This window comes from Nocardia sp. NRRL S-836 (assembly GCF_001279525.1).
Classification (GTDB): Bacteria; Actinomycetota; Actinomycetes; order Mycobacteriales; family Pseudonocardiaceae; genus Lentzea.
This window is the reverse complement of record NZ_LGDY01000112.1, coordinates 1-56768: the sequence shown is the minus strand read 5'-3', so window position 1 is coordinate 56768 and position 56768 is coordinate 1. Positions and strand designations below refer to the sequence as shown.

At 70.0% G+C, this 56768-nt stretch carries 52 protein-coding genes, 1 tRNA gene and 4 pseudogenes (1 of these 57 running past the window's edge); 32 read left to right on the top strand and 25 right to left on the bottom strand.

Features of this window, described 5'->3' with window-relative positions; all coding sequences use genetic code 11:
* The 6 genes and pseudogenes from ADL03_RS27285 to ADL03_RS27260 all read left to right on the top strand — a co-directional run.
* Positions 1-1510: the 3' portion of an acetate--CoA ligase family protein gene (locus ADL03_RS27285; RefSeq protein WP_231642294.1), read on the top strand. Its footprint begins 563 nt before the window's first position; 1510 of the gene's 2073 nt are visible here — the last part of the coding sequence; its start codon lies off the left edge, out of view; its stop codon occupies positions 1508-1510.
* Between the two features lie 68 nt (positions 1511-1578).
* Positions 1579-6666 (top strand): NACHT domain-containing NTPase, encoded by a 5088-nt coding sequence (locus ADL03_RS27280; protein WP_053736412.1) that lies wholly within the window; start codon positions 1579-1581, stop codon positions 6664-6666.
* A 63-nt stretch (positions 6667-6729) separates the two neighbouring features.
* Positions 6730-7302: a DUF4360 domain-containing protein gene (locus ADL03_RS27275; protein WP_053736411.1), complete on the top strand. Its 573-nt coding sequence runs from the start codon at positions 6730-6732 to the stop codon at positions 7300-7302.
* Positions 7303-7549: 247 nt separating this feature from the next.
* Positions 7550-8566 (top strand): annotated as a pseudogene (rho, locus tag ADL03_RS27270) (transcription termination factor Rho); the annotation flags it as partial.
* Positions 8567-8591: 25 nt separating this feature from the next.
* The gene (locus ADL03_RS27265; protein ID WP_053736409.1) at positions 8592-9725 is read left to right on the top strand and encodes a Glu/Leu/Phe/Val dehydrogenase dimerization domain-containing protein; all 1134 of its coding nucleotides are present in this window, start codon (positions 8592-8594) and stop codon (positions 9723-9725) included.
* Between the two features lie 25 nt (positions 9726-9750).
* The gene (locus ADL03_RS27260; RefSeq protein ID WP_053736456.1) at positions 9751-10173 is read left to right on the top strand and encodes an SRPBCC family protein; all 423 of its coding nucleotides are present in this window, start codon (positions 9751-9753) and stop codon (positions 10171-10173) included.
* Here the strand turns inward: ADL03_RS27260 and ADL03_RS27255 are convergent.
* The 7 genes from ADL03_RS27255 to ADL03_RS27225 form a co-directional block, all read right to left on the bottom strand.
* Positions 10170-10721 (bottom strand): EF-hand domain-containing protein, encoded by a 552-nt coding sequence (locus tag ADL03_RS27255; protein ID WP_197288690.1) that lies wholly within the window; start codon positions 10719-10721, stop codon positions 10170-10172. The two genes, ADL03_RS27260 and ADL03_RS27255, sit on opposite strands and share 4 nt — an antisense overlap.
* Before the next feature lie 23 nt (positions 10722-10744).
* Positions 10745-13150 (bottom strand): excinuclease ABC subunit UvrA, encoded by a 2406-nt coding sequence (locus ADL03_RS27250; RefSeq protein ID WP_053736407.1) that lies wholly within the window; start codon positions 13148-13150, stop codon positions 10745-10747.
* Between the two features lie 53 nt (positions 13151-13203).
* Positions 13204-13920, bottom strand: coding sequence for a GNAT family N-acetyltransferase (locus ADL03_RS27245; protein WP_053736406.1), 717 nt, complete (start codon positions 13918-13920; stop codon positions 13204-13206).
* Between the two features lies 1 nt (position 13921).
* Positions 13922-14476 (bottom strand): EF-hand domain-containing protein, encoded by a 555-nt coding sequence (locus tag ADL03_RS27240; protein WP_053736405.1) that lies wholly within the window; start codon positions 14474-14476, stop codon positions 13922-13924.
* Between the two features lie 118 nt (positions 14477-14594).
* The gene (locus ADL03_RS27235) at positions 14595-14789 is read right to left on the bottom strand and encodes a PspC domain-containing protein (protein ID WP_053736404.1); all 195 of its coding nucleotides are present in this window, start codon (positions 14787-14789) and stop codon (positions 14595-14597) included.
* Positions 14790-14824: 35 nt separating this feature from the next.
* A complete protein-coding gene (locus ADL03_RS27230; protein WP_053736403.1) occupies positions 14825-15436 on the bottom strand; it encodes a TetR/AcrR family transcriptional regulator in 612 nt (203 codons plus the stop codon).
* A gap of 28 nt (positions 15437-15464) precedes the next feature.
* Positions 15465-16850 carry a class I adenylate-forming enzyme family protein gene (locus tag ADL03_RS27225; protein WP_053736402.1) on the bottom strand — a complete coding sequence of 462 codons (1386 nt, stop codon included), beginning with the start codon at positions 16848-16850 and terminating at the stop codon, positions 15465-15467.
* Between the two features lie 37 nt (positions 16851-16887).
* Here ADL03_RS27225 and lnt point away from each other — a divergent pair, with 37 nt between their 5' ends.
* The 5 genes from lnt to ADL03_RS27200 all read left to right on the top strand — a co-directional run bounded on the left by lnt (position 16888) and on the right by ADL03_RS27200 (position 20876).
* Positions 16888-18444 (top strand): apolipoprotein N-acyltransferase, encoded by a 1557-nt coding sequence (gene lnt, locus ADL03_RS27220; RefSeq protein ID WP_231642292.1) that lies wholly within the window; start codon positions 16888-16890, stop codon positions 18442-18444.
* Positions 18428-19195, top strand: coding sequence for a polyprenol monophosphomannose synthase (locus ADL03_RS27215; protein WP_053736401.1), 768 nt, complete (start codon positions 18428-18430; stop codon positions 19193-19195). The genes lnt and ADL03_RS27215 overlap by 17 nt, the downstream gene beginning before the upstream one ends.
* A 115-nt stretch (positions 19196-19310) precedes the next feature.
* Positions 19311-20096, top strand: a complete 786-nt coding sequence (locus ADL03_RS27210) for a MerR family transcriptional regulator (RefSeq protein ID WP_157529325.1) — start codon at positions 19311-19313, stop codon at positions 20094-20096.
* 10 nt (positions 20097-20106) lie between these two features.
* Positions 20107-20400, top strand: coding sequence for a hypothetical protein (locus ADL03_RS27205; protein ID WP_053736400.1), 294 nt, complete (start codon positions 20107-20109; stop codon positions 20398-20400).
* Positions 20400-20876: a TspO/MBR family protein gene (locus ADL03_RS27200; RefSeq protein WP_053736399.1), complete on the top strand. Its 477-nt coding sequence runs from the start codon at positions 20400-20402 to the stop codon at positions 20874-20876. The genes ADL03_RS27205 and ADL03_RS27200 overlap by 1 nt, the downstream gene beginning before the upstream one ends.
* Positions 20877-20924: 48 nt before the next feature.
* Here the strand turns inward: ADL03_RS27200 and ADL03_RS27195 are convergent, their stop codons facing one another.
* The gene (locus ADL03_RS27195; RefSeq protein WP_053736398.1) at positions 20925-21374 is read right to left on the bottom strand and encodes a DUF4383 domain-containing protein; all 450 of its coding nucleotides are present in this window, start codon (positions 21372-21374) and stop codon (positions 20925-20927) included.
* Between the two features lie 90 nt (positions 21375-21464).
* The gene (locus ADL03_RS27190) at positions 21465-23135 is read right to left on the bottom strand and encodes an ABC transporter family substrate-binding protein (RefSeq protein ID WP_053736397.1); all 1671 of its coding nucleotides are present in this window, start codon (positions 23133-23135) and stop codon (positions 21465-21467) included.
* Between the two features lie 182 nt (positions 23136-23317).
* Here ADL03_RS27190 and ADL03_RS47455 point away from each other — a divergent pair.
* The 3 genes from ADL03_RS47455 (at position 23318) to ADL03_RS27180 (ending at position 29674) form a co-directional block, all read left to right on the top strand.
* A tRNA-Tyr gene (locus ADL03_RS47455) sits at positions 23318-23398 on the top strand.
* Positions 23399-23473: 75 nt separating this feature from the next.
* Positions 23474-23965 (top strand): Gmad2 immunoglobulin-like domain-containing protein, encoded by a 492-nt coding sequence (locus ADL03_RS27185; protein ID WP_053736396.1) that lies wholly within the window; start codon positions 23474-23476, stop codon positions 23963-23965.
* A gap of 243 nt (positions 23966-24208) precedes the next feature.
* On the top strand, positions 24209-29674 hold the full coding sequence (locus tag ADL03_RS27180; protein ID WP_053736395.1) for a carboxyl transferase domain-containing protein: 5466 nt from the start codon (positions 24209-24211) through the stop codon (positions 29672-29674).
* Between the two features lie 80 nt (positions 29675-29754).
* On the opposite strand, the pseudogene ADL03_RS50880 reads toward ADL03_RS27180, so the two are convergent.
* Together ADL03_RS50880 and ADL03_RS27175 are read right to left on the bottom strand one after the other, a co-directional pair.
* A pseudogene (locus ADL03_RS50880) lies at positions 29755-29922 on the bottom strand (5'-nucleotidase); the annotation flags it as partial.
* 46 nt (positions 29923-29968) lie between these two features.
* Entirely contained in the window at positions 29969-30262 is a 294-nt protein-coding gene (locus ADL03_RS27175) for a YiaA/YiaB family inner membrane protein (RefSeq protein ID WP_053736394.1), read from the bottom strand.
* A 146-nt stretch (positions 30263-30408) separates the two neighbouring features.
* Here ADL03_RS27175 and ADL03_RS27170 point away from each other — a divergent pair, with 146 nt between their 5' ends.
* Both ADL03_RS27170 and ADL03_RS45830 read left to right on the top strand, forming a co-directional pair.
* Positions 30409-30723, top strand: a complete 315-nt coding sequence (locus tag ADL03_RS27170) for a multidrug efflux SMR transporter (protein WP_053736393.1) — start codon at positions 30409-30411, stop codon at positions 30721-30723.
* Positions 30723-31010, top strand: a pseudogene (locus ADL03_RS45830) (multidrug efflux SMR transporter); the annotation flags it as partial. The gene ADL03_RS27170 and the pseudogene ADL03_RS45830, both read left to right, overlap by 1 nt.
* A gap of 6 nt (positions 31011-31016) precedes the next feature.
* Here the strand turns inward: ADL03_RS45830 and ADL03_RS27160 are convergent.
* From ADL03_RS27160 to ADL03_RS48785, 3 genes are all read right to left on the bottom strand, one after another.
* Positions 31017-32354, bottom strand: a complete 1338-nt coding sequence (locus tag ADL03_RS27160) for a glycosyl hydrolase family 18 protein (RefSeq protein WP_053736391.1) — start codon at positions 32352-32354, stop codon at positions 31017-31019.
* 113 nt (positions 32355-32467) lie between these two features.
* Positions 32468-33205: an SDR family NAD(P)-dependent oxidoreductase gene (locus tag ADL03_RS27155; protein WP_053736390.1), complete on the bottom strand. Its 738-nt coding sequence runs from the start codon at positions 33203-33205 to the stop codon at positions 32468-32470.
* Complete coding sequence (locus ADL03_RS48785) at positions 33202-35478, bottom strand: serine/threonine-protein kinase (protein WP_053736389.1); 2277 nt, start codon at positions 35476-35478, stop codon at positions 33202-33204. Before ADL03_RS48785 ends, ADL03_RS27155 begins: the two co-directional genes overlap by 4 nt.
* Before the next feature lie 141 nt (positions 35479-35619).
* Between ADL03_RS48785 and ADL03_RS27145 the strand changes: the two genes are divergently transcribed.
* Entirely contained in the window at positions 35620-36300 is a 681-nt protein-coding gene (locus ADL03_RS27145; RefSeq protein ID WP_053736388.1) for a Clp protease N-terminal domain-containing protein, read from the top strand.
* Here ADL03_RS27145 and ADL03_RS27140 read toward each other — a convergent pair.
* Entirely contained in the window at positions 36254-37222 is a 969-nt protein-coding gene (locus ADL03_RS27140) for a YafY family protein (protein ID WP_053736387.1), read from the bottom strand. The two genes, ADL03_RS27145 and ADL03_RS27140, sit on opposite strands and share 47 nt — an antisense overlap.
* A 91-nt stretch (positions 37223-37313) precedes the next feature.
* Between ADL03_RS27140 and ADL03_RS27135 the strand changes: the two genes are divergently transcribed.
* Together ADL03_RS27135 and ADL03_RS27130 are read left to right on the top strand one after the other, a co-directional pair.
* A complete protein-coding gene (locus ADL03_RS27135; RefSeq protein ID WP_053736386.1) occupies positions 37314-37733 on the top strand; it encodes a VOC family protein in 420 nt (139 codons plus the stop codon).
* 69 nt (positions 37734-37802) lie between these two features.
* On the top strand, positions 37803-38285 hold the full coding sequence (locus ADL03_RS27130; RefSeq protein ID WP_053736385.1) for a hypothetical protein: 483 nt from the start codon (positions 37803-37805) through the stop codon (positions 38283-38285).
* Between the two features lie 351 nt (positions 38286-38636).
* Here ADL03_RS27130 and ADL03_RS27120 read toward each other — a convergent pair whose 3' ends face one another.
* Positions 38637-40316, bottom strand: a complete 1680-nt coding sequence (locus ADL03_RS27120) for an acyltransferase (RefSeq protein WP_197288689.1) — start codon at positions 40314-40316, stop codon at positions 38637-38639.
* A 205-nt stretch (positions 40317-40521) separates the two neighbouring features.
* Here ADL03_RS27120 and ADL03_RS27115 point away from each other — a divergent pair, with 205 nt between their 5' ends.
* Both ADL03_RS27115 and ADL03_RS27110 read left to right on the top strand, forming a co-directional pair.
* The gene (locus tag ADL03_RS27115; protein ID WP_053736383.1) at positions 40522-40929 is read left to right on the top strand and encodes a protein-tyrosine phosphatase family protein; all 408 of its coding nucleotides are present in this window, start codon (positions 40522-40524) and stop codon (positions 40927-40929) included.
* Positions 40930-41022: 93 nt separating this feature from the next.
* Positions 41023-41397, top strand: a complete 375-nt coding sequence (locus ADL03_RS27110) for a hypothetical protein (protein ID WP_053736382.1) — start codon at positions 41023-41025, stop codon at positions 41395-41397.
* Here ADL03_RS27110 and ADL03_RS27105 read toward each other — a convergent pair.
* Positions 41394-42095 (bottom strand): MOSC domain-containing protein, encoded by a 702-nt coding sequence (locus ADL03_RS27105; RefSeq protein ID WP_053736381.1) that lies wholly within the window; start codon positions 42093-42095, stop codon positions 41394-41396. The genes ADL03_RS27110 and ADL03_RS27105 overlap by 4 nt on opposite strands.
* A 10-nt stretch (positions 42096-42105) precedes the next feature.
* Complete coding sequence (locus ADL03_RS27100; protein ID WP_231642290.1) at positions 42106-42495, bottom strand: MerR family transcriptional regulator; 390 nt, start codon at positions 42493-42495, stop codon at positions 42106-42108.
* A 62-nt stretch (positions 42496-42557) separates the two neighbouring features.
* On the opposite strand from ADL03_RS27100, the gene ADL03_RS27095 reads away from it, so the two are divergent.
* Positions 42558-43592, top strand: a complete 1035-nt coding sequence (locus tag ADL03_RS27095; RefSeq protein ID WP_053736452.1) for an aldo/keto reductase — start codon at positions 42558-42560, stop codon at positions 43590-43592.
* A 1-nt stretch (position 43593) separates the two neighbouring features.
* Here the strand turns inward: ADL03_RS27095 and ADL03_RS27090 are convergent, their stop codons facing one another.
* The 3 genes from ADL03_RS27090 to ADL03_RS27080 are packed head-to-tail and all read right to left on the bottom strand — an operon-like array spanning position 43594 to position 46759.
* Complete coding sequence (locus tag ADL03_RS27090) at positions 43594-44715, bottom strand: hypothetical protein (RefSeq protein WP_197288688.1); 1122 nt, start codon at positions 44713-44715, stop codon at positions 43594-43596.
* Positions 44712-46226 carry an alkaline phosphatase gene (locus ADL03_RS27085; protein WP_053736379.1) on the bottom strand — a complete coding sequence of 505 codons (1515 nt, stop codon included), beginning with the start codon at positions 46224-46226 and terminating at the stop codon, positions 44712-44714. Before ADL03_RS27085 ends, ADL03_RS27090 begins: the two co-directional genes overlap by 4 nt.
* An 11-nt stretch (positions 46227-46237) precedes the next feature.
* Complete coding sequence (locus ADL03_RS27080) at positions 46238-46759, bottom strand: NAD(P)-binding protein (RefSeq protein WP_157529323.1); 522 nt, start codon at positions 46757-46759, stop codon at positions 46238-46240.
* 65 nt (positions 46760-46824) lie between these two features.
* Here ADL03_RS27080 and ADL03_RS27075 point away from each other — a divergent pair, with 65 nt between their 5' ends.
* A complete protein-coding gene (locus ADL03_RS27075) occupies positions 46825-47292 on the top strand; it encodes a GbsR/MarR family transcriptional regulator (RefSeq protein WP_053736377.1) in 468 nt (155 codons plus the stop codon).
* On the opposite strand, the gene ADL03_RS27070 is transcribed toward ADL03_RS27075, so the two are convergent.
* Complete coding sequence (locus tag ADL03_RS27070) at positions 47231-47773, bottom strand: TetR/AcrR family transcriptional regulator (RefSeq protein WP_053736376.1); 543 nt, start codon at positions 47771-47773, stop codon at positions 47231-47233. The two genes, ADL03_RS27075 and ADL03_RS27070, sit on opposite strands and share 62 nt — an antisense overlap.
* A gap of 128 nt (positions 47774-47901) precedes the next feature.
* Here ADL03_RS27070 and ADL03_RS27065 point away from each other — a divergent pair, with 128 nt between their 5' ends.
* The 3 genes from ADL03_RS27065 (at position 47902) to ADL03_RS27055 (ending at position 50308) form a co-directional block, all read left to right on the top strand.
* Positions 47902-48852 (top strand): SDR family NAD(P)-dependent oxidoreductase, encoded by a 951-nt coding sequence (locus ADL03_RS27065; protein WP_053736375.1) that lies wholly within the window; start codon positions 47902-47904, stop codon positions 48850-48852.
* 46 nt (positions 48853-48898) lie between these two features.
* A complete protein-coding gene (locus ADL03_RS47450) occupies positions 48899-49051 on the top strand; it encodes a hypothetical protein (RefSeq protein WP_157529321.1) in 153 nt (50 codons plus the stop codon).
* Between the two features lie 468 nt (positions 49052-49519).
* Positions 49520-50308, top strand: a complete 789-nt coding sequence (locus ADL03_RS27055; RefSeq protein WP_053736373.1) for a hypothetical protein — start codon at positions 49520-49522, stop codon at positions 50306-50308.
* A gap of 26 nt (positions 50309-50334) precedes the next feature.
* On the opposite strand, the gene ADL03_RS47445 is transcribed toward ADL03_RS27055, so the two are convergent.
* Positions 50335-50580, bottom strand: coding sequence for a hypothetical protein (locus ADL03_RS47445; RefSeq protein ID WP_157529319.1), 246 nt, complete (start codon positions 50578-50580; stop codon positions 50335-50337).
* 768 nt (positions 50581-51348) lie between these two features.
* Between ADL03_RS47445 and ADL03_RS48780 the strand changes: the two genes are divergently transcribed.
* The 6 genes from ADL03_RS48780 to ADL03_RS27030 all read left to right on the top strand — a co-directional run bounded on the left by ADL03_RS48780 (position 51349) and on the right by ADL03_RS27030 (position 54487).
* Complete coding sequence (locus ADL03_RS48780; RefSeq protein ID WP_197288687.1) at positions 51349-51567, top strand: hypothetical protein; 219 nt, start codon at positions 51349-51351, stop codon at positions 51565-51567.
* Entirely contained in the window at positions 51522-51875 is a 354-nt protein-coding gene (locus tag ADL03_RS27050) for a hypothetical protein (RefSeq protein WP_053736372.1), read from the top strand. The genes ADL03_RS48780 and ADL03_RS27050 overlap by 46 nt, the downstream gene beginning before the upstream one ends.
* 99 nt (positions 51876-51974) lie before the next feature.
* A complete protein-coding gene (locus ADL03_RS27045; RefSeq protein ID WP_053736371.1) occupies positions 51975-52607 on the top strand; it encodes a hypothetical protein in 633 nt (210 codons plus the stop codon).
* 658 nt (positions 52608-53265) lie between these two features.
* Positions 53266-53526 carry a hypothetical protein gene (locus ADL03_RS27040; protein WP_157529315.1) on the top strand — a complete coding sequence of 87 codons (261 nt, stop codon included), beginning with the start codon at positions 53266-53268 and terminating at the stop codon, positions 53524-53526.
* Positions 53523-53948: a hypothetical protein gene (locus ADL03_RS27035; RefSeq protein ID WP_053736369.1), complete on the top strand. Its 426-nt coding sequence runs from the start codon at positions 53523-53525 to the stop codon at positions 53946-53948. Before ADL03_RS27040 ends, ADL03_RS27035 begins: the two co-directional genes overlap by 4 nt.
* A gap of 20 nt (positions 53949-53968) precedes the next feature.
* Positions 53969-54487 carry a hypothetical protein gene (locus ADL03_RS27030; protein ID WP_053736368.1) on the top strand — a complete coding sequence of 173 codons (519 nt, stop codon included), beginning with the start codon at positions 53969-53971 and terminating at the stop codon, positions 54485-54487.
* 144 nt (positions 54488-54631) lie between these two features.
* On the opposite strand, the pseudogene ADL03_RS45820 reads toward ADL03_RS27030, so the two are convergent.
* Together ADL03_RS45820 and ADL03_RS27020 are read right to left on the bottom strand one after the other, a co-directional pair.
* Positions 54632-55652, bottom strand: a pseudogene (locus tag ADL03_RS45820) (IS5 family transposase).
* A gap of 88 nt (positions 55653-55740) precedes the next feature.
* Positions 55741-56562, bottom strand: a complete 822-nt coding sequence (locus ADL03_RS27020) for an IS481 family transposase (protein ID WP_053736367.1) — start codon at positions 56560-56562, stop codon at positions 55741-55743.
* Positions 56563-56768: the final 206 nt, after the last annotated feature.

The following is a 56768-nucleotide window of genomic DNA, read 5'->3' as shown; positions in this document are numbered from 1 at the left end:
CGAGATGACCACCGTGGTCGGCGTGTACCTGGAGAGCTTCGGGCCGGGCATCCTCACGGCGCTGTCGGAGCTGCGCTCGGCCGGGAAACCCGTGGTGCTGCTGACAGTCGGCGGTTCCACCGCGTCGCGGGAAGCCGCTTTCTCCCACACCGGTGCCTTGACATCCACTTTGGACGTCGTGGACGCCGCGTGTCGACGCACCGGAGCCCTCCGGGTGGCCACACCGGCAGCTCTGGTGGACTTGGCCGCCGTGGTGACGCACGGGGTGCCACGCGGACGCCGGGTCGGGATCCTCGCGGACTCCGGCGGGCAGGGCGCCATCGCGGCGGACCTCGCGGTGGCCGCCGGGTTGACGGTGCCCGCGCTGTCCGCCGTGGCCGGCTTGCCGGAGGGTGCGTCGACCCGCAACCCGGTCGACCTGGCCGGGGCGGGGGAGCAGGACCTGGCGAACTACGCCCGCGCTGTCGAGGTGCTCGTGCGCGGAGGTGATGTCGACTCGGTCGTGTTGTCCGGGTACTTCGGCAGCTACGGTGCGGACACGCCTTCGCTGGAGCCGGTCGAGGTTGCGGTCGCTGACCGGATTTGCTCGCTGGCAAGGGAAACCGGCGTTCCGGTGGTTGCTCACAGCATGTGCGTCGACTCCGCTGCGGTGCGGGCGTTGCGGGCCGGTGGGGTGGCCGTGCAGCACACGATCGAGCGTGTGGTGGGTGCGCTCGGTGACGCTGCTCGGTTCGGCTCGCTGTCGCCGGGGCTTGTCGCGGCGTTCGGCGGTCCGGAATTGTCGGTGCTGTCTGAAAGAATGAAAGCAGGGGACCCCCTCGAAGGGGACCCCTGCGCAAGCACGCCAAGCACGCCGGGGGTGCCGTTCCGCCCCGGTTACCTGGCCGCCCGCGAGCTGCTGGACTTCGTGCGTTTCCCCGAGGCACATCCGGTCACCTCAGCCGAAGAAGCCAGGGCCACCACGCTGAACGGCCCGTTCGCCCTCAAGGCCGACTGGCTGCTCCACAAGAGCGAGCACGGCGGCGTGCAGATCAACCTCACCGACCCCGCCGCCGCCTTTGAGGCGATGGAGGCGCGCCTCGGCCCCGGCACGTACGTCCTCGAAGAGATGGACACGCGCGAGCACACCGTCGAGCTGATCGTCGGCGCCAAGCGCGATCACTCCTTCGGCCCGGTCATCCTCGTCGGTGTCGGCGGCGTCCACGCGGAGCTGTACCAGGACACCGCGGTTGAACTCGCGCCGGTGACCCCGGCCACCGCCGAAGCCATGCTGGACCGCCTGAAGGTCGCGCCGTTGCTGAAGGGCCGGCGTGGCGCGCAGCCGCTCGACCTCACCGCCCTGGCCCAGGTCGTCGCCGCGCTCTCGTGCCTCATCACCACCCGCCACGACCTCGCGGAAATCGAGCTCAACCCGGTCCGCGTCGGCCCCGACGGCGTGCTCGCCGTGGACGCGTTGATCATCCCCGCACCCGAGACGACGAACGACGCGAGCGGGCAGCGCGTCGCATAGGCACGGCCACGCCGGAACGTCCACTTTTTGGCACGAAATGGCCGGGCAGAACGTGGGACCATCCGGCGGTGGCGCACGAGGATCTCCACTTCACCACCGGCGACGTCCACGGCCGCGTACTCCAGGTCGGCGACCTCCACGGCGACGTCTACCTGACCGCCCCGCCGCCGCCCGCCCCGCCCTGCGCGTCGCCGGCCGACTGGGCCTCCACCACCGAGCTGCCCGCGGTGGTGCAGGACCTGCTGTGGGCGCAGGAGGAGTGCGCGGGCCTGCTGCCGTACCAGCTCCCCGGTGCCCGCACACCGTCGCTCGGCACCGTCTACGTGCGTCAGGACCTGGGCAGCGGCGTCGAGGACGCCCAGCCGGAACAACGGCCAGGGCCGATGCTGGACGAGCACGGGCAGCTGGTCGACATGCCCCCGGCGCCGGTGGTGCGGGTCGCGGTGCGGCCGCCGTCCAAGCCGATGCGCGCCGCACTCGACACGGACGACCACCTCGTCATCACCGGCGGGCCCGGCCAGGGCAAGTCGACCCTCACGCTCCGCCTCACCGCCGACATCGTCCGCCAGTGGGCCAGCGCGTCCTCTGACGACGCGCCCCTCGCCGAACCCGTCGTGCCACTGCGCGTCCCCGCCCGCGTGCTGGCCGAGCACCTCGGCCCATCGTTCTCCCAGGCCCTCGCCGACAGCGCGGCCGCCGAGTACGGCCACCTCCTCGCCGGGCCCCTCGATCCAGGCCTGCTCGCCGGCCGCGTCGCCGGCTGCCGGTGGTTGTTGCTCGTCGACGCCCTCGACGAGGTCGCCGACCCGCACACCCGCGCCAAGATCGTCCACACGCTCTCCGCGTGGGCCAAGAAGTCCACCTACCGCGTCCTGCTCACCACCCGGCCGACCGAGGGTGGTGCTCTCGCGGCGCTCCAACGGGTCGCGTCCCGCTACGAGCTGCAGCCGTTCGACGAGGACGCGCTGCGGCTCTTCGCGACCCACTGGTTTGAGGAGGAAGGCGAGGACTGCGCGCGCCGATTTCTCCAGCAGGTCCGCGAGGCCCACCTCTTCGAGCTGGTCGAGGTGCCGCTGCTCGCCACCATTGCCGCCATCGTGTTCGAGCAACACGCGCAGGACCCGTTGCCGGGTAACCAGTTCGAGCTCTACGAGACCTACCTCGCGCACATCAGGAAACCCGGCTCGACGCCCGCCGACTTCGAACGCCACCGCGTTCCGTTGGTCGAACACCTTGGCCGTACCCGCCTGGAGACCGACACGTCCCTGGTCGCGGCGGTCACCACCTGGGCACAGCAGCACCCCGAGGCTGGACCGGCCGACAGCTTGATCGCACACCTCAAGGCCTGCGGGCTGTTCGTGCAGCGGGGCCGGGAACTCGCCTTCCTGCACCACAGCTTCGCCGAGCACGTCGCCGCCACCGCGAAGGCCCGCGAACTTCCCCGGGAGTTCGATTCCCGGCACCCCGCGTTCGCCGACCTTCTCCACCAGGCACAACCGTTGGAAACCGGTCGCTTCGCGCGGGCCGTGCTGCTGCACCACACCCGCCTGCACCCGGCCGAGGCCGACAGGGTGTTGCGGTGGTTGCACGACGGCAAGGCCGAGCAACACCTCCTCGCCGCACGTCTGCTCGCCCAGCACCTGCCCGCGAGCCCCCAGCTGGTCAATGAGTTCCTGGCCGTGGTCAGGGGATGGGCGATGACCACCGAGTACCCGGCCAGGTCGATCGTCCGCCAGGCCAGCCGGGCCACGCACCAGCCTGGTCTGTCCGACTGGCTCGCCGAGCTGGTGCAGGACGACATGGCGCCGTTCGAGTCCCGCGCTGAAGCGGCGACCGCGTTGGTCGTACGGTTGCGAGACGGACATATGACCGAAGCTCTTGCGTTGCTCAGATCGGCAGTCGACGACCAGTCCGCTGCCGTACAGCATCGGTTGTTCGCGGCGGAAGCCTTGGCGCACGGCGAACCGGAACAACGGGAGGTGGCTGAGCGCGGCCTGCGTTCGGTGCTGGTTGATCCCTTTGCCAGTGGCCGTGACTGCCGCACCGCGGCGGTCGTACTGGCTGCTTTTGGTGGGGGAGCGCGTGCTTTCGCGGTCAACGAGCTGGAACGAATCGTGTCCGATGTGGATACTCCGGATCAGGACCTGGCGGACGCGGCAACCGCACTCGTCGAGATCGATGCGGAGTTTCACACGCGTTGCGCCGGCATCTTCCTGACCATCGTGCGCGACCGGGTCCTCAGCATGAACGGCAGACGCGAGGCGGTGCTTGGGCTTGCGGCGCTTGGCCAGCAGGAGCTGGCCGCAGAGGCGATCACGGAAGTCGCGTGCGACCGCCGGCGCACCGGCGGGCAGCAGGTCCGCGCGACAGGCATGCTGGCGCTGCTCGGCCAGCGGATGCGTGCGGCAGCAGGGGACATGCTGGTCGCGCGGCTCAATGCATTCGACGTGGTGTCCGTCAGTCGAGAGGTGTACGTGACACCGCTTGTCCAGCTCGGCCATCGTGATCTTGCGATCGACCGTGTACGTCATCTGCTCGCGGAGCCCAGCACCTCGTGGTTGGACGTGGTGCTGATGGCCACCGCACTGGCGGAGCTCGGCCCGGCGTTCCACGACGAGGCGGCCACCTGCTTCGACCGGGTTCTCCGACATTGCCAGAAGACGCGTTTCGAGTACATCTCCGCACTACGTGGCATGGCCGATCTGGTCGAGCCGCACCGAAGTAGGGCGATAGCGCTGCTACGCGCTGCGCTGACCGACCTCAGCCTGGTCCCCGACGTCCGGTGTGACGTCGCGAGCGAGTTGATCAGGTGTGCGCCCCAGTTCCACGTCATCGCCGTCGAGCAACTGATGGTGATCGCGTCCAGCGAGCGCGACCCAGACGTTCGTGCGGTCGCTTGGGCGCAGCTGCACCGGCTCGGGCCCGCAATGGCTGAGCGGGCATTGAGGGAGCACCTTGCCCTTGCGCGTGATCACGGGACCTCGATGATGCTGGGCCCGGTGTTCGTCTCCGCTCGCGCCGCTGACCGCCGCGTAGCGGCGGATCTGCTCACCGCCCTGCTCATGGACGGGCAGCGCAGTCTGGCCACTCGGCTGACCGCCGCACAGCGACTTGTCATGTTGGGCAAGGCCTTCCATCGGGCGGCGTTGGCCGGTGTAATCGATCTTCTGCGCAGCGGCCTCGTCAAGAACCCCCTCCTGCTGGCGCAATACTTCACCCCGACCGGGCGTGGAATCCGGACTGATCTCGCCGTGGTGCTCGGTGAGCTGCTGACGCGCCAAGGACTGGGCCCGCAGGACCGCTGGTGCGTGATCAAGGCGATCGATGTTCTCGGTCATCAGGTGCCGCTACCGGTCGTGCACGAGCTGGCTGTCGACGAGTCGGCCGACCTGGACGTGCGGGCCGAGGCCGCGGTGATGGTGGCGAGGGAAGACCCCAGGTGGCTCGACGCTGCCACGGACGTTGTTCTCGCCGCGTCCCGCGTGCTGTTCTTCCCCACATGGATGCGGCTGGTCGGACACCTCGCTCAACTGGGCGTGGACGTGCATGCTCGCTTGCGTGAGGTCGTGACATCACCTGACTCGGGGCGCAACGCGTCTGCGGAAGCCGCGTTCCTCGTTGACCCCGAGTCATTGCGTGCCTGTTCGGAAGACCAGTACTCCAGCTTCGACTTCCGGCGGTACGCGCACTGGCTCCGAGCGATGAGGGGTGATCGCTGCTCGGTTGACTATTTGACCTCGGCGCTCGACGATCCCGACCAACCGATCGCCGATCGTTGCTCCGCCGTGGCCGAGTTGGCCCATCTGGACAACACGTTCCTGGACCAGGCGACGGAGACGGTGTGGCGGTTCGCGGAGAGCCGGCACCTGCTGGTCGAGGAGCGTGTCGATGCGGCCAAAGCGCTCGCGCGGCTGATCCCGCAAGAGGCCCACGGACTCGGCAACCTGATCACCGCTCTGGTGCACCACCCGGAACGGAGCGACGAAGCTGCCGCGTCGCTGGTCGACTACCTGTCCACGACCGAGCGGGCCGTGGTCGAGCGGCAGTTGCTGGCCGATCAGTCGATCGCCGTCAGGCACCGGTTGCCGAAGGCCGACAGTTGGGGCGACCTCCGGCTGCGCGCCGAGGTGGAAGCGGCGGTGCGGGAGGTGCTCGACGCACCCGAGTACGGCGACGGCGATCGTCGCGACGCCCTGATGGCGCTCGCTGAGTGCTCATTTGCGCAGGCTGTTGAGGTGTCTGCAGTCCTCCTTGCCGACGGTTCCCTTGCGGCGTTGAAGAAGGCAGCAAAGCTCGGGGAATGGCAAGAGGTGCACGATCGCTTGCGCCGAGCGGTGGTGGACGAAAGTCGGCCGATGCGAGAGCGGCGTGCCGCCGCGCTGGTCATCGGCGACCTCGCGCACAAGCCCTCGGTACGGGACTTCCTGCTCCACGATTTCGGGTCTTCGTGGCGAGATCGTGTGCGCGAGCTCAGACACGTCGGTGGTTTCGATGAGTTGCGAGCGATCCGTGACGATTCGGCATTGCCGCCGCACTTCCGGAGATCGGCGGCGGAATTGCTGTTCTACCGGTCGATCGACGACCGTGTGACGTGCGCGAACGTGCTCGCATCGATTGCCGCGGACGTGACGGTGCGGCCCAGGTTGCGTCTGTGGTCGGCGAACAACCTCAGCGAACTAGGCGCCCGTGGCCGCGCCGAGGCATTGCCGCTGGTGAGTGCAATGGCGCACGACGGAAGGCTTCCTCCAAGCGTGCGGGCAGACGTAGCGGATGCCATCGGCAAGAGGTGGCCCACGAAACGGGACGACATGCTGGAACTGCTGCGCGAACTGCTGCCGTTGGCGAAGCCCTTGCAGCGGACCCAGGTGCTGTACCGCATTGGTGCCATCCGAGCCTGGGAAGGAGCGGACGGCCTTAACGCCATGGCTGCGAATCAGGAGCTGGGACCGGTGGTGCGGTTGTGGGCGGCCATCGCGATGTTCGAGTTGCGGCGCGACATGAAGGAGCGGGCCGCCGTGGTGGCGCGGGAGATCGCGTTCGACGAGCGGGTGCCCGCGCACGTGCGGAGGCGGGCGGCGCAGAAGCTGGCGCGGTGGAGTGAGGTGTGCCGGGAGGAGGCGCGGGAGTTGTTGCGCACCTTGCGATTGCCTTGCTGATTCTGCCGCACGGCCACCCGGCCGGATAGGTTTCCCCGCAGCGGCGACGTGAGGGAGGCCGGCATGTCCGGTGTGGTGGTGGCAGCGCTCGTTGCGGCGTCGTTGGTGCCTCCGCCGGGGGCGGTGACGATCGAGCTGGTCAGCGTCAGCGGCACGGGGTGCAGGCAGGGGACCGCTGTCGTGGCGATGTCGGGGGACGGCCAGGCGTTCACGGTGACCTACAGCGACTTCGCGGTGCGGGCCAAGGGGACCGAGGCGAAGAAGAGCTGCACGATCGAGGTGGAGCTCCGCCACGCGCAGGGGTACACCTACGGGATCGCGCAGACGGATCATCGCGGGTTCGCGCAGCTCACGGACGGGGCGCGGGGGACGCAGCGCAACAGCTACCGCTTCCCGGGGTATCCGACGCGGCACAGCACGACGACCTACCAGGGGCCGATGAGCGACAACTGGCAGGTCACGGACGTGCCCGACGAACCGCAGCACGGGCCGTGCAAGGACCGCAAGCCGCTCACCGTCGAGACCGAGCTCAAGGTGACCGGCAAGGGGAGTGCCACGAGCCTCATGACCCTGGACTCGACGGACTCCAGCGTGACCACGACGCTCCGGCTCTCGTGGCAGAGGTGCGCGGAATAACCAGCGCGGCACCGGCGTTGTCTGCTACAGTTCGTTCATATCGGCGGTGCGCCATCGAGCGCACGTAAGTTCCGAACCGCTGCTGGACCTTTCGAAGTCCGCGGCCCGAACCCCAGCTTCTGACGCTGGCGGACCCACATCAGATGCCCGGCATCTGCAGCGCTCCCACTCCGGCACACACCCTGTGCGCGGAGTAGGACAGGCGCACCTTCAGCAATCCTCCCGAAAGGACAGTTCGATGCACATCGGTGTACTCGACGTACGCAACAACAAGGCTTTCCTCGTCGACGGTCCCGTCGTGCCGCAGCAGCTCGTGAAGCAGCACGACCTGCGCAGGGGCGACCAGGTCACGGGGGAGGCGCACGAGAACAGGCTCACGACCGTCGACACGGTCAACGGGCGCAAACCGCACCGCAGGCCCAGGTTCGAGGACCTGACACCGCTCTACCCCAACGAACGGCTCCGGCTCGAGCACGACCCCGGCGAGCTCACCAGCCGGGCGATCGACCTGGTCATGCCGGTCGGCAAGGGGCAGCGGGCGTTGATCGTGGCGCCGCCCAAGGCCGGCAAGACGATGGTGCTGCAGCGGATCGCGCAGGCCGTCGCCAAGAACAACCCGGAGTGCCACCTCATCGTCGCGCTCGTCGGCGAGCGGCCGGAGGAGGTCACCGACCTGCGCAAGAACGTTCCCGGCGAGATCTTCGCCTCCACGTTCGACGAGCACCCCAAGGACCACATCCAGGTCGCCGAGCTGGCGATCGAACGGGCCAAGCGGCTCGTCGAGGACGGGCAGGACGTGGTGGTGCTGCTCGACTCGGTGACCAGGCTCGGCCGCGCCTACAACCTCGCCGCGCCCAGCGGCGGCCGGATCCTCAGCGGTGGCATCGACGTCGGTGCGGTCAACCCGCCCAAGCGGTTCCTGGGGGCCGCGCGCAACATCGAGGACGGCGGCAGTCTCACGATCTTCGCCACCGCGCTCGTGGAGACCGGGTCGCTGGCCGACACGGTGATCTTCGAGGAGCTCAAGAGCACCGGCAACGCCGAGCTCAAGCTCGACCGCAAGGCCGCCCAGAAGCGGATCTACCCGGCGATCGACCTGCAGCAGTCCAGCACGCGCAAGGCGGAGCTGCTGGTCTCCGAACAGGAGCTCGCCATCACGAACGCGGTGCGCAGGGCCATGACCGACCGCGAGGTCGACGTGCTGCTCGAAGGCCTGCGCAAGACCCAGAGCAACGCCGAGTTCCTCGTGCAGATGTCGAAGTGACGCACGGCTGCGCCAAGATGTGCCGATGAGCTTCCTCCAGGTCACCTGGACCGACCCGGCCACGGGCGCACGCGGCTACCTGGTCATCGACCGGCTGGTGCGCGGGGTCAGCAGCGGGGGGCTGCGGATGCGCGCGGGCTGCACGCTCGACGAGGTGCGCGGGCTCGCGGAGGGCATGACGGCCAAGGAAGCCCTCAACTACGACCCCGAGGCGCGTTACGTCCCGCTCGGCGGCGCCAAGGGCGGCATCGACTTCGACCCGTACGACCCGAGAGCGTTCGACGTGCTCACGGCCTACCTCTACGCGATGTCCCCGTACATCGAGCGGTTCTGGACGATGGGGGAGGACCTGGGGCTGCGGCAGTCCACCATCGACACGGCCATCGCGAAGATCGGGCTGGAGTCGTCCATCCAGGCCGTGTACCCCCTGCTGGACGATGAACACAAGGCCCGCCAACGGCTTTCAGACGCTTTCGCCGTCACGGTCGACGGCGTCGGCCTGGACGAGCTCGTCGGCGGCTACGGCGTCGCGCAGGCTGCTCTCGAAGGCATCGAACGGCTCGGGCTGAGCAACCCCACGGCTTTCGTGCAGGGCTTCGGCTCGATGGGCGGCGCCACGGCCCGGTACCTCGCGAAGGCCGGTGTCCCGGTCGTCGGGCTCGCCGACGTCCACGGCGTGGTCGCCAACCCCGCCGGTCTCGACGTGGAAACCCTTCTGCTGTCCCGTGATCCGCACGGCGGCATCGACCGGTCCCGCCTGCGCGACACCGACGTCCAGCGAGGACGCGACGAGTGGCTCGACGTCGAGGCGGACGTGCTCGTCCCCGCCGCCACGAGCTACGCGATCCACCGGGACAACGCGAAGTCCGTGCGCGCCAAGCTGGTCGTCGAGGCCGCGAACATGCCGGTCACCGCCGAGGCAGAGGACCTCCTCGACGCGCTGGTCATCCCGGACGTCGTCGCCAACTCCGCGACGAACTCCTGGTGGTGGTGGACGTTGTTCGGCGACATCGAGCCCACCGCGGAGTCGGCGTTCGCGAAGATCCGCACGACCACGCGCCGGCTGGTCGGCCGGATCGTCGACGCGCCACGGCCACGCGCGGCCGCCGCCGAGATCGCGGCAGCCGCGGTGGAAGAGATCGATCAACGGTTCCGGTGACCGCACCCGTCCTACAATCGTGACCATGCCCGGACTGCAGCACGCGGTGACGATCGCAGCCCCACCCGAGCGCGTCTGGGAGGTGGTCGCCGACGTCGAGCGCTGGCCCGAGCGGATCCCGACGGTCGACACCGTCGAACGACTCGACGCCGGACCGCTGGCGGTCGGCTCGCGCACCCGGCTGAAGCAACCCCGGCTGTCCCCTGCGGTGTGGACGGTCACCGAGCTGACGAACGGCTCGTCCTTCACCTGGGAGTCGAGGTCGGCCGGCATCACCATCACCGCGGACCACCTCGTCGAACCCCACCCCGACGGAACCAGGCTCACCCTCGCGCTGCGGATGTCCGGCCCGGTGGCCGGGCTCGCCTGGCTGCTGACGCGGTCACTCACGAAGCGGTACGTCGAGACGGAGGCCGCCTCGATCAGGAAGACGGCCGAGACGCGCTAGTCCAGCGCGCCGAGCAGCCACGCGCCCGGCCCGTCCTGGTCCTCCGAGAAGTAGAACGCCCTGATCGCCGCCAGCAGGTCCTCGGCGCCGATCAGCCCGTCGCCGTCGTGGTCGAGCCGCGCGTGGACGGCGCGTGCGTCGGCCTCCGGCAGGCTGATCCACGCCGTGGTCCACCGCACGTACTCGTCCGCGCTGAGCTGGCCGTCACCGTCGTGGTCGGCGACGGCCATCAACGCGTCGAGGTACGGCACGTACACGTCGTCGAAGGCCTCCGGGCGTTCCAGCAGGCCCTTCGCGAACGCCGTCTTGTACTCCACGACGCTGATCCGGCCGTCGTCGTTGGTGTCGGTCACGGCGGAGAGGTGGTCCCACACGCCCAGCAGGTGCTCGCGGAACCGCCTCGCCCTCCGGTCGTCGTCGCCCACTCCGAACGCGGCGGTCGTCCGTGCCGCCGCCAGCTCGAAGTCCGAGCGTTCGATGTACCCGTCCTGGTCGCTGTCGTAGGTCTCGAACCTGCGGTTGAGCTTGCGGTCCAGGAAAGGGGTCATCTGCATGACCCCTTAGTACCCGTTCACCGTTTCCCGCGCCGGACCGGGGCACCCACGTAGTCGGCCAGGTGCTCGCCGGTCAGGGTCGACCGGTCGGCCACCAGGTCGGCGGGTGTGCCCTCGAACACGATCTTGCCACCGTCGTGACCTGCGCCGGGACCGAGATCGATGATCCAGTCGGCATGGGCCATCACGGCCTGGTGGTGCTCGATCACGATCACCGACTTGCCCGAGTCGACCAGGCGGTCCAGCAGGCCCAGCAGCTGTTCGACGTCGGCCAGGTGCAGGCCGGTGGTCGGCTCGTCCAGCACGTAGACGCCGCCCTTGTCGGCCATGTGCGTGGCGAGCTTGAGCCGCTGGCGCTCACCGCCGGACAGCGTGGTCAGCGGCTGGCCCAGCGACACGTAGCCCAGGCCGACGTCGGCGAGGCGGTCTAGGATCGCGTGCGCCGCGGGGGTCCTGGCCTCTCCCGAGCCGAAGAACTCCACCGCCTCGGCCACCGGCATCGCCAGCACCTCGGAGATGTCCTTGCCGCCGAACCTGTACTCCAGCACGGCCTGGTCGAACCGCTTGCCCTCGCACACGTCGCACGGCGCCTCGATCGTCGCCATGATCCCGAGGTCGGTGAACACGACGCCGGCACCGTTGCAGTTCGGGCAGGCGCCCTCGGAGTTCGCGCTGAACAACGCCGGCTTCACGCCGTTGGCCTTGGCGAACGCCTTGCGGATCGGTTCCAGCAGCCCGGTGTAGGTGGCCGGGTTGGACCGCCGCGACCCCTTGATCGGAGTCTGGTCCACGACGATCGCGCCGGAGTCCTTCGGCATCGACTGGTGGATCAGCGAGCTCTTGCCGGACCCCGCCACGCCCGTCACGACGGTCAGCACCCCGAGCGGGATGTCGACCGAGACGTCGCGCAGGTTGTTCTTCGAGGCGCCGCGGATCGGCAGCGTCCCGGACGGCGTGCGCACCGCGGGCTTCAGCGCCGCCCGGTCGTCCAGGTGCCGCCCGGTCACGGTGTCACTGGCGCGCAACCCCTCCAGCGTGCCCTCGTAGCAGATCGTGCCGCCACCCCGGCCGGCGGCGGGACCGAGGTCGACGACGTGGTCGGCGATCGCGATGGTCTCCGGCTTGTGCTCGACCACGAGCACGGTGTTGCCCTTGTCCCGCAACCGCAGCAGCAGGTTGTTCATCCGCTCGATGTCGTGCGGGTGCAGCCCGATCGTCGGCTCGTCGAACACGTACGTCACGTCCGTCAGCGCCGACCCGAGGTGCCGGATCATCTTCACGCGCTGCGCCTCACCGCCGGACAGCGTGCCGGCCGGGCGGTTCAGCGACAGGTAGCCCAGCCCGATCTCGACGAACGAGTCCAGCGTGTGCACGAGCTTCTCGACCAGCGGCGCCACGGACTTCTCCTTCAACGCCCGCATCCAGTCGGCGAGGTCGCTGATCTGCATGTCGCACAGGTCCGCGATGGACACACCCTTGATCTTCGACGACCGCGCCGCCTCGGTGAGCCGCGTGCCGGAGCACTCGGGGCAGGTGCCGAACGTCGCCGCGCGGTCGACGAACGCGCGGATGTGCGGCTGCAGCGCCTCGCGGTCCTTGGACAGCATCGACTTCTGCAGCTTCGGGATCAGGCCCTCGTAGGTCAGGTTGATGCCGTTGACCTTGATCTTGACCGGGTCCCGGTACAGGAAGTCGTGCAGCTCCTTCTTGGTGTACTTGGCGATCGGCTTGGCCGGGTCGATGAAACCGGACTGCGTGAACGTCTGCACGGTCCACTGGTTGTCCACGTTGTAGCCCGGCACCTTGATCGCGCCTTCGAGGATCGACTTCGAGGAGTCGTAGACCTCGGTCAGGTCGATGTCGGAGACCTGGCCGCGGCCCTCGCAGCGCGGGCACATGCCGCCGGTGATGGAGAACTCGCGGCGCTCCTTGACCTTCTGCCCGGCCTTCTCGACCGTCACGGCACCCGCGCCGCTGATCGAGGCGACGTTGAACGAGAACGCCTGCGGGCCACCGACGTGCGGCGTGCCCAGGCGGCTGAACAGGATCCGCAGCATGGCGTTGACGTCGGTCGCGGTGCCGACGGTCGACCGCGGGTCGGCGCCCATGCGCTGCTGGTCGACCAGGATCGCCGTGGTGATCCCCTCCAGGAGGTACACCTCCGGGCGCGGCAGGCTGGGCATGAAGCCCTGGACGAACGCGCTGTAGGTCTCGTTGATCAGCCGCTGCGACTCGGCGGCGATCGTGCCGAACACCAGTGAGCTCTTGCCGGAACCGGACACGCCGGTGAAGACCGTCAGCCGTCGCTTGGGGATGTCGACGTCGACGTCTTTCAGGTTGTTCACCCGCGCGCCCCGCACGCGGATCAGGTCGTGGGTGTCGGCCTCGTGCGCGTTCGTGGCGGCCGCTCTCCTGGAGGTCATGGCGACAAGCTAACTCGGAGACCGCTGCCGCGCGCTTCTTGATTCCTGACCGGTCACTCGCGGACGCGGTAGTGGTAGGTGCACACCTCGCGGAACCCCGACCGCTCGTAGAGCCGGAACGCCGCCTTGTTGGCCTTCTCCATCTGCAGGTACATGTGGTTCGACTCGCGCGCGGCCGCCCACGACGCCAATGCGGCCAGCACGGACCGTGCGGCGCCCTGGCCACGTGCGTGCGGGAGCGTCGCCATGCCGAACACCCCGGCCCAGCCGTTCTCCGCCACGACCCGCCCGACGGCCACCACCTCGTCGTCGACCTCCGCGTAGGCGTACGCGCTCGGCGCCTCGACCCGGCTGAGCAGCTCACGTTCGGCGTCGGTGTCGCGCGTGGTCACCTCGTGCCACGCCGCGAGCCACCCGTCGTCCGGCCTGGTCGTGACGGCACCGGCGTCGGCGTGGGCCTGCCGGATCACGTCGGCCGTGGACGCGATCTGCAACGACATCTCCTGGCTGCGCGCATACCCCCGATCGGCCAGCCGCGCGTCGAGGTCGTCCGCGCACACGCCCGGCGTGATCTGGAACCGCGCGGGGACGCCGCGGTCGGCGCAGAACTTCTCCGCGGCCTCGACCCGGTCCTCCCGGTCGTGCGGCAGCACCGCGCTCACCCACCAGGCGTCGCCGGGGGAGTGGCGCAGCCACCAGCCACCGGCCTCTTCGACGTGCGCGGCCGGCTGAGCCCTTGCCGCGTACTCCTGCAACCTCCTGAGCAGCACGTCAGTCCAGCGAACCGAGCAGCCAGTTGCCGGCCGCCGCCGGGTCCTCGGAGAAGTAGAACTCCCGGATCGCCTCCAGCAACGCCTTCGTGGACAGCAGCCCGTCCTCGTCGGACAGCATGTCGTGGATCATCCGCGCGTCCGCCTCCGGCAGGTTCATCAACGCGCCGGTCCACCTGACGTGCTCCTCGACGCTGAGCTTGCCGTCGCCGTCCTCGTCCGCGATCGCCATCACCGCGTCCAGGAACGGCCGGTAGCCCTCGTCGAACGACTCCGGTGTCTCCAGCAGCCCGTTCGCGAACGCCTGCTTGTACTCCTCGACGCTGATCCGGCCGTCGTGGTCGGTGTCGGTCGCCGAGGACAGCTGCCGCCACAACCCGGTCAGCGCCGCGTGGAAGCGGACCGCCTTCGCGTCGTCGTCGGCGAGCCCGAACGCCCTCGTGGTCCGCAACCCCGCCGATGTGAAGTCATCGCGCCCGATGTACCCGTCGCCGTCGGCGTCGTAGGTGCGGAACCGGCGGGCGAGCTTGCGGTCCAGGAAGGCGGTGATCTCCATGAGGACCTTCTACCGCATTTCGCACACGCCCTCTACAACACGCTGCGCATAAGCGGAATGGATGCGACGCGACCCGCGTGCCGGGCTCGGCACGCGGGTCGCGTCGGTGCGTCGCGGATCAGTAACCGCGGTCGGGCATGATCACCCAGAGCACGAGGTAGACGACGAACTGGGGTCCGGGCAGGAGGCACGACAGCACGAACAAAAGGCGCACCGTGCCCGCCTTCATGCCCCACCGCTGGGCGAGCCCCGCGCACACACCCGCGATCATCCGGTTGGTCCTGGGCCTGCTCAAAGCAACTGTCGTGGTCATGACTCCACAATGCTCCCGCCGGTCTGCCTGTTGCATCAGGGACAGCCCTGGGATACCCCTGAAAGCTGGTCGACGAACCTCAGGCACGTGGCGCGCATGGTGTCGACGGTCATGGACCTGGAGCCGGCCAGCACCTGCAGCGCCAGCCCGTCGAGCATGCTGACCAGCATGTTCGCCAGCAGCACCGGGTCGTCGCCGGACCGGATGTCGCCGGTCTCCTGGCCGTCGCGGAAGATGCTCGCGACGATCTCGCGCCACTCGCCGTAGAAGCGCTCGTTGAGCTCCTGCAGCTCCGGGCTGCGGATCGCCTCGACCCACAGCTCGGCCCAGATCTTCCACGCCTCGACGGTCTCCGCGCCCTGCGGCAGGTACGACTCGACGACCATGCGCAGGCGGGACAGCGGCGGCTCGTCGGACTCCAGGATCCAGCGGCGGCGCTTGAGCGACTGCTCGAAGCAGTGCGCGAACGCGGCGTCGGTCAGCTCCCGCTTGGTCTCGAAGTAGTAGTGGACCGTGCCGCCGGAGACGCCCGCGTCTCTGGCGACGTCGGACACGCGGAGGTGGCGGAAGCCCTCGGTGGCGATCACCCTGCAGGTGGACACGAGGATCTGCGCTTTGCGTTCGGCTTCCACGCTTGGACGGGGCATCCGTCACCTCCTGATTTACTCCGAAACCTTACCGAAGCAACGACCGCAGTTTGCGTTTGTCCACCTTTCCCACCTTCGTCAGCGGCAGCTGGGGCACCACCGTGACGTCCCGAGGTGCGTAAAGGTCACCCAGTTCGGCAATGACCGAACTCCGCACCGCGTCGAAATCGAGCTCGTGCCCGTCATCGAGCACCAGGTACAGGTGCACGGCTTCGCCCACTTTCTCATCGGGTGCCGATACAGCGGCCGCCTGCCTGATTCCGGGCAACGTGACGAGGAAGTCGTCCAGCAACCGGGAGTACACGTTGTCGGAGGTGCGGCCGGTGACGATGACGTCCTTGCTGCGGTCGTTGAGGTAGAGGTAGCCGTCGTCGTCGAGGTAGCCCATGTCGCCGGTGTTGAACCAGCCGTCGCTGGTCTCGCTCAGCGGCGGTTCGCCCCAGTAGCCCCGCATCACGTACGGGCCGCGCACCCACACGTCGCCGTCGCGCACCTCGACCTGCATGGCCGGGTCGGCCTTGCCGACCGTGCGCAGCGTGTCCGGCTTGGCGAGGTCGACGGCCGCGGCGGGCATCAGCGTGATCGGCAAGGCCTCGGTCATGGCGTAGCCCTGGTGCACAACGGGTCCCCACCGCTCGATGGCCTGCCGCAGGCGGTGCGGTGCCAACGGGGAACCACCGAGGATGACGCTCACGAACTGCGGGCCGGGGCAGTCGGGGTGGTCCAGCACCTCGTACATCATCGGCGGCACGAAGAACGTCGCGTTGACCTGCTCGTCGCGGGCCAGCCGCACGAACGTGTCCGCGTCGAACGTCGAGGGGCCGAGCACCAGCTTCGAACCGGTGACCAGCGCGGCGATCGACACACCGGCGCCGCTGCCGTGGGTGATCAGCGTGTTGCACAGCATGGTGAGCGCGGGTGCTTGCTGCAGCGCTCCCCAGCGGCTGCTCGTGCGCGGGCCGTGGACGGCGAGCTTGGGCATGCCGGTGGTGCCGCCGGTGTAGCTGACGGTGGTGAACGTCGCCGCCGGCGTGCGTTCGACCGGGTCGCCGGGCAGGTCGGCCAAGTGCCAGCCGTCGAGGCGGGTGCTGAACTCCGGGTCAACGACCACCGCAGCGACCTCGGCCCGCTCGACCAGCGCCCGCAGCTCGCGCGGGCCCGGCTCCGGTGGCACGTAGACGAGCCGGGCGCCCAGCAGGTGCACGGCGACGGTGAGCAGCAGGGCCTCCGGGGTGTTGCCGACGAACACCGCCACGCCGTCACCGGGCCCGATCCCGCGGCGGGCGAGGCCGTCGGCGAGCCGGAACAGCAGCTCACGGGCCTGCGCGCGGGTCAGCCGGGTGTCACCGCCGATCACGGCCTCGCGGTCCGGGCCGGTCGAGAGGCGCTCCAGGACTAGATCGACATAGGTCATGAACCCTGTCTACTCCGGGGCCTCGTAGGCTGAACGGGTGGTCGCACCCCCGATGGCGCCGGATTCGCCGGAATCGCCGGAAAAGCCCGCACGCCGCCGGCGGTTCAGCGGGCCCGTGCTGTTGCGCATGGTCCTCGCCGTCGCCGGTGGGGCGCTGATCTACCTCAGCTTCCCGCCGCGCCCGCTGTGGTTCCTGGCGCCGGTCGGGTTCGCCCTGCTGGCGTACGTGGTCTACGGCCGCCGTGCGCGCGCCGGGTTCGGCTACGGGCTGCTGTTCGGGCTCGGGTTCATGGTGCCGTTGCTGCGGTGGACCGGGGAGTTCGTCGGGCTGATCGCGTGGCTGCCGCTGGCGCTGGCGTGCGCCCTGATGATCTCCATCGGCACGACGGCGATGGCGTTCACGTCACGGCTGCGGGCCTGGCCGGTGTGGGCGGCACTGCTGTGGTCGGCCGACGAGGCGCTGCGCGAGGTCTTCCCGTTCGGCGGCTTCCCCTGGGGCAAGATCGCGTTCGGGCAGTCGGAGGGGTGGTTCCTGCCGCTCGCCGCGCTCGGTGGCGCGCCGCTGGTGTCGTTCGCGGTGGTGCTGAGCGGGTTCGGGCTGTTCTGGCTGGCGCGCAACCCGAAGCTGGGGCTGCCGCTGCTGGTGGTGCCGCTGGTGGCCGGGTTCGGCGTGCCGGTCGGGGTGGACGCCTCGGCGGGCACCGTCACGGTCGCCGCGATCCAGGGCAACGTGCCGCGCGCGGGCCTCGACTTCAACGCCCAGCGCAGGGCCGTGCTGGACAACCACGTCAAGAAGACCATCGAGCTCGCCGCGGACGTGGCCGCCGGCCAGGTCAAGCAGCCGGACGTCGTGATCTGGCCGGAGAACTCCTCCGACATCGACCCGTTCCGCAACGCCGACGCCAAGGCCGCGATCGACACCGCCGCGAAGGCCATCAAGGCACCGATCGCGGTCGGTGCCGTGGTCGTCGACCGCACCGACGGGCTGCCGCGCAACCAGGTCGTGCTGTGGGACCCGGACAAGGGCGCCACCGACACCTACACCAAGCGCAAGCTGCAGCCGTTCGGCGAGACGATGCCGATGCGGTCGTTCTTCCGGCTGTTCTCGTCCGATGTGGACCGGGCGGGCGTGTTCCAGGCCGGAACCGACGCCCAGGGCTTCCGGATGGGACCCGCGCAGGTCGCACTTGACACATGTTACGAAGTGGCGTTCGACTCAGTGGTCCGCGACTCCGTGACGGCGGGCGCGACGATCATCGCGATCCCCACGAACAACGCCACGTTCGGCCGCACGGAGATGACCTACCAGCAGCTTTCCATGTCACGGGTGCGTGCCGTGGAACACGGCCGGGCGGTCGTGGTGGCCGCCACCTCGGGGGTCAGCGCGATCGTGCGGCCCGACGGTTCGGTCACTCGGAAGACTGGCCTTTTCGTGCCCGACGCACTGGTCGCGGAACTGCCCCTGCGGTCACAGACTACGCTGGCGACCTGGCTTGGAGCCTGGCCCGGGTGGGTGTTGACCGCTGCGGGCCTTGTCGCGTTGGCGCTGGGCTTCACACGACGACGGAAGGACTCGAATGGCGCAGCAGCCTGACCAGGAACTCGGGCAGGTGCTGGTGGTGATCCCGACCTACAACGAGCGGGACAACATCGGAAAGATCGTCAAGAGGCTGCACACGGCACTGCCCGACGTGCACGTGCTGGTGGTCGACGACGGCAGCCCCGATGGCACCGGCCAGCTCGCCGACGAGATGGCGGCCGCCGACCAGCGCGTCCACGTCATGCACCGCACGGAGAAGGCCGGCCTCGGTGCCGCCTACGTGGCCGGTTTCCAGTGGGCGCTGGAACGCGAGTACGGCGTTGTGTGCGAAATGGACGCTGACGGCTCGCACGCCCCCGAGCAGCTGCACCGGCTGCTGGACGCGCTGCCGCAGGCCGACCTCGTGATCGGCTCGCGCTGGGTGCCCGGCGGCGAGGTCGTGAACTGGCCGGTGCAGCGCGAGGTGCTCTCCCGCGGCGGGTCGCTGTACTCCCGCATCGCGCTGGGCGCCAACATCCGCGACATGACGGGTGGGTTCCGCGCCTTCCGCGCGGACACGTTGCGCAAGCTCAACCTCGCCTCGGTCGCATCGGCCGGCTACTGCTTCCAGATCGACCTGCTCTGGCGCACGATCGAGCTCGGCTTCCGCGTGCGCGAGGTGCCGATCACGTTCCGCGAGCGCGAGTACGGCGAGTCGAAGATGAGCGGCAACATCGTCCGCGAGGCGCTGATCCGCGTCACGAAGTGGGGCCTGCGCCGCCGCGGCAACCAGCTCAGGGAGCTGTTCGCCGGCAAGCGGAAGTGACCTCGCCCGTCCGGAGTGGACGGGTTCGGACGGCCCCCGGCGTCGCGCCGGGGGCCGTTTTCGCGCTCGGGGCATTACGATTCAAAATCGATGCGAACAGTGCGGGGGTGAACGCGTGGAGTGGAGTGCGGGCGCGGTCGCGCGGATGCTCGGCGTGTCGCCGACGACCCTGCGCACGTGGGACCGGCGCTACGGCCTCGGTCCGAGCACGCGAGCCGAGGGCAAACACCGCCGCTACAGCGAGGACGACGTCGCGCGGCTGAAGCGCATGGTCGAGCTGACCTCGACCGGGGTGTCGCCGGCGTCGGCCGCCGCGACCGTGGTGTCCGCCGGCGACCTGGACTTCGAGGCAGCGGCGGCCAGGCTCGACGCGGCCGAGATGCGCAGGGTCGCCGTGGACCTGATCGCCCGGCACGGTGTCGTGCACACGTGGGACGCGGTGCTGGTGCCGTTCCTGGTCGAGCTGGGTGACCGGATCGCCACGACGGCGGCCGGTGTGGAGGTCGAGCACTTCGCGAGCAGGAGCATCGGTGACGCGATGCGGGCGTCCGCGGCGACCGGTCCGCCATCGGTGCTGCTGGCGTGCGCGCCCGACGAGCAGCACAGCCTGCCGCTGGACGTGCTGGCCGCGGCGCTCGCCGAGCACGGCTGCGCGACCCGCAACCTCGGCGCGCGGGTGCCGGGGGACGCGCTGCTGAGCGCGGTGACGGTGCTGAAACCGCGCGTGGTGTTCGTGTGGGCCCACGACCGGGTGTACGCCACCCAGGTACCGCTGACGAAGCTCTCCGACGTGTCCGTGCTGGTCGGAGGGCAGGGGTGGGCCTCGGTCACCCTTCCGGCGGGGGTGCGGAGGGCCGACACGCTCGGCACCGCTGTTGAAACGATTTTGAATCGAATCTAGGCTTCGGGGTGTGAGCCTCGCCGACCGGATGATCCGCCTGCTGTGGGCGGCGGGTGACGAGGGTGTCGCCGAACGGGTGCTGCGTGCGCACTGGCGCACCCTGCCCTCCGACGACACCGCGGGCCGGGCGTTGCGCTCGCGCCTGGTTGAGGGCCTGCTGCGGGAGGTACCCGGCAGGGGCGCCGAGATCCGGCGCGCGGTGCTGGCCGACGAGGTGTCGTTGCTCGACGACGCCGAACGCGCGGCGCCGAGCCGCGCGACCGTGCTCGCCATCGTCCGCGCCCTTCCCGTCGGGAGTCCCTGATGACCGCTCTGCCCGTGCGCCACCACCCCGTGCGCGTGCTGCTCCTGTTCGTCGCGGCGTCCGTGGTGACCGCGCTCGTCGGCTCGCTGTTCTCCGTGTCGGCGGGAGCGGACTACCAGGCGCTGCAACGGCCGTCGTGGGCGCCGCCGGGCTGGCTGTTCGGTCCGGTGTGGACGGTGCTGTACGGGCTGATCGCGGTGTCGGGCTGGCTGGCCTGGCGTGCCGGGGCCGGCCGGGGCGAGCTGACGTTGTTCGGTGCGCAGCTGGTGCTGAACGCGTTGTGGACGCCGTTGTTCTTCGGGCTCGGCTGGTACTCGGCGGCGTTCGTGGAGATCCTGGTGCTGTGGCTCGCGATCGCGGCGCTCGTCATCGCGTTCTGGTCGCGCAGCAAGGCCGCCGCACTGCTGCTCGTGCCCTACCTCGCGTGGGTGAGCTTCGCGGCGGCCCTGACCATCTCGATCGCGGTCGCGAACTGAGGGGTGCGGAACGGTGCCGTGACGGCTCCGCCACCGTTCCGCGCCACGTCAGCTGTTCGGCGTGCGGCCGGCCGAGGTCCGGTCGCCACGGGCGCGTTCGGCCGCGGTCAGGCCCACGCCCAGCAGGACCATCGCGGCACCCAGGCCCAGGTGCAGCCAGTTGTCGGCGGTGTTGATCGGCAGGACGTTCGCGCGGGTCTGCTCGCCGACCGCGGAGCCGTAGACCCACAGCAGGACGTAGAGGCCGCCGCCCACCACGAGGAACAGCCGGGCGGCACCCGGCGTCCTGCGCATCACCAGGCCGAGGACCCCGAACGCCAGGTGCACGAGGTTGTGCAGCACGGACACGGCGAACAGGCCGAACAGCAGCGCGCCCGAGTGGTGACCCGCGAACGTCAGCTGGTCGTAGTGGCTGGTGATGCCGGGGATGAAACCGAGGACGCCGACGAGCACGAACGCTCCGCCGACGACCCCGGCCGCCGTTTGCACAGGTTTCATGCGCCTGGCTACCCGGCCACCGCCGGAACGAACTCGCGCGCCCCCTTCGGTGCGGGCGAGCCCGCCGTTCGGCGGTCTCCGGCCCGCGGCTCAGCCGGTGAACCCGATGCTCACCCACTCCGGAGGGCTGGCCGCCCCGATCGCCCCGGCGTTCGCGAGCGTGGACCGGATCGCCACCGCGCCCGGCAGCTGGTAGAGCGGCAGCTGGTGCCCGGCCCGCCAGATCTCCTGGTCCAGCCGGTTGGCGAGGTCCGCGCGCTTGGCGTCGTCCAGCTCCGCGGTGCCCTCCCTGATCAGCCGGTTGATGGTGTCGTTGCCGACCCGGCCGTAGTTCTGGTTCACGTTGGCGGGGTCGAGGTCGTAGATGCCCTTGCTGGAGCTGATCGGGTACGGGCCCTTCTTCCAGCCGAAGCACGTGATGTCGAAGTTGCCGACGTTGACGTACCCCTTGAAGTACTCGGTGGCGGGCACCGCCTCGATCGAGAGCTGCACGCCGATCGTCTTGAACTGGCTTTGCAGCAGCTTCGAGACCTGGTCGCTGACCGGGTTCGGCGTCGGTCCGACGAACCGGACGGTGAGCTCCGCACCGTCCTTGGCCCGGTACTCGCCGTTCAGCCGCCAGCCGAGCGCGTCGAGCTCGCGGCGCGCGGCCTCCACGTCGAACGACGCCACCGCCGAGTTGTCCGCGTAGTGCGGGGAGCCGAGCAGGTAGAGGTGGTTGCCGACGACGTGGGCCTCGTCCCTGACCATCTTGCCCAGCAGCGCCTTGGTGATGTTCCTGGTGTCGACGCCGCGCATGAGCGCCACCCGCAGCCTCGGGTCGGCGAGAGCGCCCGCGCTGCCGAACGTCAGGTGCAGGTAGTCCGGAGTCAGGGCCTGGCGGGTCACGACGCCGGGGATCGACTGCGCCCGCGTGAAGAGGTCGATGCTGGAGCCGACCTCGTACAGGTCGATCGCGCCGTTGGCCAGCGCCTCGGCGAGCGCCGGCTTGTCGACCTGCCGGAACGTGATCTTGTCCAGCTTCGGCCGGGCACCCCACCACGCGTCGTCGCGCACGACCGTGACGAACCGGGCGGTCGGGTCGACGGTGCCGACCTTGAACGGGCCTGCGGTGAGCTTCGGCCCGTCCCGCCAGCCGGTGTTGAACGCCTCGGCGCTCGCCATCGCCTGCTTCGGGTAGAGCGGGCTGAACAGGCCGCGCCACTCCGCGTAGGTCCTCGCGAAGGTGACCTTCACGTCCTGGTCGGACTCACCGCGCTCGACCTCCGCGATGTCCTCGTAGCCGGCCGTCAGCGCCACCCGGTAGCCGGCCGCCCTGCCGCTCAGGGCGGTCGCCTGGGCCGCGAAGTCCTCCCACGAGAACGCCCGGCCGTCGCTCCACCTCGCCCGAGGGTTGAGGCGGTAGGTGACGACCTGGGGGGAGGACGACACCAGCTTCGCGTCCAGCAGGTAGTCCGGGTTCGTCGCGACCGTCGCGTCGGCCTTCTGCACGAACAGCGACGGCATCACCGTGGAGATCATCCGGTAGCCGTCGACGTGGGTGCCGCTGAGCTCGAAGTTGTTCCAGTTGTCGGCCAGCTGGGAGACCGGCCACCTGAGCTCACCACCATCTCTCAGCTTCCCGGGATCGGTGCGGTTCACGTCCTCCAGCTGGACGTCGTCGGTGTTCTTGAGCCCCGTCGTCGGTGCGGCGGGCCCGCCGCACGCGGTCAGCACCAGCGCGGCGGTGGCCAGCGCCACCGCCCTCGTTCCCCGGTTCACGCTCGTCGTCCCCTCTCGGCTGAACCGCCATGGGAGCACGGAATGCGACGCCACGGGAAATCGCAGCTCAAATCGCAAAAAGGATTGCGCACGTCGCTGATCTGCGGTAACGCTCGATTTAATCGGTGGCGCACAGATGTCCGCGCAGGTCACCATTAGCGCACGGAATTCGTTCCGGGAATGGTGGAGCCGGGGCTGTGGAGCCCCACCCGTCTGTAAAACGGGAGCCATCGGCACAGGCGGTTCGACTCCGTCCTCCACCACTGGGCCGCCGGGGTGATCCCCGGCAACGATCCCTTCCGCCCGCGCGACACACGGGGTGGAAGGGGGAACCACCCATGTCGATCACAGTGCAGCAACCGGCGCCCCACGACCTCGTGGGCGGCCGGGTCCTGGTGGCCGGGCTCGCGGGCGGCGCGTTCGAGGCGCAGTTCACCTACCGCGTCCACGAGGGACACGACGAGGTCACCGGCGGGTTCACCGCAGGCGACGGCGTTGGCGGCCACGGACAGTTCCAGGTGGCTGTCGACGTCAGCGGTGCGAGCTTCACGCTGGACCGCCTCCTCGTCGAGGTGTTCTGGAATTCACCCGAGGACGGTGCCGAGCTCGACAAGATCATCGTGCCGGTCGTGTACGGACCGCTGATCGTGCCCGGCTACCGCGTGTACCAGGAGTACGAGGTCGAGCCAGGCGACACGCTGTCGGCCATCAGCCAGCGGTTCTACGGCGCCGCGAACTTCTACCAGCGGATCGTGCGGGCCAACCCGCAGACCATCACCAACCCGGACGTGATCCACCCCGGCGACGTGCTCCGCGTCCCGCAGGCCTGAGTGACCGGCCAGTTACCCGCCGTGCCCGCGACCACATTGACCGGTCGCGGGCATGGTGGTGAGTTGGGACACGGGCTCAAGTGAAGCTGTGCCGAGGACCTGGTGCCTTGTTGGTTTCATACAAAGCACGCTGCTCAACTCGCTTCGCTCCAGCGGTTCTCATACCGGGTAGTAGACGAGAGTGTGTACATCGATTGGGCGGCGACTGCCGCTGAGGTTGTCTGTCCGCGAGGAGAGAAGTCGTTGTTCAGTCGTGTAGCGATCGTCAACCGCGGGGAAGCCGCTATGCGGCTGATCCACGCCGTCCGTGAACTCGCCGCCGAGTCAGGGGAACGGATCGAGACCGTCGCCCTGTACACCGATGTCGACAAGTCGGCGCCCTTCGTGAGGGAAGCCGACCTGGCGTACAACCTCGGCCTGGCGGCCGACCGTCCGTACCTGGACCTCGGGGTGCTGGAGAAGGCGCTCGTCGAGACCAGGGCCGACGCCGCGTGGGTCGGCTGGGGCTTCGTCGCCGAGATCCCCGAGTTCGCGGAGCTCTGCGAGAAGGTCGGGGTCACCTTCGTCGGTCCGTCGGCCGATGCCATGCGCAAGCTGGGCGACAAGATCGGCTCCAAGCTGATCGCCGAGGAGGTCGGGGTCCCGGTCGCGCCGTGGAGCCGCGGCGCCGTCGAGAACCTGGAGCACGCGCTGAAGGTGGCCGAGGAGGTCACCTACCCGTTGATGCTCAAGGCGACCGCCGGTGGTGGCGGCCGCGGCATCCGCAAGATCACCTCGCCGGAGGAGCTGGAGGAGAACTTCGACCGCACCAGCATGGAGGCCGAGCGCGCGTTCGGCTCCGGCGTGATGTTCCTGGAGCGCCTGGTCACCGGCGCCCGGCACGTCGAGGTGCAGGTCATCTCCGACGGCCAGGGCACGGCGTGGGCGCTGGGCGTGCGCGACTGCTCGGTGCAGCGGCGCAACCAGAAGATCATCGAGGAGTCCGCGTCCTGCGTGCTCGCGCCCGAGCAGGTCGCCGAGCTCAAGGCGTCGGCGGAACGGCTCGCGAACGCGGTCGGCTACCGCGGCGCGTGCACCGTCGAGTTCCTCTACCACCCCGGTGAGAAGCTCTTCGCGTTCCTGGAGGTCAACACCCGCCTGCAGGTCGAGCACCCGATCACCGAGATCACCACGGGCTTCGACCTGGTCAAGGCGCAGCTGCACGTCGCGGGCGGCGGCCGGCTCGAAGGCGAGAAGCCGGCCGAGCTCGGCCACGCCGTCGAGGCCCGCCTGAACGCCGAGGACCCCGACCGCGACTTCGCGCCGTGCCCCGGCCGGATCGTGCGGCTGGAGCTGCCCGCCGGCCCCGGTATCCGGGTCGACACCGGTGTGGCCGAGGGCTCGCAGATCCCCGCCGACTTCGACTCGATGATCGCGAAGATCATCGCGTACGGCCGTGACCGCGACGAGGCGCTGGGCAAGCTGCGCCGCGCCATGGCCGAGACCACGGTCATCATCGAGGGCGGCACGACCAACAAGAGCTTCGTGCTCGACCTGCTCGACGAGCCCGCCGTGGTCGACGGCTCCGCCGACACGTCGTGGATCGACCGGGTCCGCGCCGAGGGCGGCCTGATCTCGCACCGCCACTCCGCCATCGCGCTGGCCGCCGCGGCCATCGAGGTGTACGAGGACGAGGAGCAGATCAACCGCACCGAGCTGCTCGCCTCCGCGCACGGCGGTCAGCCGCGCACGAACCACGAGGGCGCCCGCAAGCTGGAGTTCGTGCTGCGCGGCCAGCCGTACGTGGTGAACGTGGCCCGCGTGGGCGCGATCAAGTACCGCGTGGGCGTCTCGGCCGCCGACTCCGACGTCGTGCTCTCCGCCGACGTCGACGTCGAGCGCTTCGACCACCACGTCGGTCAGATCACCGTCAACGGCACCCGGTTCCGCGTCGTCACCGGCACGTCCGGGGTGGTGCACCAGGTAGAGGTCGACGGCGTCACCCACCGCGTCACCCGCGACGAGGGCGGCGTGCTGCGCTCGCCGATGCCCGCGCTGGTCGTCGCCACGCCGCTGGAGGTCGGTGCCGAGGTCGAGGCCGGTGCCCCGGTGCTGGTGCTGGAAGCGATGAAGATGGAGACGGTGCTGCGCGCGCCGTTCCGCGCCCGCCTGCGCGAGCTGAACGTCGTCGTCGGCACCCAGGTGCCCGCCGGTGGCGCGCTGCTCAAGCTGGAGGAGGTCGAGGACGACGCCGGCGCCGCGCAGGAGCAGAGGTCCGAGTCCACCGTCGAGCTGGAGATGCCGGCCCCGCAGACCGACATCCCGGCCGCGCAGCTCGTCGCGCGCGGTCTCGACGACCTGCGCAACCTGTTGCTGGGCTTCGACACCACCGCCGCCGACACCGAGCGCGTGCTGACGAATTACATGGGCGCCCGGAAGAACCTGGCGGAACGCCCGCTGGTCGCCGAGGCACAGCTGCTCGGCATCTTCGCCGACCTGTGCGACCTCTCGCGCAACCGGCCCGCCGGTGAGGAGAGCAAGCCGGAGAACCACATCCACTCCCCGCGCGAGCACTTCCACACCTACCTCAAGACGCTGGACGCCGACCGGGCCGCGCTGCCGACGACGTTCCGCGAGCGCCTGCAGCACGTGCTGAGCCACTACGGCATCACCGAGCTCGACCGCACGCCGGAGCTGGAGCAGGCGGTGTTCCGCATCTTCGTCGCGCTGCGCCGCGGCGTGTTCGACGCGGCCGTGGCGACGACCCTGCTGCGCCGGTGGGTGCAGGAGGCGCCGCCGGTCGAGTCCGAGCGGGTGCAGATCGGCCTGGTGCTGGAGCACATCGTCGCCGCGACCCAGGTCCGCTACCCGCAGGTGGCCGATCTCGCCCGCAGCGTCGTGTTCACCTGGTTCGCGCAGCCGCTGGTGCGCCGCAACCGCGCCCGCGTGCACAGCGAGGTCCGCAAGCACCTGATCCACCTCGACGCGCACCCGCAGGCCGCGGACCGCGAGGAGCGGATCGCGGCGATGGTCGCCTCGGCCGAACCGCTGGTGCGCCTGCTCGGCCAGCGCATCGGCAAGCCCGGCGCGGACAACACCCCGCTGCTGGAGGTGCTGGCCCGCCGCTACTACACCAAGAAGGCGCTGGCGAACCCGCGCGTCAGCGGCGCGTTCTTCCTCGCGGAGAACGAGCCGGAGCAGACCCGCGTGGTCAGCACCGCCGTCGAGTTCCCGGCGCTGGTGGAGGCGATCGGCGACATCGTCGAGCACGCCGGTGGCGCCGCCGTCGTGGCCGACCTCTACGTCAACTGGCCGGGCGGTCCGTCCGACCAGGACGAGATGGCCGCCGGACTGGGAGCCGCACTGGCCGCGCACCAGCTGCCGCCGACGATCACCCGCATCACCACCACGGTGGCGGGCCGCCGCGGCGAGTCGATGCACCACCACTTCACGTTCCGCCCGTCGTCCACCGGGTTCGCGGAGGAGAGGCTGGTGCGCGGGCTGCACCCGCGCATCGCCGAACGCATGCAGCTGGAGCGGCTGCGCGAGTTCGACCTCACCCGCCTGCCCTCGGTGGACGAGGACGTCTACCTGTTCCGCGCGGTGGCCAAGTCGAACAAGTCCGACGAGCGCCTCGTCGCGCTCGGCCAGGTGCGCGACCTGACGCCGCTGCGCGACGACGAGGGCCGGATCGTCGCGCTGCCCGCGGCCGAGGACGTGCTCGCGACGTGCCTGGACGGCATCCGCCGGGCCCGCGCGCAGGCCGGTGGCCGCACGCGCCTCGCGACCAACCGCGTGGTGCTGTACGCGTGGCCGCCGACCGACCTGCACTCCACCGACCTCGACGCCGTGGGCCAGCGCGTGCTGCCCACGACCACGGGCCTGGACCTGGAGGAGGTCCTGTTCCTGGCGCGGCGCAAGGACAGCGAGACCGGTGAGCTCACCGACATCGGCGTCCGGATCGCCAACGACGCGGGCTCCGGCATCCGGTTCTCGTTCGTGCAGCCGCCCGCCGAGGCGATCCAGCCGCTCGACGACTACCGCCAGAACGTCCTGCGCGCCCAGTCGCGCGGCACGATCTACCCGTACGAGCTGTGCGACATGCTCGCCGGCGAGGGCGGGTCGTTCGTGGAGCACGACCTCGTCGACGGTGCGCTCGTGCCGGTCGACCGCCCGCGCGGTGGCAACAGTGCGGGCATCGTCGTCGGTGTGGTGACCACGCCGACCGCCGCCTACCCCGAGGGCATGAAGCGCGTCGTGCTGCTCGGCGACCCGACCAAGTCGCTGGGCGCGCTGGCCGAGCCCGAGTGCTCACGCGTGATCCACGCACTCGACCTCGCCGAGTCGCTGTCGGTCCCGCTGGAGTGGTTCTCGCTCTCGTCGGGCGCGAAGATCTCGATGGCCTCCGGTGTCGAGAACATGGACTGGGTCGCGGCCGCGCTGAAGCGGATCGTCGAGTTCACCCAGGCCGGCGGCGAGATCAACATCGTGGTCAACGGCATCAACGTCGGCGCCCAGCCGTACTGGAACGCCGAGGCCACGATGCTCATGCACACCAAGGGCATCCTGGTCATGACCCCGGACTCGGCCATGGTGCTGACCGGCAAGCAGGCCCTGGACTTCTCCGGTGGCGTGTCGGCGGAGGACAACTTCGGCATCGGCGGCTACGACCGCGTCATGGGCCCGAACGGCCAGGCGCAGTACTGGGCCCCGAACCTGCGCTCGGCGTTCGACGTGCTGCTCGCGCACTACGAGCACAGCTACGTCGCCCCCGGCGAGCCCGGTCCGCGCCGCGTGCCGAGCTCGGACCCGGTGGACCGCGACGTGTCGGCGTACCCGCACGTGGTGGGTGACAGCCCGTTCGCCACGGTCGGCGAGATCTTCTCGGTCGAGGCGAACCCGGACCGCAAGAAGCCGTTCGACATCCGCACGGTCATGCGCGCGCTGTCCGACCAGGACCACGACGTCCTGGAGCGCTGGGCCGGCATGGCCGACGCCGACACCGCCGTGGTCCAGGACGTGCACCTGGGCGGCATCCCGGTGACGCTGCTGGGCATCGAGTCGCGCGGCGTGGCCCGCGCCGGCTTCCCGCCCACCGACGGCCCGGACACCTACACCGCGGGCACCCTGTTCCCGAAGTCGTCGAAGAAGGCCGCCCGCGCCATCAACGCCGCCTCCGGCAACCGCCCGCTGGTGGTCCTGGCGAACCTGTCGGGCTTCGACGGCTCGCCGGAGTCGATGCGCCTGCTGCAGCTGGAGTACGGCGCCGAGATCGGCCGCGCGATCGTCAACTTCCGCGGCCCGATCGTGTTCTGCGTGATCTCCCGCTACCACGGCGGCGCGTTCGTGGTCTTCTCCAAGGCCCTGAACCCGTCCATGACCGTGCTCGCCGTCGAGGGCTCCTACGCCTCGGTCATCGGCGGCGCACCGGCCGCGGCCGTGGTGTTCGCCCGTGACGTCGACGGCCGCACGGCCAACGACCCGCGGGTGAAGAAGCTGGAGACGGCGGTAGCGGAGGCCTCCGGTGCCGAACGCGCGGCGCTGGCGGCGGAACTGGCGTCCACGCGGCAGTCGGTGCGGACCGAGAAGCTGAACGAGATGGCCGCGGAGTTCGACCGGGTGCACAGCGTGCAGCGGGCGGTGGAGGTCGGGTCGGTGGACGCGATCATCTCCGCGGCGCAGCTGCGGCCGGCGATCATCAAGGCGATCGAGGACGGCCTGGCCCGGTAGGAACGGCGGTGGGAGGGCCCGGTCACGACGTGGCCGGGCCTTTCCCGTCCGGTTCGGCGATCATCGGGTTCACCCAGGTCGTTCAGGGACAGAAGGCGGCGGATGAAGGGGGACGCGACGCCGGGCCTGAGCGGGTTGTGACGTCGTTTCCGCTGGTGCATGCGGTATGCCTCAACGCCCCCGGTCCTGAACACGGCGTGGCACTTCTTGAGGTCGAACAGCGCGCTCGACGCGATGCCGACGACCAGTCTCCGCTCAGGTCATAAGCCATGTGGACGAGCTGTCGTCCTTCGGTCAGGCCGCGTCCAGCTTGAACGGGTCGTGCTCCGCCAGCAGCTTGTCCAGCCGCGCTTTGTCCACCCGGCTCGAGAGGTAGGAGTCCTCCTGCCGGTCCCTGATCACCTTGGCCAGCGTGAACGCCGACGTGACCGTGTAGAGCATCGCGATGCCCAGGAACGCGCGCACCCAGCCGTCGACGGGCAGGAACACGACCCCGAGTCCGACGGCGGTCAGCGACAGGCCGAAGGACAGGACCGCCTGCACGTAGAAGGCGCCGGAAGTCGGGGTGCTGGCAGGCTTCGTGGTCATGGGCTCAAGAGTCGTGGGGTCGCACAAGACCTGTCATGAGTACGGCTACTCATTCGTGGCCCCGAACGGAACGGGCACGAGAGACTGGGAGCCATGTGCCCCAGAAGGTGGACGGCGTGCCGAGCGTTTCTGGTACGGTCGTACTAATGTACTGGGTGGTGCTGGTCGCGTCCGGAGTGCTGGAGGCCGTGTGGGCCACGGCGCTCGCGGCGTCGCGGGGGTTTCGCCGGCCGTGGCCGGTGGTGGTGTTCGCCGTGTCGATGGTGTTGAGCGTCGCGGGGCTGGCGTGGGCGATGCGGGAGATCCCGGTCGGCACGGCCTACGCGGTGTGGGTGGGCGTGGGTGCGGTGCTCACGGTGCTCGTCGCGGTGGCGCGGGGTGAGGAGAAGCTCGGCGTGGCCAGGGCGGTGCTGCTGGCCGCGTTGATCGGGTGTGTCGCCGGGCTGAAGGTGGTGAGCTGATGCACTGGGCCGTGTTGCTGGCGAGCGCTGTGCTGGAGGCGGTGTGGGCGACCGCGTTGTCCGAACGGGCCTACGTGCTGTTCGCGGTGGCCGCGACGCTCAGCATGGTGGGGCTTTCCGTTGCGATGAAACGGGTTCCGGTCGGCACCGCGTACGCGGTGTGGGTCGGGGTCGGTGCCGCGCTGACCGTGACGTGGGCGATGATCACCGGTGCGGAAGCCGTCTCCGTCTGGAAGATCGTCTTTCTCACCGGCATCATCGCCTGCGTCATCGGGCTGAAGTTCCTGCGGACGTCAGGCGTTGAGCCTCCAGAGCTGGTTGGCGGTGGCGGCGCAGTCCCAGAGCTGGAGCCTGGTGCCGTCGGCCGAACTGGGGCCGGTGGCGTCGAGGCATCGTCCTGAGGCCACGTTGCGCAGCTGGCCGTTCGACTCGGACGTCCACTGCTGGTTGCCCGCGCCGGTGCAGTCCCAGAGCTGGGTGACGGCGCCGTTGGCGGTGCCGGACGCGTCGAGGCACTTGCCCAGGGCGCGCAACGTCTGACCGTTGCGGGTCCACTGCTGGGCGTTGGTGCCGTTACACGTCCACAGCTGCACCGCGGTGCCGTTGGCGGAGCTCGCCCCCGCCACGTCGACGCACTTGCCGCCATAGCCGGTGATCGTGCCGCCGGTGGGCGGGTTCTGGGTGCCGCCGCCCGCGGCCTCCCAGATGGCGTTGAGCAGGCTGGTGCTGCCGGTGGTGTCCTGGGACAGCTCCCAGTTCATGATGCCGCCGGCGTTGGCCACCGCCCACGTCGTCTTGCGCTTGATCGTCGGGATTCCGTTGTAGCAGTTGCCGTTGTAGCAGTCGCGGTTGGCGTTGGCCGGGTCCTGCGCGACGAGGTCGCGGTAGGCGATGTAGGTCGGCCGGCTGTAGAACGGCACGCCGAGCACGGCCTTGCTCGCCGGCAGGCCGCGGTTCTTCCAGAAGTTGACGCTGTTGATCGACCAGTCGTAGTTCGCGTGCGGGCTGCCGCCGTCGTAGGCCATGATGTTGAGCCAGTCCACGATGCCGAACACCGCGGGCTGCACGCCGTTGGCGGTGCCGCCCTCGGAGACGACGGCGGCGGTGAGGAGCTTGCCGCGGCTGTGCAGCGCGTCGCCGAGCTGCCGCATCAGCAGGGTGTAGTTGTCGCCCTCGGTGCCGGGGTCCGGGTACTCCCAGTCGATGTCGACGCCGTCGAGGTTGTACTGGTTGACCAGGTTGACCAGCGCGTTCACGAACGTCGTGCGGCCATTCGCGCTGGCCGCGAGGATCTCGAAGTTGTCGTCGTTGCCGTCGTTCCAGCCGCCGACCGCGATCGAGACCTTGACGCCGTTCTGGTGACCGAGGCTGACCAGCTGCTGGAGCTTGCCGGTGTCGGGAACGCCCTGGAGCGTGCCGTTGGAGTTCGGCAGCACGAACGAGTAGTTGATGTGCGTCAGCTTGCTGTACTGGATGGAGCTGACGCTGCCGGACCACGAAGGCAGGTAGCCGACGCTCCTGAAGCCGGGCGGGTAGGCGGCCTGTGCGGCAGGCGCCGTGACCGTGATGGTCGCTGCGGCAGCGGCCAGCGCGAGGCAGGCCGCACCGAGGCGGGATCGGAGTGAACGCATGTGCAGGGTTGCCTTCCACTAACGTCGAGCGCCCACAGCGACGGTAGTGGTCTAGACCGGTTGCCGGAAGATCGACAGCCGACCGGAACGAGTTCCGGTCGCTGCCCCGGGAGTCAGCGGAGGTACGAGGCCCCGTTGACGTCGATGATCGTGCCGCTGGCCCAGGTCGCGCCCGGCGAGGCGAGCCACGCGACGGCAGCGGCGACCTCCTCGGGTTCCGCGACCCGGTTGAACGGGCTCTGGCCGCGGATGGCGTCGCCCTCGGGACCGGCGAGCAGGTCGGTCACCATCTCGGTGCGCACGAACCCCGGCGCCACCGCCGCGACCGAGATGCCCTGCGGCGCAAGGGACTGCGCCAGCGACTGGGTGAGCGCGTGCAACCCGGCCTTCGCCGCGCCGTACGCGGGGGCGTGCGGCTCACCGCGGAACGCTCCCCGCGACCCGACGCTGATGATCCGCCCGCCCTCACCCAGGTGCCGCACGGCGTGCCACGCGAGGTCGGCGGGCCCGTAGAGGTTGAGCTCCACCGTGCGCCGCCACGCGTCCTGCCACTCGGCGAAGGTCGTCGTCGTGATCGGGTGGTAGAAGTACACGCCCGCGTTGTTGACCAGCACGTCCAGGCCGCCCAGCCGCTCGGCGGCCGTGGTGACGATCTGTTCGGCCTCACCGGCGCCGATGTCGCCCTGGACCGTCACGTGGCCGGCTCCTGGCAGGTTCGCGGCCACCGCCTCGGCCTGCGCCGGGTCGCTGCGGAAGTGCACGGCGACCCGGTGGCCGTCCGCGGCGAGGGCGTGGGCGATGGCCGCGCCGATGCCGCGCGAGGCACCGGTCACGAGAGCAAGTCTGGTCATGGTGTCTGACTGTCGATCATCCACTTGCCGTTCTGCAACACCAATGTGTACGTGTTGCGCTCGGTGGTCGAGACGGCACCGCCCTTGCGGTAGGTGAGCGTGGCCGTCACGACGTTCTCGCCCTGCGGTGCGAAGTCCGACAGCTCCACGCTGCTGAACTGGCCCCACCACTGCTGGTATTCCCCGAAGGTCCGCGTCCTGGTCGCCTTGAAGCGGTCGGTGAGCGTGGCGTAGCCGGCTTCGAGGTTGTTCGGGATCAACGCGTAGTAGTTCGTGAGCGCCTCCTGCGCCGTGCCCGGCGTGGCGGGCGGCGGAGGGGTGTTGCCCGGGGTGTTCTGCGGGTTGGACTGCGGCGGGTTCTCCTGCGGCGGCGGGCTTTGCGTGGTCGTCTGCTGCGGCTGGGTTTGCTGCGGCTCCGACTGCTGCGGCTGCGACTGGCTCGTGGCCGGCGGGCTCGGCGTGCCGGAGGGGGAGCCGCCGTCGGCCGACCGGTTGCCCTTGGGCCACAGCAGGAACGCGCCGACGCCCACCGCGATCACCAGGATGATGATGCCGATGAGGGCGAGCGGGTTCCTGCGCTCTTCCTCCGCGGGAGGGGCGGGTGCGGGAGGGTCGACCGGCGCGGGGGGAACGTGGCCGGGGTGCGTGGAAGCGGGCGGTGCGGCTGCCGGGGTGGGGTGCGGTGTGGCGGCCGGGTTGCTCGCGACCGCGGCGGTTTCCTGCTGTGCGGCAACGCCTCCGGCTGCGACCCCCGCGGTCTCCTGCGGGGCGGTGTCCGGTACGGGCGGGTTCACTGCGGCCGCCGCTTCCGGCTCTCCGATCGCTGCCGCGGCCACCGCCGCTTCCGCCCCGTCCTCGCCTGCCGAGGGTGCGGACTTCTGCGCGCTGCTGGCTGCCGCCGAGGCGGCCGTCCCTGCGGCGGCGGCCTTGTCGGTGCCTGCTCGGTCGGCCTGGCCCGCGTCGGTGTTGCCTGCGCCGGCTTGGCCCGCGTCGGCGTCGCCGGGCTCAGCGTTGGTTGAGGCGGCCTTGGCCGCGTCCGCGTTGTCCGCGCCAGCCTGGCCGGCATCGGCCTGGTCCGCGCTCGCCTGGGCCGCGCCGGCCGCGCCCGCGCCGACCTGTCCTGCATCGGCGTGGCCCGCGTTCGCCTGGTCCGCGCCGGTCTGGTCTGCGCCGGTCTGGTCTGCGCCGGTCTGGTCTGCGCCGGTCTGGCTGGCGCCGGTCTGGCTGGCGTCGGCCTGTGCCGCGTCGGTCGTGCCCGCGGCGGCCTGGCTTCCGTCCGCGCTGGCCGCGTCGGCGGCGTTCCCCGGGGTGCTCTGGCCCGGCGCGGTCAGCCCGGCTGCCTCCGCCTGTGCCGCACCGGCGACCAGCCCGGCCGCGGCGGCACCGGTGGCCGCGGCACCGGCCTTCTTCTGCTGCTTGGCCTTCTCCTCGGGCATCGCCTCGACGGGCAGCTGCACCGTCGCGGGGATGACCGCGGTGGCCTCCGACACCTGGGGCGTCTCGTTCACGACGGCGGCCAGCAGGTGCACGGCCTCCTCCATCGTGGGCCGGCGCTCCGGATCCGTTGCCAGCAACCGGAACAGCACGGGCGACAGCAGCGGGCCGGCGTTCGCGGGCGGCATGATCGAGCCGCTCGCGACGCGGTGCAGCATCGCGATGTGGTTGTCGGCCGCGCCGAACGGCGGCGTGCCCTCGACCGCGTTGTAGAGCGTGGCGCCGAGGGAGAACACGTCCGACGGGAAGCCGGCCTCCTCGCCGCGGGCGATCTCGGGGGAGAAGAACGCGGGGGTGCCGACCGTGCCGGTCGCGGTGGCGGTGCCGTCGTCACCGGTGGCGCGGGAGACGCCGAAGTCGGTGATCTTGACCTCTTGGTCGCCGATCAGGACGTTGCCCGGCTTCACGTCGCGGTGCTGGATGCCGTTGCGGTGCGCGGCGGCCAGCGCGGCGGCGGTGTAGCAGCCGATGCGGGCGACCTCGCGCGGCGGCAGGGTGCCCTGCTCGGCGATCACCGCGGCGAGGCTGCGGGAGGGCAGGTACTCCATGATCAGCCACGGCTGACCGTTGTCCTCGACCGCGTCGTACACGCGGATGGCGTTCGGGTGCTCGAGCCGGGCGGCCAGGCGGGCCTCGCGCATGGCGCGGTGCTTGGCGCGTTCGATCTTGGAGTCGTCGAGCCCGTCCAGCACGAGCAGCTCCTTGGCTGCCACGACGCGGTGCAGGTTCTCGTCGTAGGCCTGCCACACGACGCCCATCGCGCCCTGGCCGACCTTCACCCTCAAGCGGTATCGGCTCCCGATGAGCCGTTGGTTCTCCTCCACGACGTGTGCTCTCCCTGTCCCCTCGATCACTCACAAGTGTGACGGGCGACGCGATTTCGATTGACTGTAACCCCATGTGGGGGTATGTATGGGGTTATGCCGAAAATCAACGTGTACCTGCCGGACGACCTGGCAGAGGCCGTGAAGGACCTCAACATCCCGGTTTCCGCCATCTGCCAGCGCGCACTCGAAGGTTCCGTCAAACGCATCGCGGCCATTCGGGCGATGGAGCCGAAGGACCTCGTCGAAGGCTCGGAGCGGGTCGAGCACTTCACACAACGCGCCAAGGACGCGTTGCGCCTCGCCGTCGAGGCCGCGGCCAGGCAGACGGGCATCACGAGCGAGCACGTGCTGGAGGGGCTGTTGCGCGAGGGCGGCAACCTGGCGCTGGACGTGCTGCGCGCGATCGACGTGGAGCCGGGCACGCTGCACCGCACGTTCACCCTGGAGGACAAGACCACCGCACCGGCCGGCCTGGAGCCCGACGCGGTCAACGCGGTGGAGCTCGCCGTCGTCGAGGCGATCGCGCTGGGCCACAACTACGTGGGTTGTGAACACCTGCTGCTCGGCCTGATCGCCGAGCCGGACGGCGTGGGCGGTCAGGTGCTGCGCGACCGCGGCGCCGACATCAAGTCGGCCCGGCGTGCGGTGCAGACGGCGCTTGCGGGCATCGTCCACCTCAAGAAGCAGCAGCAGGCCACGCCGGACGCCGCGAAGGTCCTGGAGATGATCATGACTCGGCTGGCCCGGCTGGAGCAGCACGCGGGTATCGGCTGACCAGCTCGGCCCCGATGGCGGCCAGGTGCTCCTTGACGGAGGCGGGCGACTCGACGGTGACCAGGCCGCCCCACCCGGCGACGTTGCGGGCGATGTCGAGCGGGCGCGGCGCCGTCAGCTCGACTCGTGCCTGGTCACCGGCCGTTTCCACGACCGTGCAGTGGCGGCCGTGCTGGTGCTGGAAGATGTCCAGGAACCTCGTCGGCAGCACCAGGACCGCCTTGGTCTCGGCGCGCTTGCGCTCCACGACCGTGACGATCGACTCCCACGCCTCGGCGAGCTCGAAGTCGTCGGGCCGGCTCGCTTTGACGTTGCTCAGGCTCGCGCCCTCGATCCGGTCGAGCCGGAACGTGCGCCGGCCGTCGGGCGTGCCGGCCACGAGGTACCAGATGCCGTCCTTGTCGACGAGCCCCCACGGGTCGACCACGCGCTCGGTCGCCGCCGCCCCGCGCTTCGCGTAGGTCAGCTGCACCCGCTGCTGCCGCACCACGGCCTCCTGCAGCAGCGTCACCAGCGCGGGCCGGTCCCTGCTGTCGGCGCCCCAGGCGGCGGTGTCGACCACGACCGCCTGCGCCGCGGCCTGCGCGTCGGCGCGAAACGTGCCCGGCAGCGCGCGAACCAGCTTGCGCAACGCCGACTTCACCTCCGGTGCGACGGCCGCCGCCGGTCCCGCCACCAGGAACAACGCCTGCGCCTCCGCCGCGGTCAGACCGCTCAGGTCCGTGCGCGCGCCACCGACCAGCGACCACCCGCCGCCGCGCCCCGGCTGCGGGTACACGGGCACCCCCGCCGCCGACAACGCCTCCAGGTCGCGCCGTGCGGTGGCGGTGGAGACCTCCAGTTCGTCCGCCAGCTCGGCGGCGGTCACCCTGCCGCGGGCTTGCATCAGCAGCAACGTGGCGACGAGTCGGTCTGCGCGCATGTCGTCAGCTTCCCGCTAAAAGTGCTCACTAGATGAGCACTTTACGGCCGAAGCTGGGAGCAGAGACACCAACGGGCTGTGGAGGAACGAGATGTTGCGAGGCATGACGACCGTGACCTACTTCGCCGACGACGTCGCGGAGGCACGTGACTGGTACGCCGCCTTCCTGGGTGTCGAGGCGTACTTCGAGCGCAGCACGCCGGACGGTGTGCCCGCGTACGCCGAGTTCCGCATCGGCGACTACCAGGCCGAGCTGGGCCTGAAGCACCGCAGGTTCGAGGTGACGCCGTCGGACGGCCCGTCCGGGGCGGTCCTGTACTGGGCGGTGGACGACCTGGCGGCAACGCTGCGGCGGCTGGCCGAGTTCGGCGCGAAGGTGCACGACGAACCGCGGGTGTGGGGCGAGGGATATGAGACGGCGTCGGTGGTCGACCCGTTCGGCAACGTGCTCGGCGTCATGACGAACGTGCACTACCTGGCGATCGCCGAGCAGAACAAGGACCGCGGCTGACTGCCTGCCGCCCGGCGCCGACTTGCGCGGAAAGGCCCGCTGTCCTGCTCGGACACCTATGCTGCACGGATGACGACGCAGCTCGCCATCACCGGGCACCGTGGCCTCTCCGCCGAGCTGGAGGCGGAGGTGGACCGGCTGATCCGGGCCGCCGTGACCACGGACGACGACGTGGTGGGCGTGTCGTGCCTGGCCGACGGCGCCGACGCGGTGTTCGCGCAGGCCGTGCTGGACGCGGGCGGCGAGCTGGTGGCGGTGCTGCCGGCGGTCGAGTACCGGGCGTCGTTGCCCGCGGAGTTCCGGCCGGTCTACGACCGGTTGCTGGCACGCGCGGAACGGGTGGTGCAGCTGCCGCACGTCACACCGGATCCGGACGCCTACATGGAGGCGGGCAAGCGGATGGTGGACGAGCTGGGGGAGTCCGCCGCGTTGCTGGCCGTGTGGGACGGGCTGCCGGGGCGCGGGTTGGGCGGCACGGCGGACGTCGTGGCCTACGCGCGCTCGCGCGGCGTGCCGGTCAAGGTGCTGTGGCCCGAGGGCGCGAGCCGGTGAGGACCCTCCACAGGACACGCGGCCGCACCAGCGCCGCCGGGTGGTCGACGAGCTGAGCGACGCGGTCCACCGCGCGGTGGTCCGCGGGTTGCCCGGGATCGCGGCGATCAGACGGCGGGCGCGCCACCGCGACGGTCTGGTGCTGAGCGACCGCTTCCGGGTGTCCCAGGCGAGGTCGGCGGTCGTCCACGGGACCCTCGCGACGGCTTGCTGGAAGAGCAACGGGTTGCGGGCCAGGTCATGCCCGGCTGGCAGGATGCGCAGATCGGTGCAGTTCAGTGCCGCGAGCGTCAGTCCGTGGCCGTACACGGGGTTGAGCGAGGACAGGGCGACCAGCTCTGCCGTGGCGTACTAGGTGCTGGACGGGCGGATGGCGGTGCTGCTCGACGGCGTGTCCCAGGCTCCCTGAGCGTCGTCGCGCAGGTCGCCGCTCTGCCGGTGGCGCTGATCCACCTGGTGCGGGTGGCGTTCCTGTCCCACCGACTGCGCCGGTCGGTGTTCGAGCGGCCCGCCGGGGACGGGCCGGCGATCCGGCTGTGGGCGACCGGGGCGGGGTTCTACGACCGGTGGCCGGCGTGCGGGGTGCTCGCCGCGCTGCGCACCGGGCACGAACTGGTCGCGTGGACGCTGCTGATCTGCACGGCCTGGTTCATGGTGCTGGTGCTGGCCGTTGCCGACCGGCGGGCGCTGAGCGGGCCGCGCGACAGCGCCGGGAACGGCGTTGTGGCGCAAGGGGTCCCGGCGCTGGTCGTGCCACTGTTCCGGCGACGCCTGGCGGGGCAGGCGCGGAGGTGACCAGGCCGCGGCCGCCTGGCGGGGCAGCAGCTGCGTCGGCCCGTCGGCGGAGGCCTGCGGGGGCAGCAACTGGGGCGACCCGTCGGCGGACGGGTGGCGGGGCAGCTGCTCGGTCGGCCGGTCCGGCGCCGGCGGTCTCGTGCGGGCCGGTGGTCTCAGGTAGCGGCGCAGCTGCTGGGTCGGCTTCTCGACCAGCCACCACGACAGCAGGCCGAACAGGTAGGACGCGGGCACCGCGATCGCCATCAGCACCAACGGGTTCCGCACCCCGGCCAGCACCACCAGCTGCTGCAACGGCATGCCCCAGATGTACATGCCGTAGCTGCCGTAGACCCACTCGTCGTAGCCGGCGAGGCGGCGTGGCCAGTGGTGTGCCCACGTGACCGCGCCGTAGCCCGCCGCGAGGGGCAGGACGAAGCGCGCGGCCGGTTCCAGCGGCGGGGTGAAGTTCGTGATCAGGTACGCGGCGCACAGGCCGTAGGCGACCAGCGGCTGGAACCGCAGGCGGTCCCGGTAGACGAAGAAGATCATGCCGAGCACGAACGGGACCATGTACGCGACCAGTGGCGCGAGCGGGAGGCTCAGGAACCCGGTGAAGTTGCCGTTCTCCCCGACCCGCGCCTGACCGAACCCGTCGAGCACCAGGAACGCGGCCAGCACCGGGAACAGCGCGAGACGGGCCCTGCCGAGCACACCGGTGAGCCCGGCGGCCAGCACGATCAGGTAGCCGGTGGTCTCCATCGGCAGGGTCCAGATGGACCCGTTGGCCGACCAGTGGAACGGGTTCTGGGCGAACACGCCGGGCAGCTGGTGCTGCAACGTGTACAGCCCCGCGTTGTTGACGACGTAGCCCCACGTCTGGCGGCTGCCCCAGTACTCGGACTGGCTCAGCACCGTGACGAGCGGCCCGATCACGAACGCGGTGGTCATCACGACCACGAGCAGCGGCGGCCAGATCCGCAGGGCGCGCTTGAGCAGGTAGCGCCACCAGGACGCGTCGCGGTGCCAGCTGTCGGCGATCTGGAAGCCGCTCATGGCGAAGAACGCCATCAGCGCGAAGTAGCCCGGCGAGAGGTTCCAGCTCTTCGGGAACATGCCGATCCGGCTGGGGTCGATCAGGGGGAAGCTGTGCTCGATGACGACGAGCGCCGCCCCGATCAGGCGCAGCCAGGCAAATCCAGTCTCGATCTTCGCATACCGGTTCCCCTCGGTGAGCGAGCTTCCCGCCCGCCTCAACACCCCGCCCAGCGCGCGTGCCGAACCCGTCCCATAGACCTGGCAGAGTAGCGCCAACGGCGAACGGTTCAGCGCCGGTACCGCCTTTCGTTTGAACCGACTGTTGTATCAAAACTCCGGATCGCGCTGCGCGAACACGGACCGCGGCGCGCGAGGCGGCCGCCATACTGGTCGCCGCACGTACCCGGATGGGGGGAGTCCTTTCGTGAAGACGGTCCAGCTGCCCGACGGAGCCGAGGTGACCGGCCGCGGCCTGCGCGACGGCCGGCTCGTGGAACCGCAGCCTGGGTACGGCCTGTACCTGCAGGCACGCCCGGTCGACCTGCCGTGGGAGCACGACTGGGTCGAGTGGCCCGACTTCCGCCTGCCCCGCGACTCGGCCAAGGCGGTCGAGCTCATCCGCGCACTGCACGGGCGAGCGCTTGCCGGTGAACGGGTCGAGGTGGCGTGCAGCGGTGGTGTCGGCCGCACCGGAACCGTGATCTCGTGCCTGGCGGTGCTCGCCGGTGTGCCGGCGGACGAGGCGGTGGCGTGGACCCGCGCGCACTACCACCGCCGGGCCGTGGAGACGCCGTGGCAGAAGCGCTGGGTGCGCAACTTCCCGGTCAGCTAGCCGGTCACGACCTCGAACCCGCCCGTTCGGCCCACGGGGCGGCGGCCGTTCTGGCAGCATCCGGGGCTCAGCCGGAATCATGGGGGTTCGCTGATGTCTCTTCCGCTGGGTCTCAAGGGGTTCTGGGCGCTCGGTGCGTCCGTCACGCTCGTGCTGGCCACGTCCGGGGTCGCCGCCGCCGACTGCCCGCCGCGCGACCACGCCATCTGGTCGGCGCCGACCGTGCCGGTGCCGGTCACCATCGATGGGCTGAAGCCGGGCAAGTGCTACAACGTCCACGGCCTGCTCGGGGAGAAGGCCGACTTCCTGGCCAACCGGACGCGGAACTCGGTGCTGAACCTGTTCTCCGAGCCCGACTGCGGCGGCGGGCTGTTCATCGACGCCATCTTCCCGCCGGAGCCGGGCAACCGCTCGGAGTCGGCCAGGGAGTACTACAGCTTCAACGTCTCGCCGCTGAACGGCGGTTAGCCGTCGCCGGGCACGCGGCTCGCGGCGATCTCCGGCGCGAGGTCGATCACCGTGCGCCGGTGCACCAGCTCGACCACCTCCGGCGGGACCGCGTCGCCCGCTTCGAGCAGGCGGGGCAGCAGGTCGGCGTCGGTGGTGATGGCGCGCAGGAACAGGCCGACGGTCACGTCGTGGTCGGGCCGGTGCAGCACGGTGATCTCGTCGCCGGGTGCGACGAGGCCGGGTTCGAGCACGCGGAAGTAGGCGCCGGGCCGCCCGGCCTGCGTGAACCGCTTCACCCAGCCGCTCAGGCCGAGGAAGCTCGCGAACGTGCGGCACGGCACGCGTGCGCCGGTGACCTCCAGGGTCGCGGTGCCGATGCGCCAGTGCTCGCCGACGCGGGCGCCGGTGTGGTCGATGCCCTGGGTGGTCAGGTTCTCGCCGAACCGGCCGTTGCCCAGGTCGACGCCGAGCTCGGTCTGCCACCAGTCGAGGTCCTCGCGGGCGTAGCCGTAGACCGCCTGGTAGGTGCCGCCGTGGACGCTCCAGTCGGCGATCTCGTCGCCCGCCACGCCGCTGCCCGCCGAGCCCTTGGGGCCGGGTGCGCTGATCCGCAGCGGACCGTCGACCGGGCGCTTGTCGATGCCGGTGGTGCCGGCGCGGGCGTAGTCGACCGGAACGGTCTTCGAGGCGACGTTCAGCGAGAGCACCACAGGCATGTCAACGACATTATTGGCCGATCGCCCTCGAAGCGATCGAATTGACGTAGTCCTCGTACTTGCCCACCTTGTAGGTGATCAGGTCGAGGCATTCCTGCAGCTGGTCCATCTGCCGCCGGACGCGGTCCTGGTGCTCCTTGAGGATGTCGAGGCGCTGCGGCTCGTTGCCGTCGCCCTGGCGGACCAGATCGGTGTAGCGGCGGATCTCGGGCACGGGCATTCCGGACATCCGCAGCATGATGCACATCCGCAGCCAGTCCACGTCCTGCTGCGTGTACACCCGGCGGCCACCAGGTCCTCTGTGGACCTCGTGGGCGAGGATGCCCTCCTTCTCGTAGAAACGCAGGGCGTGCACGCTCAGCCCGGTGTGTTCGGCGACCTCGCCGATGCTCATCCCCATGGGTCCGAGCATAGGTTCTTGACCTAGAGGCGGCTCTAGTTCGTACCTTCTCGGCCATGACGATGCGTTATCGCGTACTTGGGGGAACGGGCATCGAGGTCAGCCACCACTGCCTCGGCGCCATGATGTTCGGCAACGTGGCCAACGCGGACCACGAGGAGGGCGTGCGGATCATCCACCGGGCGCTGGACGCGGGGATCAACTTCGTCGACACCGCGGACATGTACTCGGCGGGGGAGTCCGAGGAGATCGTCGGCAAGGCGCTGCAGGGCCGGCGCGACGACGTGGTGCTCGCGACGAAGGTGCACTTCCCGCTGACCGACGGCCGCAACCGCAGCGGCAACTCGCGGCGCTACGTCCTGCGGGCCGTGGAGGACAGCCTGCGGCGGCTCGGCACCGACTGGATCGACCTCTACCAGGTGCACCGGCCGGACTACGCGACCGACGTCGAGGAAACGCTCTCGGTGCTCACGGACCTGGTGCGGGACGGCAAGATCCGCGCGTTCGGGTGCTCGACGTTCCCGGCGGAGGAGATCGTGGAGGCCCACCACGTGGCCCTGAACCGCGGCTTCCTGCGGTTCCGGACCGAGCAGCCGCCGTACTCGCTGCTGGCGCGCGGGATCGAACGGTCGGTGCTGCCGACGGCCCGCCGGCTCGGGATGGGGGTGCTGGTGTGGTCGCCGCTGGCCAGCGGGTTCCTGTCGGGCAGGCACCGGCGGGGCGCGGCGGCCGAGGCGTTCCGGGCGACGCTGACCCCGGACCGGTTCGACGAGTCGTTGCCGGGCAACGCCGCGAAGTTCGACGCCGTGGAGCAGTTCGCGAAGCTCGCCGACGAGATGGGGGTGTCGCTGCCCGCGCTCGCGATCGCGTTCGTGACGACGCACCCGGCGGTGACCTCGGCGATCACCGGGCCGCGCACGATGGAGCAGCTGGAGTCGTTGCTGGAGGGCGCCGACCTGGTGCTGACCGACGACGTGCTGGACCGGATCGACGAGATCGTGCCGCCCGGTGTCGACACCTACGACGTGAACGGCTTCTGGAAGCCGGCGTCGCTGGTGGACGTCCACCAGCGACGCCGGCCCCTGGACCTGCGCTAGGTCACCAGGCCTGGGTGCTCAGGCCCGTGCCGAGGTAGACCTGGTCGAACCCGTTGCCGTCGTTGTCGTCGGTGTAGACGACGCTGACGCGGCCCCACGGGTCCACGGCCACGGCCGGCTCGTCCTGCCGGCCGGTGGCGGTGGAGACCGAGAGCTGCCGTGCCGGCCGGCCCGTGGTGGTGCCGTCGGGGTTGTAGACCTGCGTGTACACGTCCTGCGCCTCGGCCGTGGTCACCGCGACGCCGCGCTGGTCGTCGACGCCGACCTGCGGGTCGGTGCCGGTGGTCTGCGCGGTCGTCCCGGTGGCCGCGCCGGCCGCCGTGAACGACTGCGTCTTCACGCCTGCGCTCTCCCACGCGACCGCGAAGTCGCCGTTGAAGTTGGCCGCCACGGCGGGACGTTTCCCCGTTCCCGTCGTGGTCTGCGCCTGCTTCACCCCGCCGGACGGGGTGAGGATCTTGCGGGCCACGTTCGCGTCGGCCTCCCACACCACGACCGCGTTGGCGGCGGCACCCATGGCCACCTGCGGCTTGGCGTGGGTGCCACCGGCGGCGTTGACCTGCGCCTCGTAGGTCTTGCTCGACAGGGACGCGAACCCGCTGATCCGGACGGTCGGCGGGTTCGTGCCCTGCTTGTCCTCCCACGTGACGGCGAAGTGCGCGGTGTCCGGGTCCGCCGCCACGCTCGGGAAGTACTGCTGGCCGTCCGAGCCGGCGTTGGCCGTGCCGGAACCGCTCACGGTGCCGCTCGCGCTGACCTGGCGGACGGCGATGTTGTAGTACCCGTTGCCGTCCGGGTCCTCCGACCACACGACGACAGCGCTGCCGTCGTCGTGCAGTGCGACGTCGGGCTGCCAGTGCCGCCAGTTGCCCGTGCCGCCGGTGCTGAGCTTCTTCTCGTAGACGGACGCGCCCTCCCTGTAGAGCCGGATCCAGATGTCGGTGTGGACCGGGTCCTCGGGGGTGGCGGTGTCGCGGTCGTCCTCCCACACGACGGCGGTGTAGCCGTTGCGGCTGGCGGAGACGGCGGCGTTGTCCTGGTCACCGGTCGAGTCGCTGTTGACCGTGGACCACGTCATGGGCGCGGGCGCGAGCAGGAGGGTGGCGATCAGCAGTGTCTTCACGGCGCCTGCAATCCGGGGTTGTTCGCCTCGACCACGTAGCTCTGCACGGTCTTCACCGGGTAGTCGCGGACGGTGACCTTGTCGACGGCGCGGAAGTCGACCCGCATCTCGGTGCTCGTGGTGCGGGTCTTCACGTAGCCGCGCAGGTTCTTGAAGAACTTCACGTGCGGGTTCAGCGTCGGGTTGAGGCTGTTGTCGGCGGCGTTGCCGTCACCGCCGGACGTGACCGACGTGGTGACGAGCTCGGTGCCGATGATCCGGTTCTGCGACTGGTAGGACTGCATGAGGTTCGCGGCCCAGCTGCGGTGCACGTCGCCGGTGAGCACGACGGTGCCCTTGTTGCCGTTGGTGTCCCAGGCGTTCTGGATGCGCGTGCGGTTGGCGGTGTAGCCGTCCCACGCGTCCATGCTCTTCGACCCGTCCGCGGCGGCCAGCCGTTGCGCGAAGAACACCTGCTGGCCCAGGAAGTCCCACGTGCCGAGCTTCTGGCGCAGGCCGTCGACCAGCCACGACTCCTGCGCCGTGCCAGTCAGCGTGCGCGTCGGCGCGTCGGCGTCGGGACAGACCTTCGTGCCGTCGCCGCACGCCTGGTCGTCGCGGTACTGGCGGGTGTCGAGCATGTGGAACGTCGCCAGGCTGCCCCAGCGAACCCTGCGGTGCAGCACCATGTTCTCCGCGCTGGGCGCCTGCGCCGACCGCAGTGGCATGTGCTCGTAGTAGGCCTTGTACGCCGCCGCCCGGCGCGCCTTGAAGTCACCGGCGGGCGAGCTGTCGTTGCGGACCAGGTTGGCGTAGTTGTTCTCGACCTCGTGGTCGTCCCACACCACCAGCCACGGCGCCGTCGCGTGCGCCGCCTGCAGATCGGGGTCGGTCTTGTACTGCGCGTGCCGCACCCGGTAGCCGGCCAGCGTGCTGATCTCGGCGGAGGGAGCGAACGCGCGGACCTTCGTGGTCGTGGCCGCGCCCTCGTAGATGTAGTCGCCGAGGTGCAGGATCAGGTCCGGGTGCTCCTCGGCCATCCTGCGGTAGGCGGTGAAGTAGCCCTCCTCGTAGTGCGAGCAGGACGCGAAGAGCATGGACAGCTCGGGGGAGGTGCCGACGGCCGGTGCGGTGAGGGCGCGGCCGGCGGGGGAGATGTGGCCATCGGCGCGGAACCGGTACCAGTACTCACGTCCCGGCTCCAGGCCGGTGAGCGTGACGTGGACGGAGTGCGCACTCGCCTGCGCGGTGGTGACCGTGCCGGTGCGGGCGATGCCCGTGAAGCGTTCGTCGGTGGCGACCTGCCACTCGACGGTCGTGCCGGTGCTCGGCATGCCGCCGAGGCCGTCGGCGTTGAGGGGGTTGGGCGCGAGGCGGGTCCAGATCACGAACCCGTCGGCCGCCGGTTCGCCGGACGCGACGCCCAGGGTGAAGGGGTAGCCGATCGCGTTGGCCAGCCGGGGCACGAACACTCCCGCGCTCGCTCCGGCGAGACTTCCCACGATGAAGGTGCGTCTCCGTAACGTGGTCATGTCCCGCAGAGTTACCCGGCGGGAGTAAAGGACCGCCTAACGGTGGTGATATGCGGTCTTAAGGTGTTCTCCCACCAGGAGAACGCTTCCCGGTCGTCCCGGTACAGGTCGAGCCCGTCGGCCAGCAGCTCGGCCGAGCTCAGCGGCAGCCGCGTGTCGTGCACCGCCCGGTAGAGCAGCGCGACGTGGTCACGCGACCAGGCGTCGAGGCGCAGTCCCGGCAGCCGTTCGGCCTGGCAGCACGGCTGCGCGCACACCACGATGTCGAACCACTCGTCGTGGTCGGGGAACGTGACGGTGACCCCGAACCGGTCGGGGCACAACCCCACGACGGCCGTGTGCCGCGTTTCGTAGTGCAGGGGGTACGGCAGTGCCGCGAGCCTGCGGGCGGCGTGCCGGTCCGGCCCGCGCACCGGCATCGGCTCGGAGCGCCCGCCGTGGTCGAGGACCACGACGTTCCAGGTGCTGCGGGATAATCGGAGTGCGGTCGCGAGCCCGGAGACCCCGGCCCCGACGACGAGTGCTGTGGCCATCACTGCCCCTTCCCCCTAAGATCGAGGCTAGCGAACGTTCAGAAATTTCTGAAGACTGGGGCACTGTGACGGGCGAGACACACCGCAGGCAGACGGCCGAGCACCTCGCGCTGACGCTGGTCGGCGCGGGGATGCAGCGGATGGCGGCCCGTGTGCTCGCGGCGTTCCTGTTCACCGAGGAGCCGTCGCTGACGGCGGGGGACCTGAGCGAGGAGCTCGGCGCGAGTGCCGGGTCGGTGTCCGGCGCGATCAAGCTGGTCATGCAGATGGGGTTGATCGAACGGGTGCCGGTGCAGGGCAGCCGCCGCGAGCACTACCGGATGCGCGACCGGGCGTGGACCACGCTCTACGGCCGCCAGCACGCGCCGATCGACGACATCCTCGCGGCCGTCGCGAGCGGGGTGGAGGCCGTTCCGCCCGGCCCGGCCCGGGAACGGCTGGAGTACATGCGGGACTTCTACGAGTTCCTGCTCAGCGAGGTGCCGGCGCTGGTCGAGCGGTTCGAGCGGCGCCGAAGCGAATCCCGTCCATGACGAGGTCGAGCATCCGGCCGGCCTGACCGGGGTCGTCGTTCTGGGCGACCGCCACGAGCATCGCCACCACGTCCGCCGGCTCACTGGTGGCGCCCAGCGGTTCGAGCAGCTCGGTCAGCGCGCCGACCAGCTTCGCGCGGCTGTGCTCGAACGGGTTCACGCCACTGGCGATCACGGCCTGCAGCGCGTCCTTGAGGTCGCGTTTCGTGGCGATGTAGGCGATGAAGCTGTCCATCCACGCCCGCAGCGCCTGTTCGGCCGGCAGGTCCGCGAGCGGGCTCAGGTCGCAGAGCTTCTCCAGCTCCGCGCGGTAGACGGCCTCGATCAACGCCTCGCGGGTGGGGAAGTGCCGGTACAGCGTGCCGATCCCGACGCCGGCCTTCTTGGCGATGGCGCCGAGCGTCACGTCCTTCTCGTGGGTGAACGCGTCGAGCGCCACCTCGAGCAGCAACGCCCGGTTGCGAGCGGCATCAGCACGCACTTCAACTCCCCTGGGTCATCCCGCTTGCGAAACGGAGGGTCCTCCGTTTAGTGTGGAACTCGAACCGGAGGGACCTCCGTTTCAAGCTACAGCACCCTTCTGGGGAAGACACAGGTTGGGGAACCAGGATGACTGAGCGCATCACCACGCCGTTCGGCTTCGAGACCACCGCCCTCGAGGTCGTGCAGGGCGTCGACCTCTCCGGCCGTCGCGCCGTGGTCACCGGTGGGGCGTCCGGCATCGGCGTCGAGACCGTGCGGGCACTGGCGGCCGCCGGCGCCGAGGTCACCATCGCCGCGCGCAACGTCGAGGTGGGCGGGCGCGTCGCCGCGTCGCTCGCGGAGGCGACCGGCAACGAGCACATCCACGTGGCGCCGCTCGACCTCGCGGACCAGGAGTCCGTCAAGGCCTTCGCGCGGGACTGGGACGGCCCGCTGCACCTGCTGATCAACAACGCCGGTGTCATGGCCACGCCGCTCACCCGCACGCCGGAGGGCTGGGAGCTCCAGTTCGCCACGAACCACTTCGGGCACTTCACGCTGACGCTGGGCCTGTTCGGCGCGCTGCGGGCGGAGGGCGCCAGGGTCGTGAACGTCAGCTCGGCCGCGCACCTGGGCAGCTCGGTGGTGTTCGACGACATCCACTACGAGCGCCGCGCGTACGACCGCTGGGAGGCCTACGGGCAGTCCAAGACCGCGAACATCCTGTTCGGGATCGAGGCGGGCAAGCGCTGGGGCGGCGAGGGCGTCACGATGAACGCGTTGATGCCCGGCGGGATCCTGACGAACCTGCAGCGGCACATCACGCCCGAGGAGCTGGACGAGCGGCGCAGGTTGCGCGGCGGCGGCAAGCCGATGCCGTTCAAGACGCCGGAGCAGGGCGCGGCCACCACGCTGGTGCTGGCCGTGTCGCCGTTGGTGGAGGGCCGTTCCGGCCTCTACTTCGAGGACTGCGCCGAGGCGTTGCCCGCCGTCACCGGCGGCACGAGCGGACTCGCCGCGCACGCACATGACCCGGAGGCCGCCGCGCAGCTGTGGAAGGTCTCCGAGGACATGCTGAAGATCGGGGAGCAGGCATGACCACCACCACGGGGTTCGGGTTCGAGTCGACGCGTGGGGCAAGGCCGTGACCATGCTCGGCGTCCCGCCGCGCGCGACGTGGGAACGCCTGCCCGGCGTGACCGACACCGACGTACAGCGCTGGGCCATGATGCCCGCACCGGTCGACGGACACGGCCTGCTGGCTGATGTGCTCGGCCGCACCGCGTTCCAGGACTAGCCCGCATCGGTCCGACCGGTGTTCTGGCCGCGTGTTGTGCCGCGCCTCGGTGCTCTCCGCGCGACCGCACCCGAGGCGCCGCCCTCGTTGAGCGCCCGGATGATCTCGGGTCGCTCGCCAGGCTCGGACCTCCGCAACGCGATAGCGAACTGAACGACGCGGCACACCGCCGTAATCGTGACAACCACCAGGCCGACCAGCCCCGCGTCCGACCACACAGCTACCTCCTCGGGTTCTTGAGCCAACGATGACCGATGTGTTGGCGGACAAGCAAAAAGAGAAAGGACAAGCGACGCCCGCCAACGGAGAAGGACGTTGACGGGGATGAACGCAGCAGCTAGGAACGGCCACCGCCAACTGCTAACGGCTCCCATCCGCACTCATCGACCCAATTTCGACGTCCCGTGCCCGATCGGGATACCGCCGAGGGGTGCAATAAAGATCACAGCGCCTCGGGAGTGATGAGCGATGGCTGTCACCGCTGAAGGGACCCGGCTCACTGCCGAGTACCGCCGCGCGCAGGGCCGCGACAGCGTTCGCCTGGTGCGCGACGTCCTCGTCCTGTGGCGGCTGCTCGACCCCGTCCGGCTCAACCCGACGATGCCGAGTTGGGCAAGCCGGGTGCTCGACCTGATCGGCCGTCACCGGTCGAAGTCGGAGCGGTTGGCGCTGGACTACCTCGGGGCGTTCCGCCGCGCGGAGACCGGCGCGGCATTCGATCTGCCCCCTATGAAAAACCTCGAGGCGGGGTGGCGTGATGCCGCCGAGGTCTCGTTGTCGGTGACCGGTCCGAGCACTGTCAAGCGCTTGAGTGCTGCTGGGCTCGATCCCCAGCAGGCGGCTGACCGCGCTGCTCCGGCCGTCGCTGCTGCGGCGATGCGACACGCTGCAGGAGGGGGCCGAGACGCGATCGACGCGGCGATCCTCGCCGATCGGCTCGCGCTGGGCTACCAGCGGATCACCGTAGAGAAGGCGTGCGCGTGCTGCGCGCTTCTCGCGTCGCGCGGACCGGTCTACAAGTCGCCCGTGTCCGGCTCACGCACCCTGCGCGACGGCAAGCCCGAGCCCTCCTACGACGGATGCGGGTGCGTGGTCGAGGTCGTGTACGACGCCGACACCGCCCTACCGGCCGCGTCGGCGAAGTTCGCCGCGCTGTGGGAGACCTCGAACGAAGGCCTATCCGGTCGCGAGGCCCGCAACGCCTTCCGACGCGCCCACGAGGTCAACATCAGGAACTCCGACGGGCGGCAAACCTAACGTGTGCCGCCCGCCGATGGTCCGTGCTACCGCTGGCTGATCTCGATCCACCCGAAGGAGAGATCCATCGGCACCAGCCACAGTGCGCCGAACCCCGTCACGAAGATCACCACGATCAACACGACGAGCCGCCACGTGGTCGGCCAGTTGGCGATGGCCTGCGAAATCAGTCCCGCCCAATTCTGCGGACCGGATTCCGGCCGTTCACCGATGGAACCGTGCTCCTCGCCCTTTCGGTCTGGCGGGTCACTGGGTCTGCGGCCTACGTTCAAGTTGTAAGGCCTCCTTCGTCGTTGGGTGGTGCTGCGTGGCCGGGTTCTAGGTCGAGTCCACGCAACACCTGCGAGTAGTCCCCGGCGAAGGTCCGCGAGCGGTCCCCTTCTGACAAAGGGGACCGTTCGTGCGTTCAGGGCTGATTGCGCCGGACCAACGGGGCTCTTGACGTCACATAACCGGAGTCCACCCCGGAGCGGGACGTCACAGCGCCCACCGGTGGCAGTGAGACGGTAAGCGTGCACCGAGTTTCGGCCAGGCAGATGTTTCGGCACGGACGATCAGTCTTACCGAGTCAGCTCGGCTGTTACCGCAGGTCAGAACCCCTAGGTGTTATGGGTCCAGTTCAGTTCTTCGCAGCCCGTTTGCGTCCTGCTGACACGTAGCTCTACCTGCTGAACCATGCTGTTCGCGGCCTTCGTCCCCCGGACAGATGTGGGCGGAGTTCGGAGCAGATTGGTGGCGGTCGGTGCCATGCTTCCTGCCGCGCCCCGGCCACTGAGTGACCGTTCATCGCCGCAGCGGTGTCACTCGCCTCGGGCGTGACCATCCGTTCGTCGCCCGAAAGCCACCGCTCAGCGCGTCCGCAGGCGATCGGCCGCGCGGGCGCATCGCCGTGCTCGACCTTCGCCGGTCCTTGTGCATCGCGCAGCGTGCTGCTCGCCAGTCTGTGAACCGCCGCGCGCTCACGCCCGCGGCTTCTTTCGCGCGCCCACCACTGCCGTGCGACCCCACCAACACTCACGTGACCTGAGGAGGTCCGTTTGGTGACCGCACCCGATCCCGCCGCGACTAGCACGAGCGCAAGCGAGCAGCCCTCGACCGCCGCCGAACCGCCCACCCCGCCGGCCGCGCCGACCGCGCCGACCGGCGAGACCACCGCAGACGGGGCGGCGCTGCTCGCCCAGCTCGCCGACGCGCGCAGGCGCTCGCCGCCCGCGTGCCCGAGCTGGAACAGCGCGCCGCCTCCGCCGAAGACCTGCTGACCCGCCTGCGCGTGACCCGCGTGGCCGGGCTGGACGACACGTTCGCCGAGCGTCTGCGCGGCGCGGACGAGACCGAGCTGGCCGCCGACGCGACCACGCTCGCCGACCTGCTCGCGGCGGCCAACTCCGCCGCGCCCGCCTCCGCGCCGGCCTCTGCACCCGCCACCCCGCCCGCCGCGCCGCTGGCTCCGGGACGCCGACCGGTCGAGGCGCTGCGCCCCGCGTCGGCGACCCCGCCCGCCGAGAGCCCCGAAGACGGCCCGGCAGCTGTCGCGCGGCTGGTGTTCCGCAAGCCGCGCACGCCGTAACCGGCGCTGCTGTCCTAAGGAGACACGCCCATCTCGAACACGTTCCTTACCCCGAAGCAGATCGCCTCCGCGTCCATCGCGGCGCTGGAGAACCAGACTGTGCTGGCCGCGACCACCTGGCGCGGCGCGGAAGCCTCGTTCTCCGGCAAGCAGGGCGACACGGTCACGGTGCGCACCGACACCGTGGTCGGCGGGGCCCGCGTCTTCAACCGCGCCGCCAACCAGCCGATCGTCATCGACGAAGTGAAGGAGGTCGGCGTTGACATCAAGCTCAACACCTACCTCTACAAGGGAATCAACCTGCCGGACGAACAGCTCACGCTGAACGTCCGCGACTTCACGTCGCAGATCGCCACCCCGCAGGCCAAGAGCGTCGCCCGTGCTGTTGAGACGATGGTGGGCGCAGATCAACGCGCTCACGTTCTCGCTGACGCTCAAGGCGGACGGCACCGACGTTCACTCGAATTGATCGAGGCCCGCAAGCGTCTGAACAAGGCGGAGGTGGAACGCAAGATCCTGCGGCGCATCGCCCGCCGTTCAGGTCTGCGCTCGACCCGCACCCCGCACAGTGCGGGTGACCACGCTGACCTGCCCGACACCGTCCCTGTCGTCTACGCGGACGGCAGGCCGGGTGAGCCGATGCCGTGGCGGTTCGTCGAGTACACCGAAGCGCAAGGGGAGGTGCCGCCGCCTGCACCTGCCGCACACACTGACGGTCGTCAGTCCGAATGAGATCCCCGACGAGTACGACAACCCGGTGCCACGGCTGGAGTACGGACCGGAAGCACCACGGCGCACCGTGCGCGGGATGCTGCAACCCCGAACCAGCGTCACCACTGCCGAGCCCGGCGCCAGGCCGTCACCGGCGCATGGTGGTTGTTCACCGTCGAACCGATCGCCGCGCGCGAGCGCGTCGAGTACGACGGCCGCGTCTACCAGGCCGAGGGCGACCCCGAATGCTGGGAGCCTCGGCCTGGTCGAGTGCACTACGAGGCGACCCTGACCCACGCTGACGGGTAGGGATTCCCGCCCGCCGGTTTGCGCGGACGAAGCCCGTCAACGCGCGGATGATGGCAGGACGCTCCTCGGGCTTCGCTCCCCGAAGAGCAACCACCAAGATCCACACCGGAATGCTCGCCACCACAGCGGCGGCCAGCAGCACCGAAAGTTGAAGAGGCATTACTTCCATATAGACCACCCCGAGTGGGCAACAATAGTCGTTAGCCGCGCTAACGGCCTATGTTGACAGGTTGCCCGCCTCTTACGTCACTTGTCACCCCATCGGCTCAGTCCTGCTGAGAGGAGTGAGTGCTGTGGCGGTTTTCCATCCCGATCATGCCGGTCTCGCGGCGGTCCTCAAGAGCGAACAGGCCCGCGCATGCTGCGCGAGGTGGCGCAGGAAGTCGCGTTGGAAGTTGAGGCGCAGGGGCACACCGTCGAGGACGGGAGCCTGCTCCCGGTCGAGGTGCGCGACGAGGCCGACACCGACCGTGCGGCCGTGAGCGTCGCGATCCCGCACGCCGCAGGCGTCGGCATGGAAGCCCGCTACGGCCTGCTCAAGCGCGCCGCCGCACGGCTGAGCCTGCGTGCCAAGGGCTTCAGCGCCCCACGTCGCGCCCGCAAGCACACACGGACGAGGAAGCGGCGGTGAGCAGTCCACGCCTGCCCGTGCCGGTCGACGTCGTGGAGCTCGTCGTGCGGCTGTTGCGCCGCCTGCTCGCCGAACACGCCGGCGAGCAAGTCCGCGGCGTTCAGGTCGCCACGGAAACCGGGCGCGGTAAGGACGGTGGTCCGCCGTCGCTTCCGTGGCTGCTGGTCGCCGCCGATGACCATGACTGGCAGTGGCCCGCGATTCAGGCCGCCGCAATCCGGATCACCTGTTGGCACCGCACCGAGCACACCGCGAAATTGTTGCTGTCGATCGTGATGGGCCTGCTCTGCGCGCACTGTGCCTCGGGTGCGTTCATGGCCGCCGAGCCCGACACCGCGCCGATCTCGGGCATTGACCCGCGCACCTCCGCGCCGCTGGCGTTCATCGTGCTGACCGTGACCGCACGCACCTTGACGCGCTGACCGCGCTTCCCCTGTCCAGTTTGGAGATCTTCCCTTTGGCCGTAAACACGAGCCTGGTCCGCGTCGCGGGAACAGGGGAACTTTCCATTGCCCAGCCCGGAACCCCGGAGCCTGCCGACGCCACCATGGCGTTGCCCGCCGCCTGGACCGGCCTCGGCCTGACCACCGAGGACGGCGTGACGATCGCGCGCAAGGTCGAGAAGGAAGGGACGACGCACTGGCAGCGCATCACTCGCGCCCGCTACATCATCAAGTCCCATGAGATGACAACGAAGGCCGTCTTTCAAGAGACGAAGGCGGCGGTGCTGTCCGCCTACTTCGGTGGCCTGGTATTCGCTGAGACAGCGACCGGTAGCAAGAAGTACCGCGCCGAGATCTCGACGGTTCCCAAGAGCGACGTCCGGGCGCTGTGTATCGACTGGACGGACGAGATCAGCGAGACCGAGATCTACCACCATCGGCTCTACATCCCGCGCGCCGAAGTCTCCGAGACCGACGATGCCCAGTGGTCCGGACGCAGGAAGCGCGTTGGGGCATGACCTTTTCCGCGCTAGCCCCGCCCGGTTCGTCCACCACGCTCGCCGTGTGGTTGACCGACGATCCGGCCGTGATCGCCGGTCTCGGCGCGCCCACACTCGCCGCCAAGTCCTGACCCGTCCACTAGGAGCTGTGTGAGGTTTGGATCATGTGGTTGAGGTCAGGGTTCTCAGCCACATGATCGCTGCGCGTAGGCGTAATCCGGCTCCGTAGTTTTCTGGTGACTTGTCATAGCGTGTGGCCAGGCCACGCCATGTCTTGATCTTCTGGAAGCAGCGTTCGACGGTGTTGCGTTGCTTGTAGAGCGTGGGATTGAAGGAGACCGGTCGGCCTCCGGCGGAGCCTTTGTTCTTCCGGTTGGCCTGCTGGTCGGTCTTCTCCGGGATCACCGCGGTGATCCGTCGTCGCCGCAGACAGGCGCGGTTGGCCTTGGAGGAGTAGGCCTTGTCCGCAGCCACCGCGCCCGGACGAGTCCGGGGCCGACCGGCCGGTCCGGGGACTCGGATCTGGTTGAGCACGGCCTGGAACTGCGGGCAGTCCGCGGCCTGGCCGGGTGTGAGCACGAACGCCAGTGGCAGCCCGCGTGCGTCGGCAGCGGCATGGATCTTGCTGCTCAGCCCGCCTCGGGACCGGCCAAGCCCAGCCGCTCTCGCCCGAGCGCTGCGGCGCCGCCGGAGCGCGACGCGGTCCTGATCGGCAGACGCACCCGTGCTTTCCTGATCCGCACCGGCCTGCGATTGATCACCCGCAGGACCCGCTGCCGGGCAGGCAACGGAGCCCCTTTTTCCTCGGTCAGCGCCTGTTCCAGTGCATCGAGGGTCTCCCCGGCGACGGCCAGGCCGGCTGACTCGTGGTGAGCCCGCACGATCGTGGAATCCACGCTGACCAGTTCCAGCCCGACTTGTCCGCGGGAGGCGGCCTCGGCGATCAGCGCGTCCATCAGCGCCTGGAACACTCCGGCCTTGGACCAGGCGTTGAACCGCGAGTAGACGGTGGACCAGGGCCCGTACCGTTGCGGGACGTCACGCCAGCCCGACCCGGTGCGAAACCGCCACAGGATCCCGTTGAACTGGTCCCGCACCCGCCGCGGCAACGGCCCGTGGCCGCGACCGGCACATGCGGCTCGATCAGCGCCCACTCGGCATCGGTCAGATCAAAACGCGCCACATCCGTGTTCTACCAGCAGGTCACCGGTCCACCTAGATCCGAACTTCAAACAGGCCCTAGGTGTACTGATTCGTGGCGTTGTTGACGTCTAGGGTGTCAGTCGGGTGATGGGTGGCTGGCCGCCGAGGGCGGTGTGGGGGCGTTGGGTGTTGTAGTCGTGGACCCAGCCGGGCAGGGCGGCGAGGCGTTGCTGGTTGCCGGTCCAGGGCTGGGCGTAGGCGAATTCGGTTTGCAGGGTGCGGTTGAAGCGTTCGGCTTTGCCGTTGGTCCAGGGGCAGCGGGGTCTGGTGAAGCGGCGGCGGATGCCCAGCGCGACGCAGACCGCGCGCCAGGTGCTGCCGACGCGGTAGACCTTGGCGTTGTCGGTGAGCACCCGCAGCACTGTGACGCCGTGGTCGCGGAACCAGGCGACCGCCCGGTGCAGGAAGCCCGCGCAGGTGCGGTCTTTCTCGTCGGGCAGGGCTTCGACGTAGGCGATGCGGGTGTGGTCGTCGACCGCGACGTGCAGGTAGTCGTAGCCGATTCCCCGGCCCCGCACCGCTTCGCTGCGGCCGTGGACCCGCCAGCCGCCGCCGTCGGGCACGCGCCCGAGTTTCTTGACGTTGACGTGCAGCAGGTCGCCGGGCCGGGGGCGTTCGTAGCGGATGCCGCTGTGGCGGCGGATCGGCAGGCCGGACAGGTGCACCGGGCCCCGCCGCACTTCCCGGCGCACGGCGAGGATGCGGTGCGGACGCGAGCTGCGATCGGCCAGACCCGCCTCGCCCTCACGCCGGTAGCGGGCCAGCCACTTGTGCACGGTGGCGCGGGAGATGCCGAGCTGCTCGGCGATGCACGCCGGTGACCACCCGGCCGCGCGGCGGGTCACGATCAGCCTGCGGGCATGGATCGTGGTGCGGGCGTTACTGTGCACGCGAGGACCTCCGTGTGCCGATGGGATGCGTCAGACACATCCACTCCGCCCGGAGGTCCTCCCATGTTCAACCCGACACGCCGTCAACAACCTGATTAGTCACTACAGCTAGGGCCCGTCCTCAAAGCTGGTTCGTCTGACGTGCTTTGATCTTGTGCCGTGGTGCGCAGGCATGAGCTGACTGATGAGCAGTGGCAGGCGTTGCA

Bases quoted from the DNA above. Each gene is read 5' to 3' on its own strand.
- ADL03_RS27275 (WP_053736411.1), top strand. From the start codon at position 6,730: ATGTCCGGTGTGGTGGTGGCAGCGCTCGTTGCGGCGTCGTTGGTGCCT.
- ADL03_RS27265 (WP_053736409.1), top strand. From the start codon at position 8,592: ATGAGCTTCCTCCAGGTCACCTGGACCGACCCGGCCACGGGCGCACGC.
- ADL03_RS27260 (WP_053736456.1), top strand. From the start codon at position 9,751: ATGCCCGGACTGCAGCACGCGGTGACGATCGCAGCCCCACCCGAGCGC.
- ADL03_RS27255 (WP_197288690.1), bottom strand. From the start codon at position 10,721: ATGACCCCTTTCCTGGACCGCAAGCTCAACCGCAGGTTCGAGACCTAC.
- ADL03_RS27250 (WP_053736407.1), bottom strand. From the start codon at position 13,150: ATGACCTCCAGGAGAGCGGCCGCCACGAACGCGCACGAGGCCGACACC.
- ADL03_RS27240 (WP_053736405.1), bottom strand. From the start codon at position 14,476: ATGGAGATCACCGCCTTCCTGGACCGCAAGCTCGCCCGCCGGTTCCGC.
- ADL03_RS27235 (WP_053736404.1), bottom strand. From the start codon at position 14,789: ATGACCACGACAGTTGCTTTGAGCAGGCCCAGGACCAACCGGATGATC.
- ADL03_RS27230 (WP_053736403.1), bottom strand. From the start codon at position 15,436: ATGCCCCGTCCAAGCGTGGAAGCCGAACGCAAAGCGCAGATCCTCGTG.
- ADL03_RS27225 (WP_053736402.1), bottom strand. From the start codon at position 16,850: ATGACCTATGTCGATCTAGTCCTGGAGCGCCTCTCGACCGGCCCGGAC.
- ADL03_RS27215 (WP_053736401.1), top strand. From the start codon at position 18,428: ATGGCGCAGCAGCCTGACCAGGAACTCGGGCAGGTGCTGGTGGTGATC.
- ADL03_RS27200 (WP_053736399.1), top strand. From the start codon at position 20,400: ATGACCGCTCTGCCCGTGCGCCACCACCCCGTGCGCGTGCTGCTCCTG.
- ADL03_RS27195 (WP_053736398.1), bottom strand. From the start codon at position 21,374: ATGAAACCTGTGCAAACGGCGGCCGGGGTCGTCGGCGGAGCGTTCGTG.
- ADL03_RS27185 (WP_053736396.1), top strand. From the start codon at position 23,474: ATGTCGATCACAGTGCAGCAACCGGCGCCCCACGACCTCGTGGGCGGC.
- ADL03_RS27175 (WP_053736394.1), bottom strand. From the start codon at position 30,262: ATGACCACGAAGCCTGCCAGCACCCCGACTTCCGGCGCCTTCTACGTG.
- ADL03_RS27170 (WP_053736393.1), top strand. From the start codon at position 30,409: ATGTACTGGGTGGTGCTGGTCGCGTCCGGAGTGCTGGAGGCCGTGTGG.
- ADL03_RS27160 (WP_053736391.1), bottom strand. From the start codon at position 32,354: ATGCGTTCACTCCGATCCCGCCTCGGTGCGGCCTGCCTCGCGCTGGCC.
- ADL03_RS27155 (WP_053736390.1), bottom strand. From the start codon at position 33,205: ATGACCAGACTTGCTCTCGTGACCGGTGCCTCGCGCGGCATCGGCGCG.
- ADL03_RS27145 (WP_053736388.1), top strand. From the start codon at position 35,620: ATGCCGAAAATCAACGTGTACCTGCCGGACGACCTGGCAGAGGCCGTG.
- ADL03_RS27140 (WP_053736387.1), bottom strand. From the start codon at position 37,222: ATGCGCGCAGACCGACTCGTCGCCACGTTGCTGCTGATGCAAGCCCGC.
- ADL03_RS27135 (WP_053736386.1), top strand. From the start codon at position 37,314: ATGTTGCGAGGCATGACGACCGTGACCTACTTCGCCGACGACGTCGCG.
- ADL03_RS27130 (WP_053736385.1), top strand. From the start codon at position 37,803: ATGACGACGCAGCTCGCCATCACCGGGCACCGTGGCCTCTCCGCCGAG.
- ADL03_RS27110 (WP_053736382.1), top strand. From the start codon at position 41,023: ATGTCTCTTCCGCTGGGTCTCAAGGGGTTCTGGGCGCTCGGTGCGTCC.
- ADL03_RS27105 (WP_053736381.1), bottom strand. From the start codon at position 42,095: ATGCCTGTGGTGCTCTCGCTGAACGTCGCCTCGAAGACCGTTCCGGTC.
- ADL03_RS27100 (WP_231642290.1), bottom strand. From the start codon at position 42,495: ATGGGGATGAGCATCGGCGAGGTCGCCGAACACACCGGGCTGAGCGTG.
- ADL03_RS27095 (WP_053736452.1), top strand. From the start codon at position 42,558: ATGCGTTATCGCGTACTTGGGGGAACGGGCATCGAGGTCAGCCACCAC.
- ADL03_RS27085 (WP_053736379.1), bottom strand. From the start codon at position 46,226: ATGACCACGTTACGGAGACGCACCTTCATCGTGGGAAGTCTCGCCGGA.
- ADL03_RS27080 (WP_157529323.1), bottom strand. From the start codon at position 46,759: ATGGCCACAGCACTCGTCGTCGGGGCCGGGGTCTCCGGGCTCGCGACC.
- ADL03_RS27065 (WP_053736375.1), top strand. From the start codon at position 47,902: ATGACTGAGCGCATCACCACGCCGTTCGGCTTCGAGACCACCGCCCTC.
- ADL03_RS27055 (WP_053736373.1), top strand. From the start codon at position 49,520: ATGGCTGTCACCGCTGAAGGGACCCGGCTCACTGCCGAGTACCGCCGC.